This is a genomic window from Citrobacter sp. MGH100, assembly GCF_001034465.1.
Classification (GTDB): domain Bacteria; phylum Pseudomonadota; class Gammaproteobacteria; order Enterobacterales; family Enterobacteriaceae; genus Citrobacter; species Citrobacter youngae.
In genome coordinates, this window is record NZ_KQ089804.1 from 57,672 (window position 1) to 115,342 (window position 57,671).

Consider the following 57,671-nt stretch of genomic DNA (forward strand, 5'->3'; position numbering starts at 1 on the left):
CGTACCCTAAATAAAACTCAAAATGAAACAACTCATTGCATTGATGTTCTTTATGACATTCTTTGCCCATGCCAGTGATACTGAGCCAGGAAGCCAGTACTTACAGGCCGCTGAGGCAGGAGACCGACGCGCACAATACTTTCTCGCCGATACCTGGTTTAGTTCAGGCAATTTGAGCAAAGCCGAATACTGGGCGCAAAAAGCAGCCGACAATGGCGATGCGGATGCCTGGGCCTTACTGGCGCAAATTAAGATAACCAACCCGGTCAGTCTGGATTATCCACAAGCCAAAACGCTGGCCGAAAAAGCGACTGAGGCAGGCAGTAAGGCGGGGGAAATTACGCTGGCGAGAATTCTGGTGAACACGCAGGCTGGACGCACAGATTACCCCAAAGCCATTACATTGCTGCAAAACGCCTCTGAAGATCTGGAAAATGACTCCACTGTCGATGCACAAATGCTGCTCGGACTGATCTACGCCAATGGCGTGGGTATTCCTGCTGACGATGAAAAGGCCACATGGTATTTCAAGCGCAGCTCGGCCATCTCCCGCACCGGTTATTCCGAGTACTGGGCCGGAATGATGTTCTTAAACGGCGAGCAGGGTTTTATCGTGAAGAATAAACAGAAGGCGCTGCACTGGCTGAATCTGAGCTGTATGGAAGGATTTGATACCGGCTGTGAAGAGTTTGAAAAGCTGACCAATGGTTGATGCTGGTTGCCGGATGGCGCTACGCTTATCAGGCCTACACATCCTTTGTAGGCCTGATAAGACGCGTGAGCGTCGCCATCAGGCACCCATCACTAATTACTGCGCGGTCTTATCAAATTTACCCAGCATCTCGCGCTCGTAAGCCAGCGCTTTCTTGCGGTCAAACTTGTGTTCCCACTTGGCGATTACCAGCACCGCCAGTGCATTCCCCACCACGTTCAGCGCGGTACGCGCCATGTCGAGGATACGGTCAACGCCGGCGATAAACGCCAGGCCTTCCAGCGGGATCCCGACGCTGCCAAGCGTAGCCAGCAGTACGACGAAGGAGACGCCCGGCACGCCTGCAATCCCTTTCGAGGTGACCATCAACGTCAGCACCAATACGATTTCCTGCCATAGTGACAGGTCGATACCGTACAGCTGCGCAATGAAAATAGCGGCAATACTCTGGTACAACGTTGAGCCATCAAGGTTAAATGAGTAACCGGTCGGCACCACAAAGCTGGTAATTGAGGCTGGCGCGCCATAGGCTTCCATTTTCTCGATAATACGCGGCAGTACGCTCTCGGAGCTGGCGGTAGAGTAAGCCAGAATCAGCTCATCTTTCAGGATACGGATTAAGATCCAGATACTCAGACCACAGACACGCGCCACGATACCCAGCACCACCAGCGCAAAGAACAGGATGGCAAAATGCACCAACAGTACCAGCTTCGCCAGCGGCCACAGTGAGGCAAAACCGAAGTTCGCGACGGTCACAGCAATCAGCGCGAAAACGCCAACCGGCGCGTAGCGCATCACCATGTGCGTCACTTTAAACATGGTTTCGGAAATAGAGCGGAACACGGTCACCAGCGGCTCGCGGTGAGTAGCTGGCAGCGAAGACAAGCCTAAACCGAATAACACCGAAAAGAAGATAATCGGCAGCATGTCGCCTTTCGCCATCGATGCGACGATGTTGGTCGGCACCAGTGACAAAATCGTGCCCATCAGGCCATGCGCGTGGCTTTGCACTTCTGCGGTTGTATTTTGATATTTCGAAATATCCACAGTCGCCAGCTGCGACATATCAATCCCGGAACCCGGTTGAAACACGTTCGCCAGCGTAATGCCGAGAATAATGGCGATGGTGGTGATCACTTCGAAATAGAGAATGGTTTTGGCGCCAATACGGCCCAGCTGTTTGGCATCGCCTACCCCGGCAATACCCACAACCAGCGTGGAGATAACAATCGGCACGACAATCATTTTAATCAGGTGGATAAAGATATCACCCGCCGGTTGCAACAGGTTTAACACCAGCCATTCGCGGCTGTCACTATGGTAATGCAGGTAACTCCCCAGCAAAATGCCCAGCACCATGGCGATGAGGATCTGCCATGCCAGGCTGACTTTCAAATTTTTCATAACAACGGACTTCCTCGATGGAGCGCTATTCCGCATATAAAAATGCGAGAACAGTACATACTGAAAGGGTATGATTTGTGTTGCGTTCGTTTATAGAGTTTTTTAACGCTTATTATCATTATCATTTGCACGCTATCTCGCGCAAGCCTTTCAGAACAGGGGGTTTAGCTGAAATTATGCATAAAAACGCGAGTTTATATCGGTAATCATGAATAACTTTTTGTTATAAAAGAATTTTTATTTGATAAAAAATGAAGAAGTTCTTCCATGAGTTTTTTTTGCCCACTTGTTCAATTGCCTGTTTTTTAAACAGGTAAAATGATACAAATCACAAAAAAAACAAATTTATTTTTGCCGATTCTGCAATAATTTCGCCATATTAATCGAGTCGATCAACTGCGCACGATTCACCCTCGGCGAGTTTAAATCCATTACTTTTTGCCACACTGAAATCGCTTGTGCGTAATCAGCCTGCATAAACGCATCTGAGGCTAACAACATCAGCGCGGTAACTTCGTTACCGTCCAGCGCCAGGGATTTATCTATCATTTCGCGCGTTTGCGGTGTCATATGTTGCCCGGCCTGATAGTACAACACCGTCGCCAGCGCCGAATAGATTTCGGCGTTGTCACCCCGAAAACGCAGCGCCTGCTCATAGGCCAGCAGTGCATTGTGATACGCATTTTGCCAAAGATAATATTCCCCCAGTTGCGCCCATAACACACCGTCCTGTGGAGCAGCACGAATCTGCGACTGCAAAGAAAGTAGCTGTTTTTCCTGAATGTTATCATCGGAGAACGCATGTAAAGGGTCCGCCAGTCGCGCCTGTTCCTGCCGCACCGCCTGCCATTTTGGCGTCAACAGATAACCGCCGATGCAGGCCACAACCATCAGCACCACCGCAGCAGTCAGCCGCTTCACGGGCATTGGTCGTAACGGCGCAGTGGGATGTTCGGACTGACTCATTGCACCTCCTCCTCTGCGCGCTGACGCTTTCTCACCCGCCAGACCACCACGCCGACCAGTAACAACAACAGGCACGGCAACGCCCACAGCAGCAGCGTTTGCTCATTCAACGGCGGGTTGTAGCGCACGAAATCACCGTAACGATCGGTCATCCACGTGGTTATCTCGGCTTCACTTTTCCCTTCCGCCACCATGCTGTAAACCTGATGGCGCATACTGACTGCTACCGGCGCATTGGATTCCAGCAAGTTTTGGTTTTGGCACTGCGGGCAGCGCAGTTGGCTGGCAATAGACAGCGCTTTCTCCTGCTGTTGCGGGTTGGCAAACGTCCATGTGTCCACAACCTGGGCATGCGTGGCGAAAGTGATAAAAAACAGGACGATAAAACCGCAGATATTACGCATCACGCTTCCTTCCTCGCCATCCGCTCAGCAGCGCGCCAAAGACCATTAACAGTCCGCCGCCCCAAATCCAACGCACGCCGGTCTGCACGTACAAGCGCATGGCATAACGGTCCGCTCCGGTTTTTTCGCCCATCACCGCGTACCAGTCATGTAACAGATTCCAGCGGATCCCCGGCTCCATCATCTGTTGACGACGCGCGGCATAGAAGCGCCTTTCAGGTTGTAGGCTGCCAATGCGTTTCTCATTGTGCCACAGCGTGATCTGCGCTTTTTCACTGGTGTAGTTACCTTTGGCTTCCAGGTCGAGACGCTCAAAACGGAAAATGTAACCCGCCAGTTCAACCTGCTGCCCAGGGCTCAGGTTCAGGCTTATCTCCTGACGGCTACCGCTGGAAAAGACGATCCCCGCCGCAAACACCAGCACCCCGGCATGCGCCAGCAGTGCCGGAAGTTGGATGCGGAAAGACACTTTGCGGCTTCTGACCATTGCCAGCACAATAACCAGCAGCATCAGTAGGCCAAAGGGCAGCGTAGCGCGGTTAAAGTACGGTGCGCCCACAGAAAGCCGCCCCCAGCCGAACAGCCCGTAAATCATCGGGTAGAGCGTACCAATCAGCACAATCAGCAGCACCGCACTAAAGAGCAGCAGCGCAACCAGAATCAGCATCTCGCGTGACCAACCGCCAAAACGAGCATTTTGCCGGACTTGCTGGCCCCGCCAGGCGTACAGCCCGAGCGACGCCAGACTCAACACGGTAAACAGCGCAAACAACGGCGCGGCACGAACGTTATCCAGCGCGAAAGCATGCACCGAAACGAGAATGCCGGAACGCACAATCAGCGTCCCCAGCAGCGATAAAATCAGCGTGACGATCGCCAGCAGCAGCGACCAGTGGCGGAAGATCCCGCGCTGGCGCGTGATATACAGGCTATGCAGCAACGCGCTGGCGGAAAGCCAGGGTAATAAGGAAGCGTTTTCTACCGGGTCCCAGAACCACCAGCCGCCCCAACCCAGCTCGCAGTACGCCCACCAGGAGCCGAGGATAATCCCCAGCGTCAGCGCGCACCAGCCGGGCAAGGCCCAGCGCCAGCATACCCAGGCGCTCTGCGCATTAAAGTCACTACGTAGCAGCGAGGCCAGCGCCACGCCTGCCGCCACCATCAAACCACCGTAACCCAAGTACAGCAGCGGTGGATGGAGGATTAACCCAAGATGTTGCAGCATCGGGTTAAGGTCGCGCCCTTCAATGGCTGGCGGAAAGATACGCACGAATGGATCGGACCATACCACCACAAACAGCAGCAGCAGGGCCGTTATCATTGAAAGGACACTGAGCGTCAGCGGAAACAGCGAGTTGGTATTACGCCGATAGCGAAGAGCAAACAGCGCGCTCCAGGCGGAAAGAAACAGCACCCACAGCAGCAGCGATCCTTCATGACCGCCCCACACCGCCGCCAGTTTTAATCCCCACGGCAGCAGGCTGTAGCTGTGCTGGGCAACGTAGACCACCGAAAAATCGCTGGTCAAAAAGCAGAATACCAGAATGGTAAAGGCCAGTAGCAGCAGGGCAAATTGCGTCCACACGCCCACGCTTGCCAGGCGCATCACCCCCTGCCAGCGCTGGCGGATACCTATCAACACGGCAAGCGGGGTCAACACGTTGACCCCGAGGCTTAATAACAGCGCCAGAAAACCGGCTTCAGGAAGGAGAACGTCCAGATATCACCTTACGCAACGGTTAGCTGACCCGCATAGAGAATAAAAAAGCGCAGCAGCAGTACGCCGGTCAGGCTGGCGCCGCACACTGCCAGCACGCCATGAAACGTCGAACTGCGATTGGCCCAGGGTTTTAGCAGCATCGGCAGTATCAGCCCAAGCCCGGCCACGCCCAGCCAGAACCACCAGGTCCAGAATCCGCCGCCCAGTGCCGCCGCCAGCGCACGCATTTTGCCGTCATCGCCCAGCGCCAGGCCGACGAAGAACGCCGCCAGCAGGAAGACCTCCAGCCATACGACCGGGACTTCCATGCGATGCACAAAGTGCGCTTCCGTACTATGTGGGTTGCTACGATGGCGTAACGCCATGGCGATCAGTGCCACTGCCGCACCGGAGGAGATCCCGGAGAACAGGAACAGCACCGGCAGGATCGGGTTATTCAGGAACGGGTAGGATTTCAGCGCCGACAGCAGGAATCCGGTATACGCCCCGAGCAGAACCGCCAGCACCAGCATTAGCGTCTCAAGCGCGCGATGGAACGGCGTGATTAGCGTCAGGAGTTTTGACACCATCGTCAGTCGCGGCACGAACCGCTGTTGCAGGGCAATCACCTCTTTTTCAAAGATTTTTGCCAGCCACAGCACTAACACCACCATGTACAACTGGAACAGCATAACCCCCATCGACATCACCGAAGTGAAGCTGTAGTGGAACATCAGTTTCCAGAAGGTCCATGGACGCGTCAGGTGGAACACCAGAATCAGCAAACCGAAGATAATCGCCCCCGGCCCTAACACCAGCGTGGTGCGCAGCAGCGTGCTGTCAGAACCACCCGCCTGCGGATGGAAACGACGTAGCAAAATTGCCAGCGTAACCAGTCCGGCGGAAATGCCGATCAGGAACAGATAGATGGCAATGGGCCAGTCCCACACCAGTGATTCAAAATGAAATGCAGAAGCGGATGTCATTGGCTCACCTCCCCAAATTTAAAGGGAACGCGGTAGACCTTCGGTTTCGTGCCCAGCGCCAGCTTGTAACGGTAGGTGGTTTTCTGCTGCAACAAGCGGGAGATATCGCTGTTGGGATCGTCCAGATTACCAAACGTCAGCGCCTTCGTCGGACATGACTCAACGCAGGCAGGCTGTTTGCCCGCTTTCAGGTTGGTTTTCCGGCAGAAATCGCATTTATCCGCCGTTTTGCTCACCGGATGGATAAAGCGCACACGATAAGGACACGCGGCGATACAGTACTGGCAGCCAACGCAAAGGTCGGGGTTCACATCCACAATGCCGTTGGCGGCATCGCGATACGATGCTCCCGTCGGGCAGACGTCAACGCAGGGAGCATGGTCACAATGCTGGCACGAGTGACGGAAGAAGCGATACTTCACATCAGGAAATGTCCCTTGCGGCTCGCTGCGAATAATCGTCAGACGCGATACGCCTTCCGGCACGTTGTTAACTTCCCGACAAGCATCCATGCAGGCCGTACAGCCGATGCATAAAGACTCATCATGAACCATACCGTAACGCACGCCGTTGATGTTCAGCGTCTTCGCCACAACGCGTCCCGCCGTCCCGCTCACTGCCACCAGCGCGCCGACGCCGGTGATAAACTGGCGACGAGAGCAACTCATGGATGCTCCTTAAGCAACGGAACCGACGCCGGGTTAAAGTTCGGATTGTTACGTTGATCGCTGTGGCAATCGACGCAAATCTTGATCCGTCCTTTATCGCTCAGCGTCTGCATCGTGTCTTGCTTCGGATGCAGTGAGTGACAGCTGGCACACGCCACTTTGGTTACATGGACATCGTGCGGCCAGAACGCTTTTTGCAACTGCTCAGGCAGGTGACAGGACATACAGACGCTGTTCTGCTGCTCCACGTTGTACATCGGCTCATTAAAGCGCATCACATCTTTCACCCCTTCGCGGTGGTTCGGTGACGGCTGGCCGTGACAATTGGTGCAGGTGACAGGCAGTTTGTTATTCGGGTTGATGGCTTCCGCATGCTTACCATGCATGCCTTCGGTATCCGGCTTGTGACAGTCCAGACAGGCGGCATCCGGATTACGCTGTTGGGTAACCGTCCAGCGTTGATCCGACTCCTGCGGCGTTGGCGTGGCAGTAATTCCACTCAGGCTCCAGAACAAGCCTGACGCCAGCACCCCAGCAGTTAATAACGAACGTAATACGCTCATATTCACTCCGTTGAGTTATCCGCCCCTTGCGGGGCGAAATGGGGTTATTGGCTTAACAGACCGTTTTTACGCGCCTGATCTTCCCACTGCGGAATCACCGTTTTGATGAAGTCCTGCTTCTCAGCATTGATTTGCTGCATGTTCAGACCAATCGCCGCCTGGGCTTTCTCTTTGGTAGAGATATCCGGTAACGGGATTTCATGCGTGATGCCTTTGGTCGCCAGCAGACGGACCAGTTTGGTACGCGCATCGGCAGCTTTATCCATGGCGCTACCCAGCATCCGCAGGCCTTCTTCCGGCGCGTGCATGTGAATACCGTGTGAGGCGATAGACAGGTCCCAACGCCATTGCGCGTGGCGAATGTCTTCCAGAATCGGCTTCATTTCCGCTTCCGTTGCGCCCGCATCCCATGCTGCTTTCGCTTCGAAATGGGCATGTACCAGTTGATCTTCAACCTTGATTTTCAGGTCATGAATGGCCTGTTTACGCTCGGCGACCACTTTTTGCAGGGACGCTTTGTCCTGGGTGTGGCAGTTCGCACAGGTCTGAGCGAAGTTATCGAACGGATTCCCAATCTTATGGTCGGTGTAGATCTTGCCTTCCGCGTTCTGCACTTTCGGCATGTGGCAGTCGATACAGGTCACGTTGTTCTTGCCGTGAATGCCTGCGCTCCAGGTTTCATACTCCGGGTGCTGCGCTTTCAGCATTGGGGTTTTAGACAGGGAGTTGGTCCAGTCAGAGAAGGCGATGGTGTCGTAGTATTTCTCCATGTTCTCGACTTTCATGCCGTCGTCCCACGGGAACTTAACGGCTTTGTTTTTACCGTCGAAGTAGTACTCCACGTGGCACTGGCCGCAGACCATGGATTGCTGATCGAAGCGACCGGCTTTCTCAAACGGTTTGCCGATGGTTTCCATCGCGCGTTCAGCATAAGGGCGCGACAGCGTCAGTTCTGGCTTGCCTTTGGCAAAGTCTGGTGACGCGGTGTTATGGCAATCTCCGCAGCCAAGATTGTTAACAATTTCAGGACCGCCGCGCGCCCATTTACCGTGGAAGTAGCCATCTTCACCGTCTTTCTGGATCAGACGCGCCACGTCCGGGCTTTTACAGCTCCAGCAGGCCATCGGCAACGGACCATCTTCTGCCGTTTTGGGTGCACCGGTACGTAAGGTTTCACGGACATCGGTCACGGCATACGCGTGCCCGCGCGGTTTGTTGTAATCGCGCGAGAAGGGATATCCCGCCCACAGGATCACCAGACGCGGATCTTCTGCCAGCGCATCTTCACGGGCTGATTGCTCAGACGTGGCTTTCCAGGAGAGATATTGATCGGGATGCTGAGGGGCGAAGACTTCATTCTTCGCTTCAACGGTGACGGTTTTTGCGGGTACGGGGGTTTGTTCAGCGTGAACTGCAGAGATAAATAATAAAGGTACTAACAGGCTGAAGAAACGGCGTACGCGTGATTTTATCCTTGCCATAGGGGTCTCATCCAGATGACGCCATTATCTGCAATGGCGGTTCTTTTATTGTTTTCCATAACAGCAACCACACGAATACTGTCTGTCAGCACAAAGCGTTATTGTCGTCTCAGCACAATTCACACGCGTCGTGTACGCTAAGCCTTCATTTTGCTCAGCACAGGACCGCGATCTTATGTTGGTGACTATGACAGACAAAGAACTTTACCGGCTTGGCATCATTCAGCGAGTATTTGACCGGGCTTTGCTTCAGCGCGACGCAGCAGACATACTTAAGCTCAGTGTTCGTCAGGTGCAGCGTCTTGTGCGTCTGTACCGGACAGATGGCGCAACCGCATTTGCATCTTCCCGCCGTGGACGTCCTGCAAACAACCGGATCGATGAAGAAACACGCTGTAAAGCCCTGGATTTGATCCGGTGCCACTATTCAGATTTTGGCCCAACGCTCGCAACCGAAAAACTGGCTGAACGCCATCATATATATCTCTCCGTTGAAACCATCCGTAACTGGATGACAGCCGACGGTCTCTGGCGTCCTCATTCCCGCCGGCGAACCCGGGTTTACCAGCCGCGCTATCGTCGCGACTGTTTCGGCGAACTGGTTCAGATCGATGGCTCTCACCATGACTGGTTCGAAGGAAGAGCCCCAAAATGCTGTCTTCTGGTCTTCATGGATGACGCCACAGGTCGCCTGATGCACCTGCGATTCTGTGATTCAGAAAACGCGTTTGACTACATGATGGCTACCCGGCAATACATTGATAAACATGGTAAACCTGTCGCATTTTACAGCGACAAGCATGCGGTGTTCAGGGTCAGCGGACCCGAGAGCCGACGTACCGGCACAACCCAGTTCGGACGGGCTCTCCGGGAACTGGCGATCGAATTGATTTGTGCCAACAGCAGCCAGGCAAAAGGTCGCGTGGAACGGGTAAATAAAACGCTCCAGGATCGACTGATTAAAGAGATGCGCCTGCAGAACATCAGCTCGGTTGCTGAAGCCAATCAGTGGATTGAACATTTCATGTCTGATTTTAACCGTCGTTTCTCCCGGCCGGCAAAATACCCTAAAGATCTGCACCGTGCGGTCACACAGAGTCCACTGGAGCTGAATGATATCTTCGCCTGGCAGGAGCTACGGACCTTATCGAAAGCACTGACTTTTCAGTATGATAAAGTCATGTATATCATTGAACCCACCGAACAAAATACGCGCATAGCAGGTGAAAAAATTACCGTTTATGATTACCCTGACGGAAGCATTACTTTCCGGCATCAGCACCGGCCACTGGGTTATAAGATTTTCGATAAACTGACCTGCGTTGATCAGGGGGCGGTTGTTGATAACAAACGACTGGGTGCCGTTCTGAGGCTGGCACAGCAGAAACAGGACGAGCTGGAGGCTGAAGGAAAGCGAATGCGCAGTACAAAAATGCCCCGCAGGCGCGCTCAGGAGCGTGCACTGGAAGAGCTCAGGGCGATCAACCCGGTGCTGGCCAGTCCGCAGGATTTTATCCCCAGCCTGAAGCGATGAGCCCTTCCCTCACCTGTGGATCTGATATGGCCGACAGATGAGAGAAAAATGGACGACAACAAACCAGTGCTCCTGACACTTCACGAAGCGCTACGCCTGGATTTGATTGAAGCCTATATGGCGCGGGAAATCACGCTGGCAGAAGTGGCAGAGTCCATGGAGCTCACCCGTCGTCAGTGCTCCCGCCTGATTAAGCGCTATCGCGAGCTGGGGCCAGCCGGTCTGGTCAGCCGGCGCCGTGGAAAGCCCGGCAATCATCAGTTAAACACCACCATCAGAGATCAGGCACTGCAGCTTATTCGCTCACGCGGCCGGGGTATGAATCCGTCAGCCATCTGGCGAATTCTGACCACAGAATACGGTGTCCGGATTTCAAAAGAGACCGTACGTAAACTGATGATAGCCGAGAAAACCTGGCAACCACGTTCTTCCTCCAAAGCCTGACTCAACCTTAAAAAGGCATTGTCCAGACTCTCCACTGACGTCAGGTCAGCTTTGTTTTCAGCACGACATTTCAACATTGGCTAGACACTGTCATGACATTGCTCCACCCTATTTGTAACAAGAAACCCCACAAGAAATGTTGTTTTTAATCAATTGTAAGTGTATGTAAAATACCACTTTAGAGTTATTTGCCCCTTCTAATCCCTCACTCTTTTGTCTATACCCGACACAGATCACCTTTTCAAAACTCTCTATATAACCGCATGTTATCGCGAGGTTTAATCAATTTTTGCTAGTTCTCTTCAAAATTCAGTTTGCCGCTAATTTGCACAATTCGGTTATTGCGTGATCTGTCGCCCAAATACTAAACAAAACTCGCAAAGCCCCCACATTTAACGTTTGTGCGACATATTATTAACATCCTACAAGGAGAACAAAAGCCATGAGCCAAATACACAAACACGCTATTCCCGCAAACATTGCGGACCGTTGCCTGATAAACCCGGAGCAGTACGAAGCGAAATACCAACAGTCCATTACCGATCCCGACACATTTTGGGGCGAGCAGGGAAAAATTCTTGATTGGATCACGCCATACAGCCAGGTAAAGAACACCTCTTTTGCACCCGGCAACGTGTCGATTAAATGGTACGAAGACGGCACGCTGAACCTGGCGGCAAACTGCCTTGACCGCCATCTGCAGGAAAACGGCAATCGTACCGCCATCATCTGGGAAGGCGATGACGCCAGCCAAAGTAAAAACATTACCTATCGCGAACTGCATCGCGATGTTTGTCGTTTCGCCAATACATTGCTGGATTTAGGCATTAAAAAAGGCGATGTGGTAGCGATCTATATGCCGATGGTGCCGGAAGCTGCGGTGGCCATGCTGGCCTGCGCCCGCATTGGCGCGGTGCATTCGGTCATCTTCGGTGGGTTCTCACCGGAGGCCGTCGCCGGACGTATTATCGACTCCAATTCACGCCTGGTGATCACCGCTGATGAAGGCGTGCGCGCCGGACGCAGCATCCCGCTGAAAAAGAACGTCGATGATGCGCTGAAAAACCCGAACGTGAAGACCGTGGAGCATGTGGTCGTCCTCAAACGAACCGGTGGAAAAACGGAATGGCAGGAAGGCCGTGACCTGTGGTGGTCCGATCTTATAGAAAAAGCCAGCCCTGAACATCAGCCGGAAGAAATGAACGCGGAAGATCCGCTGTTTATCCTGTATACCTCTGGTTCAACCGGTAAGCCAAAAGGCGTGCTGCACACCACGGGGGGATATCTGGTTTACGCGGCAACGACCTTTAAGTATGTGTTTGATTACCATCAGGACGATATCTACTGGTGTACTGCTGATGTGGGTTGGGTTACCGGCCACAGCTATTTGCTGTACGGTCCGCTGGCCTGCGGTGCCACCACGCTGATGTTTGAAGGTGTACCTAACTGGCCGACCCCGGCGCGTATGTCACAGGTCGTGGACAAGCACCAGGTCACAATCCTCTATACTGCGCCAACGGCTATCCGCGCCCTGATGGCAGAAGGTGATAAGGCGATTGAAGGCACTAACCGTTCATCGCTACGCATTTTGGGTTCCGTTGGCGAGCCGATTAACCCGGAAGCATGGGAGTGGTACTGGAAGAAAATTGGCAACGAAAAATGTCCGGTCGTTGATACCTGGTGGCAGACCGAAACCGGGGGATTCATGATCACCCCACTGCCGGGCGCCACCGAGCTGAAAGCGGGTTCTGCAACGCGTCCATTCTTTGGCGTACAACCAGCCATCGTTGATAACGAAGGTAACCCGCAGGAAGGGGCGACCGAAGGCAACCTGGTGATCACCGACTCATGGCCGGGTCAGGCGAGAACGTTGTTTGGCGATCACGAACGCTTTGAGCAAACCTACTTCTCTACCTTCAAGAATATGTACTTCAGCGGCGACGGCGCGCGTCGTGACGAAGACGGCTATTACTGGATAACCGGACGTGTGGATGACGTGCTGAACGTCTCGGGCCACCGCCTGGGTACAGCAGAAATCGAGTCGGCGCTGGTGTCGCATCCAAAGATTGCCGAAGCCGCCGTGGTCGGCATTCCACATAGTATTAAAGGCCAGGCCATTTACGCCTACGTCACACTGAATCACGGCGAAGAGCCGTCACCTGAGTTGTACGCCGAGGTGCGCAACTGGGTACGAAAAGAAATTGGCCCGTTAGCAACGCCAGACGTGCTGCACTGGACCGACTCACTGCCGAAAACCCGCTCCGGCAAAATCATGCGCCGTATTCTGCGAAAAATCGCGGCGGGCGATACCAGCAATCTGGGCGATACCTCAACCCTCGCCGATCCTGGCGTGGTAGAGAAACTGCTCGAAGAGAAGCAGGCCATCGCGATGCCATCATAACCATAACCGTGAAATGCCCGATGGCGCGCTGCTTATCGGGCCTACAAATCCTATCCCTACCCCTCCCCTGACCGGGAAGGAAATATAAAAACCTCCCCCAAAGGATTTCGTGTTACAGGAAGGCGGCAAGCAAGCATATCCCCAGTCACATAGTTCACTATGTGACTGGGGTAGGCGAGTGCGGCCAACGAACCTGTAGCACGAAAGACGCAGGGGGACCTCTGGAGACTCTGTGATGAATGACAATATTTATCAGCGGATAGAAGACAGTGCGCGTTTCAGGGAGTTAGTAGAAAAACGGCAACGGTTTGCCACCATTCTGTCCATCATCATGCTGGCAGTTTATATCAGCTTTATTTTACTGATTGCCTTTGCGCCTGGCTGGCTGGGTACGCCGCTACACGCGGGAACCAGCGTCACCCGGGGTATTCCGATTGGGGTCGGTGTGATCCTTATCTCCTTCATCCTGACCGGGATCTATATCTGGCGGGCCAACGGTGAATTTGATCGCCTGAACAATGCGGTTCTGCACGAGGTTAAAGCATCATGAAGAGAGTCCTGACGGCGCTTGCCGCCACGCTGCCCTTCGCCGCAAACGCGGCGGATGCTATTAGCGGTGCAGTTCAACGCCAGCCAACCAACTGGCAGGCGATTATTATGTTCCTGATTTTCGTCATCTTTACGCTCGGTATTACTTACTGGGCGTCTAAGCGCGTACGTTCGCGTAATGACTACTACACCGCTGGCGGTAACATCACCGGTTTCCAGAACGGACTGGCGATTGCGGGCGACTATATGTCGGCGGCATCGTTCCTCGGGATTTCCGCGCTGGTATTTACCTCGGGTTATGACGGGCTGATCTACTCGCTCGGCTTCCTGGTCGGCTGGCCAATTATCCTGTTCCTGATTGCGGAACGCCTGCGTAACCTCGGTCGTTATACCTTTGCAGACGTTGCGTCTTATCGTCTGAAGCAGGGGCCAATCCGTATTCTGTCGGCCTGCGGTTCCCTGGTGGTGGTCGCGCTGTATCTGATCGCCCAGATGGTCGGCGCAGGTAAGCTGATTGAGCTGCTGTTTGGTCTGAACTATCACATCGCCGTGGTGCTGGTTGGCGTACTGATGATGATGTACGTGCTGTTTGGCGGCATGCTGGCAACCACCTGGGTACAGATCATTAAAGCCGTTCTGCTGCTGTTCGGCGCCAGCTTTATGGCCTTCATGGTCATGAAGCACGTCGGCTTCAGCTTCAATAACCTGTTTACCGAAGCGATGGCGGTACACCCGAAAGGCTCCGCGATTATGAGCCCGGGCGGTCTGGTAAAAGATCCGATATCCGCCCTGTCGTTAGGTCTTGGATTGATGTTCGGTACGGCAGGCTTGCCGCATATTCTGATGCGTTTCTTCACGGTCAGCGATGCCCGCGAAGCGCGTAAGAGCGTATTCTATGCCACCGGCTTTATGGGTTATTTCTACATCCTGACCTTTATCATCGGCTTTGGCGCGATCATGCTGGTAGGTGCTAACCCAGAGTACAAAGATGCTGCAGGCGCACTGATCGGTGGTAACAACATGGCGGCGGTTCACCTGGCGAATGCGGTGGGCGGTAACCTGTTCCTCGGCTTCATCTCTGCAGTGGCGTTTGCCACCATCCTGGCGGTGGTTGCCGGGCTGACGCTGGCGGGCGCTTCGGCAGTTTCTCACGATCTGTACGCTAACGTGTTCCGCAAAGGCGCTACCGAGCGTGAAGAACTGCGCGTCTCGAAAATTACCGTACTGATATTGGGTGTGATTGCCATCGTGCTCGGCGTGCTGTTCGAAAATCAGAACATCGCCTTCATGGTGGGTCTGGCGTTCGCCATCGCGGCCAGCTGTAACTTCCCCATCATTCTGCTTTCCATGTACTGGTCAAGACTGACCACCCGTGGCGCAATGCTGGGTGGCTGGTTAGGTCTGTTAACAGCGGTAGTATTGATGATTCTCGGCCCAACCATTTGGGTCCAGATCCTCGGTCACGAAAAAGCCATTTTCCCGTATGAATATCCGGCGCTGTTCTCCATCAGCGTAGCGTTCCTCGGGATCTGGTTCTTCTCTGCGACCGACAACTCAGAAGAAGGCAACCGCGAACGCGAGCAGTTCCGTGCTCAGTTCATCCGTTCCCAGACCGGGTACGGCGTAGAGCAAGGTCGTGCACACTAACCTCCCTTCTCCTCCGGCTTTCGGGCCGGAGGATTATATCTTTTCTCAGAACATCAGCCTCGCCACCAGCGGTGCCACCAGCACCATCACCACACCGGAAAGCATCATTACCAGACTGGCAACCACGCCCTCCTGCTGACCAAGCTCATAAGAGCGCGCCGTGCCTGCGCCATGCGATGCAGCGCCAAACCCTGCGCCTTTGGCCATACCTTCGCGGATGGAAAGCCGTAAAAACAGCACATCACCGACGGCCATACCGAATACACCGGTCACCACCACGAACAAGGCCACCAGGTCCGGCTGCCCGCCCAAGGGTTCTGCCGCTGCCAGCGCAAACGGCGTGGTGACGGAACGTACCGCCAGGCTACGTTGGATCTCATCAGGCAACATAAACAGGCGCGCCAGCCACACGGAACTGGTAACGGCCACCAGCGTTGCCGTTACCACGCCCGCCGTCAGCGACATCCAGTGACGCTTAATCACGGCAAGGTTGTCATACACCGGAACGGCAAAGGCGATGGTCGCCGGGCCTAACAGCCACAGCAACCAGTGCGATTCACCAATATAGTTTTGCCAGGAAATATGCCCGAACACCAGCATCAGCACCAACAGTGCTGGCGTGAGGACCAGCGGCATCAGGGGTAATTTACGAAAACGGCGATACAAACGCTTATTAGCAAAGTAGATACCCAGCGTAATCACCAGACACAACACGCTTAGCTGGAAATTACTCACGGTTTAACCTGCTCATTTCATAGCGATACACTTTATCGACCACCCACGCCGTGGCACCGAGCACCATCAGCGTGCTTATCGCAATGACAGCAAAAATACGCCAGCCATCGACTAACAACAGCTGCGTATAGTTGACGACGGCCACCACTGCCGGAACAAAAAACAGCAGCATTTCAGCCAGTAACCAGCGGGCACCGGCGCGTATCCAGCTCAGCGGGATAACCCGGCAGATAATTAATGCCAACATCAGCACCATCCCGACCAGGTTGGCGGGAAGCGGTAGATGCAGCCAGGAGACAAGATATTGAGCAAATACAAAGAGACCTGCGTACAACAGAACCTGAACGGGGATCTGGAGTCGTTGAATGACAGCAGGCGTCACGCGGCTTATCGCCACAGCCATGAGGGTATGTCCTTAAAAAATAGAGAGCGCCAGTATAGAGAGCCCCCGTCCAGGACTGAAATGAATTAAACTCATTGCAGGCATAGTCTTAAGGAATAATCATGGATATCAGAACGCTGCGATATTTTGTTGAGGTGGTGCGTCAGCAGAGCTTTACCCGCGCAGCGGAGAAGCTTTTTGTCACCCAACCCACCATCAGCAAAATGTTGAAGAACCTTGAAGACGAGCTGAACTGCACGCTGTTAATCCGCGACGGTCGGCGGCTTTTATTGACCGATACCGGACAGGTTGTTTTTGAGCGCGGTCTGGCGATTTTGGCCGAGTTTCGCCAGCTTGAAGCCGAACTTAGCGACATTAACCATCTGAACAAAGGGCTATTGCGCCTTGGTATCCCGCCAATGGTCGGTATGTTGATGGCAGGTCCCATCAGCCTGTTTCGCCAGCGTTATCCCGGCGTTGAGCTTAAAATATCGGAGTTTGGTGGCTTAACCGTCCAACAGGCAGTCATGAGCGGTGATTTGGATGTTGCCATGACGGCCCTTCCGGTCGAGGAAGAGAGTGGACTGGCAACCTTACCGCTTTTCAGTCATCCGCTCTGCGTGCTGGTCCCCCGCTCCGGTCAGTGGACAACGTGTGAGTCCATTTCCCCCGAAGCGTTAGCGGAGCACCCGCTGCTGATCTATAACGAAGATTTCGCCTTGAGTCGCCAGCTGCTTGAACTGTTTAGCCAGCACAACGTCAAGCCGCGCATCGCGGTACGCAGCGGGCAGTGGGATTTTCTGGCGGCCATGGTGCAAGCCGGCGTCGGTATCGCTATTTTACCGGAGCCAATTTGCCAACGACTGGATAAACAGACGCTGCGCTGGATCCCGCTGGAGAGCGATTTACGCTGGCAACTGGGCATGATTTGGCGTGAAGGCGTGTATCTGTCGCACAGCGCTCAGGCGTGGCTGACATGCTGCGAAGGGTTTTGGTTAACGCAAGAATCGTAAGTGCCGGATGCGGCGTAAACGCCTTACCCGGCCTACAATTCGATTCCGTAGGCCTGATAAGCGTAGCGCATCCGGCACAACCGTTTATTGGTTCTCGATCAGCAACGCTTCCAGCAAGTCCAGATCGTGCAACAGTTTCTGCAGCGTTTCATTGCTGATTTCGCGCGTGGCGCGCAGGTGATAAAGCTCTGCACGTTCTGAACGCAATGCCGCCAGGCGGAAACGTCGCTCGAGGTTCTCTTCCTGTAATGAGCTTTCCACATCGTTACGTCCATCGACGCGACGGCGCAGGTTACCGATTACACGAGAGCTCACTTCGGTCAGCAGTTGATTATCAATATTCTCTTCGCTGTCCGCCGCCAGACGCTCTTCCATTTTCTGGATAGCAACAATCGCGACTTCCGCCGTCGCAGCGCGGGCTATCCGCTCTTCTTTCAGTTGCTGCGAGTGATCTGCCACTTCCAGGTGTTGCAGCAGAATCGGTAGCATCACTACACCGACAAACAGAGAGAACAGGATCACGCCCGCGGCAAGGAATACTAGCTCGTAGCGCGCCGGGAAGCCGCTACCATCCGGCAACAGCAGCGGGATGGAGAGCACACCGGCAAGCGTAATCGCCCCGCGAACCCCCGCAAAGGAGGCGATCAGGATTTCACGCGTTGTCCATGAGCCAAACTCCATCGGCTTTTTCTTCAGGAAGCGCAGACTGAATTTTTTCATCGTCCACAGCCAGCCAAAACGCACCAGCATCAGCGCTACGTAAATCAGCACGATATCGGTAAACAGCATCCAGGTTTCAACGTTCGGATCGGCTTCTGCTGCCACCAGAGAGGACTCCAGAATCCCCGGTAATTGCAGCCCTAACAGCAGGAAGACCATGCCGTTAAAGACGAACTCCAGCATTGCCCAGGTGCTGTTAGCACGTAAGCGCATCGCCAATGGCGCACGACGCATTACGCCTGAACGGGTTATCGTCATCCCGGCTGCGACCGCCGCGAGGATCCCGGAAACACCAATGTGTTCGGCAATCAGGTAAGAAGCAAACGGCAGCAGGAACAGCAGAACAATTTGCGTTGCCGGCTCATCGCCGCCCCAGCGGCTAAGAAAGCGCAGAGAGCGTCCATACAACCAGCTGACGACAAAACCCGCCAGGATGCCGCCAATCGCTACCTTAAAGAACTCAACCGTCGCACCACCAACGGTAAACACCATCGTTCCCATTGCCACGGCCACAGCAAATTTCAGCGATACCAGGCCAGACGCATCGTTCATCAACGCTTCGCCCTGCAGGATGCCCATGATTTTCTTCGGTATACGCCCCTCACCTACAATGCCAGAAAGGGCAACGGCATCGGTTGGCGATAACACTGCGGCCAGCGCAAAAGCGGGGATCAGCGGAATCCCCGGGACCAGCCAATAAATCATAAAACCAATGCCGACCACCGTAACCAGTACGAGCGCCAGTGCCAGACCGAAGATCTCTCGTCCGTGCTCCAGAAACTCACGCGTTGGCGTCTTCCAGCCATCGGCAAACAGCAGCGGCGGGATGAACAGCACCAAAAACAGCTCAGGATCGAATTCCACATGCAAACCAAACGTCGGCCACGCCAGCAAGGCGCCGATGGCGATCTGCATAAGGGGTAAAGGGAGTTGGAAGGGCAATACGCGAGTAAATACCCCCGACAGCGAGACCACAAGGGTCATGATGAGTATGGTGAAAAAGATTTCCATGCGTTCCCTGTTTGCGATGTTTCTTATGATTAGTGGTGAGAGGCGTCGTGCCTCAATTCTATCTACTCGAGAGTAACGCAAAAGACAACGAGTGTGTTCTGAAAATAAAAACGGGCGGCAAAAGCCACCCGTTTTCAGGATCAAGAGCGTATCGGAATTAAATAGCCCAACCGCCTGCATAGAATGCAACCAGCGCCACGGCAATCACCACCGTTCCGATATTCAGTTTTCGCCATTCGCCGGAAACAATACGGCCAATAACCAGAGTGGCAAAACCGATCATAATGCCGGTCACGATATTACAGGTCAGCACGATAAAGACAGCGGTAATCAGTCCCGCCATCGCTTCGACGAAGTCGGTAAAATCGATTTTCGCCACGTTGCTCAGCATCAGCAAACCAACATACATCAGCGCCGGTGCCGTTGCGTAAGCAGGAACAAGGTAAGAGAGCGGAGAAAGGAACAGGATCAGCAGGAACAGAACACCTACGGTGATCGCCGTCAGACCGGTTTTACCCCCTGCCGCGGTACCCGCTGCAGATTCAATGTAAACCGCCGCCGGAGCAGCGCCCACCAGGCCAGAGAACACGCTGCTCAGGGAGTCAGTCGTTAACGCTTTGCCGCCATCGATAATCTGACCGTCTTTATCCAGCAGATTCGCCTGGCCCGCAACCGCGCGGATGGTTCCGGTCGCATCGAAGACGGCGGTCATGACCAGCGCCAGCACGCTCGGCAGAACGACAGGGTTCAGTGCGCCCATAATGTCCAGGCTGCCGATCAGCGAGTTGCCGTTTTCGTCGCTCAGAGACGGCATGGCAAAAATACCGGAGAAATGCACGGCCGGATCGAAAATCAGGCCAACGACGGAAATACCAATAATGGTCAGCAGGATGCCACCCGGTACTTTCAGTTTTTCGAGGCCGATAATCACCGCCAGACCAATCAGCGACATAATGACCGGGAAGGTGTCGAAGTCACCCAGCGCAACCGGCAGGCCATCCAGCGGGTTCTTAATGACCAGACCAACACCGTTTGCCGCAATCAGCAGCAGGAACAGGCCGATACCAATACCCGTACCGTGCGCAACGCCCTGTGGCAGATTGCGCAGGATCCAGCTACGAATACCTGTCGCGGAAATGATGGTAAACAGAACACCCATCAGAAACACCGCGCCCAACGCAACAGGCACGCTAATATGCTGCCCCAGCACCAGGCTGAATGCGGTAAACGCCGTCAAAGAAATGGCGCAACCAATCGCCAGCGGCAGGTTTGCCCACAGGCCCATCACAATAGAGCCGACACCGGCTACCAGGCAGGTTGCCACAAATACAGCGGCTGGCGGGAAACCGGCTTTACCCAGCATTCCTGGAACCACGATAACAGAGTAGACCATCGCCAGAAACGTCGTTAATCCGGCAACGACTTCCTGTCGAACGGTACTGCCACGGTGCGAAATTTTAAACCAGGCGTCGAGTGAACCGCCGGTACGCGCTGAAGGCGTAGACATAGAAAACATCCCCTGAGAGTTTATTTTTCGTCATTATGCGTGCTGGACAATCCGCTGCCTGCTTAACGTTTTCTCCCTGTGCCAGGTTTGCGTCAGTAGGGGTGTCGCAAAAAAGCAAACGTTTAGCTCCGCGCATAAAAACGGGTGGTAAAAAAAAGCAAACGATTATCTAGCGATCATGTACTGGTTTTCAACTGAACTTTGCCGCTTTTTACTCATTTCTTCTTATAACGCACAAGAAATAGCCAGTCGATGCGCAAACGTTATCGTCAATGCGCAATCTGGCAACAAATTTCGCGCAGTTATTACAACCCCAGCGGTAATCTTTCACGTTAATTCGCGCAAAAAAACGAATGAAGATGCGGAAAATTTTTCGGCTAAAAAACCATCAATCGACTAGCAAATAGACGGGGGTGGCATACACTTACCTTATCAACACAAGCCGGAACCTCCCCTAATGTGCTCGACTGAGGGGTGTTGATGTCGGGGGAAACCCTCCCGTGAACCAGCGGGATAGAGTGAAAGACGAAGACCGGAACCAAACTAAAGCGCCCTCTGTGGCGCTTTAGTTTTATACCCGTATTTAAACCCATCAATCATCTTCCAGCAGGCGCGCCCCAGTTCCTTGCTCGCCCAGTTGATCGCCTGGGTTACGCAACGGGCAATCGCTGCGCGACAAACAACCGCAACCAATGCATCCATCCAGTTCATCACGCAACGCCACCAGGGTATGAATACGCCGGTCCAGTTCTTCACGCCATTGCGACGAGAGCTGTTTCCACTCTTTGGCGCTGAGCGAATGTCCTTCGGGTAATACCCCTAGCGCGTCGCCAATCGTTGCCAGTGGTATACCGATACGCTGGGCAATCTTGATAATCGCGACATAACGCAACACATCACGTTTGTATCGACGCTGATTGCCGCTGTTGCGCATGCTGCTGATTAACCCTTTGCTTTCATAGAAGTGCAGAGTTGATACCGCGACACCGCTACGTTTTGCGACTTCACCTGGCGTGAGCAGCGCTTTTATCCGGGGTAATTTCTTTTCCATAAATCGCTTTACCTCAAGTTAACTTGAGGAATTATACTCGCCCACAGACAAAACGACGAATCGAATACTGAGAAAGAGGCAGCCCTATGTCCCATCAGCAGATAATTCAGACCCTTATTGAATGGATTGATGAACATATCGATCAACCGCTGAACATTGAGGCGGTGGCGAAAAAATCAGGTTACTCGAAGTGGTATTTACAGAGGATGTTCCGCACGGTGATGCGTCAGACGTTGGGTGACTATATCCGCCAGCGCCGACTTTTGTTAGCCGCCGTGGAACTACGGACGACCGAACGACCTATTTTCGATATTGCGATGGATCTCGGCTATGTGTCGCAACAAACGTTCTCACGCGTGTTCCGCCGCGAGTTTGATCGTACACCCAGCGACTACCGTCATCGCCTGTAGGATTATTGCCCGCTCTGCGTCAGTATGGCGGGCGAGCGCTGTAGCCAGAGCATAAACTCCTGCGGCGGTAACGCTTTCGCAAAATACCACCCCTGACAATACTGAACGCCACGTTCAAGCAGCCATTCCATTTGATCTGCCGTTTCCACCCCTTCAGCAATTGTCTTCAGATGTAAGCTTTGCGCCATTTCGATGATATGTTCGGCAATCAGGTGGCTGGTACTGTTGGTCGCCAGCGTACTAATAAAAGATTTATCAATCTTCAGGATATCCACGTTCAGTGCCGCCAGATTGTGCAGATTGGAATATCCCGTCCCAAAATCATCAAATGCCACTTCATAACCGGCCTGACGGAATGCCTGGATTACCGGGGTCATTTTATGCACATCAATAAATCCACGCTCCGTCACTTCGACTTTAATTTGCTGGGCAGCGACTGAGTAATCACGCGCTTTCTCAGCGATCAGGGCAATCAGTCGGGATGAATGGAAATCAGAAGCTGAGAGGTTAATTGAGATATAAATCTGGGGATGCGCTGAAAGAAAATACCCTAAATCATTGAACACTTCTTCGACCACGTAATCCGTGATACTTTCAATCATGCCTTCTTTTTCAGCCAGCGGAATAAATTCCGTCGGGCTCATGACCTCGCCTTTGCAACCTGGCCAACGCATCAGCGCCTCGGCCCCCACACATTGACCATTCTTGATATCGATGATCGGCTGGTAATGCAGGCGTAGCTGGCGTTTTTCCAGCGCACGCCTTAACAAACGACGAGGGGAATGGTACTGCTGGCGTGTACGCCACCACATCAACAACATCAGAATGCTGCAGATCACCCCAAAGGGGATCGTGAGTGCGGCTTCGTGATAGAAATTTTGATGGACGCGATCGCGGGTCGTCGAAACAATAATCGCGATCGGGCGCTTCTCAGAACGAACGATGGTATAGAACCGATCGTCCAGTTGGAAGGTAGAGGCTTTACCGCGCACCAGCGGCAGAAATTGCTTAACATGCGCCTGATTGCTGGCGGAGAAGAAAGTATCCGTTATCGTGTCATAGACGCCCCACAATAGGCCAGGGTCATCTGACATGACTTCGCTGTAAGATAATGGGTTAATGACAACGACGTAGTTTCCTCTTTGCATATACGTCATGTTGTAGCCAGAGAAAAAAGGCGTATCGCGATAGTAATAGATCGAAACGTCCGGCGTACGTTTATAGTCAGCGGTTGGCATAATATAGGGAACTGACGGTGCCATCGACGTAGAGCACAAAAAACGATCATCTTGTGCATAAATTAGCTCGCTGATATATAAACGCCCGCGAATAATATTCAGCATACTTTTCTGATGGGCAGGGGTACACATCTTACCCTGATACAGCTGAGCCATATCACGCGCTAAATCAGCTTGCTGGATCACCAGTTCCGTTTTATTTAACACCAGTTGAGCAAATGAGTGGAGTTGAGTGCGGGTTTCGGACGTCGCCCGGATATGAGCAAACCATAGCGCCAGCACCACGGGGAGCAATACCACCGTGAGCGTGCCGAGGAGCTTCAGCATCTTGCTTTGCGCACTGAGATTCATGTCAGCCCTATTTCCCTGTTTCGTATATGCCAGTACCCATCAAGGCAGGATGCTATAAACACCAACTGGTTAAGTTGCATGAATCTATCAACATTATCAACAGACGTCTCTATGTAAAAGTCTGATAATAGTGGATGATGATATTATTTTCCCGTAAGGCAAACTTAAAGTTACGCTTATTTTGCAACATCATTATCAAGAAAGAGTAATGTTTTACACGCGTTATACTGGCGGCACGTATAAAACACATTAACTTTTTTAACGATTAATTTCGGATAAAGAAAACAAGTAACATGAATGCATCTTACATAACGCATAATTTATTATTCGTTTATGAATCAAGATAACCATACAATTAACATGGATAAAAACCGGCAAAAATAACGTCAGATACTGGTGAACAAACGAGCAAATGTGATATAGTTCACAGAAATAATGTAACAGAAACATTGTTTCATTCATGTTATTGCCCGTCGATAGCCAGAGTACCACACCCTCTGTGAATAACCCCGCGCTGTCCTGGGCATCAAGACTTTCTGAGGACGTTTTTCATGGCAACAATAACAACTGGCGTAGTTCTTCTGCGGTGGCAACTGCTCAGCGCAGTACTGATGTTTTTAGCCAGTACGCTCAATATTCGTTTTCGTAAATCAGATTATGTTGGACTGGCCGTTATCAGCAGCGGTTTAGGGCTTGTTTTTGCCTGCTGGTTTGCAACCGGATTACTCGGTATCACCCTGGTAGATGTATCCACTATCTGGAATAACATCGAATCTGTGATGCTCGACGTGATGAGCCATACTCCGCCAGACTGGCCAATGGTGTTGAATTGATAACAGAAAGGAATGGGGTTACCCCGACGCTGGGGCAACCCTGATTTACGAAATAAAGCAGAGGAATTAGAACGGAATATCGTCGTCGAAGTCCATCGGCGGTTCGTTAGACGGCGCTGCCGGAGCGGACTGCTGCGGACGAGACTGTGCGCCGCCGCTGAACTGGTTGCCGCCCTGCGGCTGCTGAGGCTGACCCCAACCACCCTGCTGCTGACCACCACCTGCCGGCGCGCCGCCGCCCTGACGACCACCCAGCATTTGCATGGTGCCGCCAACGTTAACAACGACTTCAGTGGTGTATTTTTCTACGCCGGATTGATCGGTCCATTTGCGGGTACGCAGTTGGCCTTCAATATAGACCTGAGAACCTTTACGCAGATATTCGCTGGCGACTTCCGCCAGTTTGCCGAACAGCACAACACGGTGCCATTCAGTCTGCTCTTTCATTTCGCCGGTCGCTTTATCACGCCAGGATTCGGAAGTAGCCAGCGTAATGTTGGCAACTGCGCCACCATTCGGCATATAGCGTACTTCCGGGTCCTGGCCCAGATTACCGACGAGAATCACCTTGTTTACGCCTCTGCTGGCCATGATCGTGTCTCCTGAAAAACGTTACTGAATAAGTGTAAGCGCGGGATTGTAGCATTTCCAATAGCGCTTTTACTACGTTGCGAAGTTGATTCCAGTAAACAACCTCCGCCAGACATTGTTGCACAGGAACATGCGTTTTGCATTCCAATACTGTATATCCATTCAGGTCAGGTTGTGTCATAATTAACCGTTTGTGATCGCCGGTAGCACCATGCAGCCAGGCAAAAAAGCGTTTAATCCGGGAAAGATGAATGGATAAGATCGAAGTTCGGGGCGCCCGCACCCATAATCTCAAAAACATCAACCTCGTCATCCCGCGCGACAAGCTGATTGTCGTCACCGGGCTTTCGGGCTCAGGCAAATCTTCGCTCGCTTTCGACACCCTATATGCCGAAGGGCAGCGTCGTTACGTTGAATCCCTTTCCGCGTACGCGCGTCAATTTCTGTCGCTGATGGAAAAACCGGACGTCGACCACATTGAGGGGCTCTCTCCTGCCATCTCAATTGAACAAAAATCGACGTCCCATAACCCGCGATCCACGGTAGGTACAATTACCGAAATTCACGACTATCTGCGTCTGCTGTTTGCCCGCGTTGGCGAGCCGCGCTGCCCGGATCACGACGTTCCCCTGGCAGCGCAGACCGTTAGCCAGATGGTGGACAACGTCCTGTCGCAGCCGGAAGGCAAACGTCTGATGCTGCTGGCGCCGGTAATTAAGGAGCGTAAAGGCGAGCACACCAAAACGCTGGAAAACCTGGCGGGCCAGGGCTATATCCGCGCCCGTATCGACGGCGAAGTGTGTGACCTTTCCGATCCGCCCAAGCTTGAGCTGCAAAAGAAACACACCATCGAAGTGGTGATTGACCGCTTTAAAGTCCGTGACGATCTCACCCAACGACTGGCTGAATCCTTTGAAACCGCGCTGGAACTGTCCGGTGGTACGGCGGTGGTCGCCGATATGGACGACCCGAAAGCGGAAGAGCTGCTGTTCTCCGCCAACTTCGCCTGCCCGATTTGCGGCTACAGCATGCGCGAACTGGAACCCCGCCTGTTCTCGTTCAACAACCCGGCAGGTGCATGCCCAACCTGTGATGGTCTCGGCGTGCAGCAGTATTTCGATCCTGACCGGGTGATTCAAAACCCGGAACTGTCGCTGGCCGGTGGCGCCATCCGCGGTTGGGATCGCCGTAACTTCTATTATTTCCAGATGCTTAAGTCGCTGGCGGAACACTATAAGTTCGATGTCGAAGCCCCATGGGCCAGCCTGAACCCTACCGTGCATAAAGTGGTGCTGTACGGTTCGGGTAAAGAAAATATCGAATTCAAATACATGAACGATCGCGGCGATACGTCCGTACGTCGTCACCCGTTTGAAGGTGTGCTGCACAATATGGAGCGCCGTTATAAAGAGACGGAATCCAGTGCGGTACGCGAAGAATTAGCCAAATTCATCAGTAACCGACCGTGCGCCAGCTGTGAAGGGACGCGTTTACGCCGGGAAGCCCGCCACGTATTTGTCGAAAATACGCCACTGCCCGCGATTTCCGACATGAGCATCGGTCATGCGATGGATTTCTTCAACAACCTGAAGCTTGCAGGTCAGCGGGCGAAGATTGCCGAGAAAATCCTTAAAGAGATTGGCGATCGTCTGAAGTTCCTGGTCAACGTCGGCCTCAACTACCTGACGCTGTCGCGTTCAGCGGAAACGCTCTCCGGCGGCGAAGCTCAGCGTATTCGCCTGGCAAGCCAGATCGGCGCGGGTCTGGTCGGTGTAATGTACGTGCTGGATGAACCGTCTATCGGTCTGCATCAGCGCGATAACGAACGTCTGCTGGGTACGCTTATCCACCTGCGTAACCTGGGTAATACCGTGATTGTGGTCGAGCACGATGAAGATGCGATTCGCGCCGCTGACCACGTTATCGACATCGGCCCCGGCGCGGGCGTTCACGGCGGCCAGGTGGTTGCTGAAGGAACGCTAAAAGATATCATGGCGGTGCCTGAGTCGCTAACCGGCCAGTACATGAGCGGTAAGCGCAAAATTGAAGTACCGAAACAGCGCGTGGCGGCTGACCCGGAAAAAGTGCTGAAGCTCACCGGCGCACGCGGTAACAACCTGAAAGATGTCACTCTGACGCTGCCGGTTGGTTTATTTACCTGCATTACCGGGGTTTCCGGCTCAGGTAAATCGACGCTGATCAACGATACGCTGTTCCCAATTGCGCAGACGGCGCTGAACGGTGCGACGCTGGCGGAACCTGCGCCGTATCGCTATGTTCAGGGTCTGGAACATTTCGACAAAGTCATCGATATTGACCAAAGCCCGATTGGCCGTACGCCGCGCTCTAACCCGGCAACCTACACCGGCGTGTTTACGCCAGTGCGCGAACTGTTTGCCGGCGTGCCGGAGTCACGTGCGCGCGGTTACACGCCAGGCCGTTTCAGCTTTAACGTCCGTGGTGGACGCTGTGAAGCCTGTCAGGGCGACGGCGTGATCAAAGTCGAAATGCATTTCCTGCCGGATATCTACGTGCCGTGCGATCAGTGCAAAGGTAAGCGCTATAACCGCGAAACGCTGGAGATTAAGTACAAGGGCAAGACTATCCACGAAGTGCTGGATATGACGATTGAAGAAGCCCGTGAGTTCTTCGATGCCGTTCCGGCGCTGGCGCGTAAGCTGCAAACACTAATGGACGTTGGTCTGACGTACATCCGTCTGGGGCAGTCCGCAACGACCCTCTCAGGCGGTGAGGCGCAGCGCGTGAAGCTGGCGCGTGAGTTGTCAAAACGCGGTACCGGGCAAACGCTGTATATTCTCGATGAGCCGACCACCGGTCTGCATTTTGCGGATATTCAGCAACTGCTGGACGTGCTGCATCAGCTCCGGGATCAGGGCAACACCATCGTGGTGATTGAGCACAATCTGGACGTGATTAAAACCGCAGACTGGATTGTCGATCTCGGTCCGGAAGGCGGCAGCGGCGGCGGGGAAATTTTAGTCTCCGGCACACCGGAGACGGTCGCTGAATGTGAAGTCTCACACACGGCACGTTTCCTCAAGCCGCTGTTGTAATCCTGCCCTTATCAGGCCTACGGGCACATACCCTGTAGGCCGGATAAGTCGCTAGCGACGCCATCCGGCAAAACGGATCAAGGCTGCACCAGCAACCTGCGTTTATCTTCCGGCAAGGTGTTTATGGCCTGCTGGTAAGACGCGTCCACCAGATAATAAATCTGTGAACCTGGCAGCGAGCCGTCAAGATACACCGTGCTCCAGTGCGCTTTATTGAGATGGCGGCTGGGTCGCACGTCTTTATGTTGCTGACGCAGCAATTCTGCCAGTTCAGGGCTGGTTTTCAGAGAGACCGCCGGGCGACCTTCGACCTCTTTGACCATGGCAAAAAGTACATCTTCAACTTTGATTTGCGTGGCTTTCCAGTCACTATGCACGCTCTGCTCCGCACCCGTTTTTGCCATGCAGTATTGCAGCAACTCCGAATTCGTCATCTTTATTCCCCTTACCAGCATATTGCCTAATGAGAACATCTTTTATTCAGTGTGCAGCAAGTCCGCAAAAGGTAAAAGCCAGCAGCGTAAATTTGTTTAAAAAAGCAGCATTTCGTATTCTCAATACTCCGAGTTGACGATCACCTCTTCACCAAACGCGCCAGCCTGCGGCAGCGGTTTATAGGTAGAGTTAGAGGCGCGTAAAATACGGATACCGCGGATTCCTACGTCGCGAGCGGCGGTGATGTCATTGTCGGAGTCACCGTAGAACATGCGGATGCTTTTATCCTGCAACCACTGCGTTTTGGTGTTCTGACCGGGTTTATCACCGGCAAAAATGACCGGATTCATATTGCCGGCCGGAATGTGAAAGTTATCGGCCAGCGTTTTCGATACCGTTTCGGTCTTCGTCTGACTACGCCCGGTCACGAAAAAGATGCTGTCGCCACGACGCACATGCATATCAATCAACTGACGCGCCACTTCTTTCGGAATACTGAATTCATCCCAGCCATTGTTCATTTTTTCCCAGAAGGCCGGATTCTTCAGGTAATCCTCACTGTCCGGGGAATACGTTTTTTTACCGCGCCAGAAGCCCGGGCTGGAAAAGAGAACCGTATCATCGATATCAAAGCCAACGGCCATCGGCGGGCGTCCGGTCAGGCTGTTTTCGATTTGTGCCACGGAGACCCAGTGAATGGGGGCCTGCTCAGCGAGTTTTGCAACGTTGGTGCCCGGATTAAGCTGAGAAGGAGAGGAAACTAACGCCTGAGCGGGCTGATTTAACGTGAACAATAAACAAACGGCACTCAGTGCCAGGGTAAACTTGCGCATATTTTTCCCTAAGTAGTCAGTTAGTTATGATTTTTTATTTAACAACTGGTCAAAAAACTATCTGACCTTACCCCCTGGGGGAAGGGAAAGGAAGGATTTTCTCTGGTTTTGTCCAGGAAAAGGAGCATGATCACACAGGAAAGTACGCCTGATGGCGCTCCGCTTATCAGGCCTACAAACTAAAATCCATGTATCCTTGTAGGACAGATAAGGCGTTTACGCGCCATCCGGCATCACACAAAGCCGATTACATGACGGCGGCAAATGCCTTCGCCACGCGCTGCACATTACCGTGATTCAACCCGGCCACGCACATACGTCCGCTGGCTATCAGGTAAACACCAAACTCATCGCGCAGGCGATCGACCTGAGTGGCGCTGAGCCCGGTATAGCTGAACATACCGCGCTGTTGCAGCAGGTAATCAAAGTTACGGCCCGGGATCTCCGCATTCAATACGTTAACCAGTTCCTGACGCATCGCCAGAATGCGGGTACGCATTGCCTCAACTTCCGCCAGCCAGCTCGCTTTCAGCTCTTCATCCCCCAGTACCGCGGCAACCACCTGCGCACCAAAGTTTGGCGGACTGGAGTAGTTCCGGCGCACCGTCGCTTTTAGCTGCCCCAGAACGCGGCTGGCAGCATCGGCGTCTTCACACACCACAGAAAGCCCGCCAACACGTTCGCCATACAATGAGAAAATTTTGGAGAATGAGTTGCTAACCAGAGTTGGTAAACCAGCACTCGCAATCGCACGGATGGCGTACGCATCATCTTCCATTCCGCCACCAAAACCCTGGTAGGCAATGTCGAGGAACGGGATCAGGTCGCGCGCTTTCAGGATCTCAATCACCGCATCCCACTGTGCTGGTGTTAAATCCGCACCCGTGGGGTTATGGCAGCACGGATGCAGCAGCACAATGCTACGCGCCGGTAAGGTATTCAGCGCTGCCAGCAGATCGTTGAAACGCACGCCATTAGTCGCGTTGTCATACCATGGGTAAGTACTTACTTCGAATCCCGCCCCTTCAAAAATCGCGATGTGGTTTTCCCAGGTCGGATCGCTGACCCACACGCCAGAATCAGGGAAATAGCGCTTCAGGAAGTCTGCGCCAACCTTTAGCGCGCCGGAGCCGCCCAGCGTCTGAATGGTTGCCACGCGCTGCTGCTGGAGAACCGGATGATCTGCGCCAAACAGCAGCGGCGCAATAGTATGACGATACGTGTTCAGACCTTCCATCGGCAGATACAGCGAAGCACCATGCGGTTTGGCATTAAGTCGAGCTTCCGCTTCCGCCACCGCTTTAAGCTGAGGAATAATTCCGTCTTCGTTGTAATACAGGCCTATGCTGAGGTTCACTTTGTCGCTACGTGAATCTTCTTTGAAGCGCTCCATGAGCGATAAAATCGGGTCGCCGGCGTAGGCGTCAACTTTTTGAAACACGTGTGGTTCTCCAGGTTTACAGGCAAGGGTTAAGAACACAATAAACCGGAAGCGGGAGAAGATCGAGAGGATGTTGAGGGCAATATTGCCGGAAGGCGGCGTAACCGCCTGTCCAGCACATCATTCTGCTAATCGATATACTTCATCGCCACCCTTGAGGTCAGGCGCGTAATAAGTTCGTAAGCACTTACTTTCGTCATTTCAGCAATGCGTTCAACGGGCAGTCCCTCACCCCACAGAATCACCGAATCGCCGGCTTTATCCTGCGCCTCGGGGCCTAAATCGACGCAGATCATATCCATCGCAACGCGACCGACGATCGGCACTTCACGGCCATTAACCAGCACCGGCGTCCCGGACGGCGCCGCGCGCGGATAACCATCACCATAGCCCATTGCCACCACGCCCAGACGCGTGTCGCGCTCGCTCAACCAGGTACCACCATAGCCAACCGGCTCGCCCGCTTTGTGCTCACGCACCGCAATCAGGCTGGAGGTCAGCGACATCACCGGCTGACAGCCAAAATCAGCACCGATAGAGTGGTTTTCCAGCGGCGACACACCATACAGAATCAGTCCCGGACGCGCCCAGTCGAAGTGAGACTGTGGCCACAGCAGAATACCGCCCGATGCGGCAATCGAACGCTGCCCAGGTTTGCCCTCGCAAAAGCTGTTGAAGATATCGAGCTGTTTTTCCGTCGCGCCGCATTCAGGTTCGTCTGCGCGCGCAAAATGGCTGACGATATTGACCGGCTGGCGCACATTTTCACATTGAGTTAGGCGCTGATAAAACGCCTCGGCCTGCTCAGGGCGTACGCCCAGGCGGTGCATACCGGTGTCGAGCTTCATCCAGACGGTAACGGGTTCAACCAGATTAGCGGCTTCCAGGGCTTCGAGCTGCTCCTGGTTATGGACGGCTGTATGCAGACGCTGCGCGGAAATAGTCGGCAGATCGGAGGCATCAAAAAATCCCTCCAGCAGCAGGATGGGCTGCGTGATCCCACCCGCTCGCAACCGCAGGGCTTCTTCAAGACGAGCGACACCAAAAGCGTCCGCATCGGGGAGCGTTCGCGCGGTCTCTAACAGACCATGGCCGTAGGCGTTCGCTTTCACGACCGCAACCAGTTTGCTGGCAGGAGCCAGTTCACGCAGACGTTGCAGGTTGTGTCGCAGAGCGCGGCGGTTAATGACTACAGTTGCCGCTTGCATTTGTATTCCTTAGAAATTACTCATCATCATATTGAGGACCGGCATAGTTGTCGAAGCGGGACCACTGTCCGTTAAACGTCAGGCGCACCGTACCGATCGGACCGTTACGCTGCTTACCAATAATAATTTCGGCGATGCCTTTTAAGTCACTGTTTTCGTGATAAACCTCATCACGATAGATAAACATGATTAAGTCGGCATCCTGTTCGATGGAGCCGGATTCACGCAGATCCGAGTTAACCGGGCGCTTGTCGGCGCGTTGTTCCAGAGAGCGGTTAAGCTGCGACAACGCCACCACCGGCACATGCAATTCTTTCGCTAACGCCTTCAGCGAGCGGGAGATTTCTGCAATTTCCAGCGTACGGTTGTCGGAGAGCGACGGCACGCGCATCAGCTGCAGGTAGTCGATCATGATAAGTCCGATACCGCCATGTTCACGGGCGATACGACGGGCACGCGAGCGCACTTCCGTTGGCGTCAGGCCGGAGGAGTCATCAATATAGATGTTTCGTTTCTCCAGCAAAATACCCATTGTTCCGGAAATTCGTGCCCAGTCTTCATCATCCAGTTGACCGGTACGGATTTTGGTTTGGTCTACGCGTGACAGCGAGGCCAGGGTACGCATCATGATCTGTTCTGAGGGCATTTCAAGACTAAAGATAAGAACCGGCTTATCCTGCAACATCGCCGCATTTTCGACGAGGTTCATTGCAAATGTCGTTTTACCCATCGACGGACGCGCGGCGACGATAATCAAGTCCGACGGCTGTAGACCCGCGGTCTTTTTGTTGAGGTCATCATAGCCGGTGTTTACGCCGGTGACGCCGTCGTGCGGCTGCTGGAACAACTGCTCGATACGCGCGACGGTGGCGTCGAGCACATCGGTGATGTTTTTCGGGCCTTCGTCTTTATTGGCGCGGCTTTCGGCGATTTTAAAGACGCGGGATTCCGCAAGATCCAGCAGGTCTTCACTGGAGCGCCCTTGCGGATCGAAACCAGCTTCCGCAATTTCATGGGCCACCGAAATCATGTCACGAACAACGGCGCGTTCGCGGACGATATCCGCATAAGCACTAATGTTCGCCGCACTTGGCGTGTTTTTAGATAACTCAGCCAGGTAAGCAAAGCCGCCGACGCTGTCCAGTTGTCCCTGAACCTCCAGCGATTCTGCGAGCGTGATCAGGTCGATAGGTTTTCCCATCTCCTGCAGTCGATGCATTTCCGTGAAGATGTGCCGGTGCGGTCGGGTATAGAAATCTTCCGCCACCACGCGCTCGGCCACATCGTCCCAGCGTTCGTTATCCAGCATTAAACCGCCCAACACCGACTGTTCCGCTTCAATCGAGTGCGGCGGTACTTTCAGCCCGGCGACCTGGGGATCGCGCTCACGAGCATCAGTCTGTTGTTTGTTGAAGGGTTTATTTCCTGCCATAGTGAATGGAGTTACCGAGATAATGATTGGGTCGAAAGATTACCACATTTCTTTTGGAGGAAGCATGGCAACGCGTATTGAATTTCACAAGCATGGTGGTCCTGAAGTGCTTCAGGTCGTCGAGTTTACGCCTGCAGATCCGGCAGAGAACGAAATCCAGGTCGAGAACAAAGCGATTGGCATCAACTATATCGACACTTACATCCGCAGTGGTCTTTATCCACCGCCTTCTCTGCCCAGCGGTCTGGGAACCGAAGCCGCCGGCGTAGTCAGCAAAGTCGGCAGCAAAGTGACACACATTAAAGCTGGCGATCGCGTGGTGTACGCCCAGTCTGCCCTTGGCGCCTACAGCTCAGTGCATAACGTTCCGGCCGATAAAGCCGCCATCCTACCCAACGCTATCTCATTTGAACAAGCCGCAGCCTCATTCCTGAAAGGGTTAACCGTTTTTTATCTGCTGCGTAAAACCTATGAAATTCAGCCTGATGAGCCGTTTTTGTTCCATGCGGCTGCGGGCGGCGTCGGGATGATTGCCTGCCAGTGGGCAAAAGCATTAGGCGCGAAGCTGATTGGCACCGTCGGCAGTGCACAAAAAGCACAAATAGCGCAGCAGGCCGGCGCATGGCAGGTCATTAACTATCGTGAAGAAAGCATAGTTGAGCGAGTGAAAGAGATAACCGGCGGAAAAAAAGTACGGGTGGTGTATGACTCGGTGGGGAAAGATACCTGGGAAGCCTCGCTGGATTGCCTGCAACGCCGGGGATTGATGGTCAGCTTTGGCAACGCCTCCGGGCCGGTAACCGGCGTTAACTTAGGTATTCTGAATCAGAAAGGCTCCCTGTATGTCACGCGCCCTTCTCTGCAGGGTTACATCACCAACCATCATGAATTAACCGAAGCCAGCAATGAGCTGTTCTCGCTGATTGCCAGCGGGGTGATCAAAGTGGATGTCGCGCCGGGTCAGAAATTTGCGTTAAGTGACGCGCAACGGGCCCATGAAGCACTGGAAAGCCGGGCCACGCAGGGATCGAGTTTGCTAATCCCATAATGCTTCGACTTCCCCTAAATAATTCAAATTGCAGGAAGGCGGCAATTGAATGAATCCCCAGGAGCTTACTGGAGTAAGTGACTGGGGTGAATGAAAGCAGCCAACACACCTGCGGTTTGAATTATGACGGGGAAGTAAAGAATTAGGGCTTCCCATGGGAAGCCCTTTCTTTTTTTAGTTCGGCTGTATGTAGGGTACAGCTCGATGAATTCGTTAACCACGCAATAGTGACAGATTTGATAATCAATTCCTATTTGGTTCTAAAGGCAATGTTGCAGGTTGTGACGCACCGCTCAATACCTTAGTAAAATCGGCGGTTATTGCGCTGATACTGTGGGACTTTTGGCGCTTTTATCGCCTTGATAACCCACACCACGGCAACGGCCAGTAACAGCCAGGGTAACAGTTTAATCATCAACGCAAACATCCCACCGAGGAACATTACTGCCGTCGCCACCATCAGCGCGGCGAGGATGCCCAACAGTGATATGCCAGTGACCATCAGCATGATAAAAAAACCAATCACAAAAAGTAGTTCCAGCATGACGCTCTCCCGAAATGAAATTCTCTCCATTGCATTACAAGAAACATGCCAAAAATAATGTATTGATTTATAAAGAAAACGCCCCGCGACAAAGCGCAGGGCGTGGTGAAATTAACTAACTTTTGGTGAAAACTTAACGCTTGTCTGCCACCAGTTTCAGCGCGTGTTCCAGAACGTTAATATCGGCCCCGGCTTTATGCGCATTTTCACTCAGATAACGACGCCATTGGCGTGCGCCTGGAATTCCCTGGAACAACCCCAGCATGTGGCGGGTCACATGCCCCAGATACGTACCTTTACTCAGCTCCCGCTCAATATAGGGATACATGGCACGCACCACGGCGACAGGGTCTGCATCCGGCGTGGTCGCAGCAAAAATTTCACGGTCGACCGACGCCAGAATCCCCGGGTTTTGATAGGCTTCCCGGCCCACCATTACGCCGTCCATATATTGCAGATGCGTTTTTGCTTCTTCCAGTGATTTAATTCCGCCGTTAATCGACATCGTCAACTGCGGGAAATCACGCTTCAACTGATAAACACGGTCATAATCCAGCGGTGGGATTTCGCGGTTTTCTTTCGGGCTTAACCCCGACAGCCAGGCCTTGCGGGCGTGGATGATAAACATCTCACATTCGCCGTTACCCGAGACCGTGTTGATGAAGTCACACAGGAATTCGTAGCTGTCCTGGTCATCAATGCCGATACGGGTTTTCACCGTCACCGGAATCGACACCACATCGCGCATCGCCTTCACGCAATCGGCGACCAGTTGCGCATTCCCCATCAGGCAAGCGCCAAACATCCCGTTTTGTACGCGATCGGAAGGGCAGCCGACGTTGAGGTTAATCTCGTCATAACCTCGTGCTTCAGCCAGCTTTGCGCACTGGGCCAACGCAGCCGGATCGCTCCCACCTAGCTGAAGTGCAACCGGATGTTCTTCTTCGCTATACGCCAGGTAATCGCCTTTGCCATGAATAATTGCCCCGGTAGTCACCATCTCCGTATAGAGCAACGTCTGGCGGGACAGCAGGCGCAAAAAGTAGCGGCAGTGTCTGTCCGTCCAGTCGAGCATCGGCGCGATAGAAAAACGATGAGCGGGAAAAGCGGTAGACTGAGATTCAGGCAGCATGGCGAATATTCAAGCATCCGGTTAAAAAAGGGGCGCTACTATAGCATAGACCGTTGCGATAGTGAGCCACATCATCGTGGATAGCGCCCTTCGTTCGCGTGGATCGTCATTTCCGCCCAGGTTTTCCGTCGTGTGGACCAAAAAACTGTGGAGGATGATCAACCCAGCGATCTTCACGCGTGACTGCATAGACCGGATTGAGTGGATAGTAGATGCGGTTATGCTTCTTGTTCGCCTCACCGACGACCAGCAGCCGCACCTCGTCACTGGTGTTGTTGATAAAAGTGTGGCACACACCGGTTCCTGCCGGAAAACCAACGCTGTCGCCGGGTTCCAGCTTCCATAAGTAACCATTTATCCAGGCTTCCGGGTACCCTTCCAGCACGTAGATGAACTCTTCTTCATCACTTTCAGCGTGTGGATAAGAAGTACGACGACCCGGCGGCAGACGTTCGTGATGGATGCCTAATCGCCCTAACCCCAACCTGCGGGCCAGCGGCGCGCCAATAGAAAAAAGCTCATCGCTGCCTGGATAGGTGGAGTCATCAGGCCCCTCAACTTCACGCCAGTGACGAATACAATCGGGTCTTTTCATGTTAATTTTCCAGTGTTGCGATGCGTCAGGTATAGCACACAGCGGTGGATCTCGGCGTTTTAAGCAGAACATGATAAAGTAAGGGACTAACCTTCCACGCAAATCGAGGCGCCAAATGGACAAAACCACCACGCAGGAGTTATTGGCTCAAGCTGAAAAACTCTGTGCGCAACGTAACGTGCGGCTCACGCCACAACGCCTCGAAGTGCTGCGCCTGATGAGCCTGCAGGAAGGGGCAATCAGCGCTTACGATCTGCTTGATCTGTTGAGGGAAACAGAACCACAGGCCAAGCCGCCTACCGTCTATCGTGCGCTCGATTTTCTGCTTGAACAAGGTTTTGTGCACAAAGTGGAGTCAACCAACAGCTATGTGCTTTGCCATCTGTTCGATCAGCCAACCCACTGCTCCGCAATGTTCATCTGCGACCGCTGTGGCGTGGTAAAAGAAGAGTGTGCGGAAGGCGTGGAAGATATTATGCATACGCTGGCAGCTAAAATGGGATTTGCTCTGCGCCATAATGTGATTGAAGCCCACGGCCTGTGTCCGGCATGTGTGGAAGTTGAATCATGCCGCCATCCTGGCGAATGCCAGCATGACCATACTATTCAGGTGAAAAAGAAAGTCGGGCGGTAAATAAAAGAGCGTACGTCCTTGTACTCTCAGGAGGGAGGGGTTAATTACCAGCGGTAATCGTTGCGTTTTTCCCAATCTTTAACTTCTTTCTCCGCCTGATCTTTCGCGTACCCGTATCGTTCCTGGACTTTACCAACCAGCTGGTCGCGTTTACCTTCAATGACCGTCATATCATCATCGGTCAGTTTGCCCCATTGCTCTTTCACTTTACCTTTGAACTGTTTCCAGTTACCACTGACTTCGTCTTTATTCATCATCAAGTCCTCATCGTTAGGTTGTGAATAGCGAGAGTGCCGCGCCCGAATACATGCTGTTTTTGCTGGACGTGATAGTAAGTGTAGTCAGGGATTCTGGGTTTTATTTACTATTCGGAATTTTTAACCATAGGCATCAGGCAAACCAGGTGCCATTACGCCAGTGACGTCGCCAGATGAAGGCCAGTGAAAGCCCGCGCAGCGCGAGAAAAACGGTTAACGCCAGCCACAAGCCGTGGTTTCCCAGCAGCGGTAAAGTCAGGAGCGTTAAGGCGAATCCCACTGCGGCAACGGCCATACTGTTGCGCATTTCTGCGGCACGCGTTGCGCCAATAAACATGCCGTCCAGCAGATAACACCACACACCCACCAGCGGCAAAACCACCTGCCAGAAAAGATAGCGATCGGCCAGGTGTTGGATTTGCGGCAGCGAGGTCAGCAGCGCCACAATCTGCTCGCCGAACAGGGCATAAACCATCGAAAACAAGACGGCAACAATACCCGACTGCCGGCAGGCCGCCCGCCAGACATCCAGCAACTGGCTACCATCGCGTGCCCCATAGGCCTGGCCAGAGTGCGCTTCCACGGCATAGGCAAACCCGTCCAGCGCATAGGCAGTGAACGTCAGCAGGGTCATCAGAACGGCATTGACCGCAATGACATCGCTACCGAGGCGAGCCCCGAGTACCGTGATAGCACCAAAGCAGAGTTGCAACAGCAGCGAACGCAGCATGATGTCACGGTTGAGCGCCAGCAAACGGCGGAAGTTGCCACGCCACGCCTGCTTCAGCATTGCCAGCGAAACTCCGCGCAAATGCAGGACTTTACGTACCATCATCAGACCGATAAGCAGCGTGGCATATTCGGCAATCACCGTCGCCAGTGCTGCACCCTGCACGTTCATATGCAGGCCCATCACCAGCCATAAATCGAGCGCAATGTTGAGAATATTGCCGACAATCAGCAGGATAACCGGCGCACGCGCATATTGTACGCCAAGCAACCAGCCGAGCAGCACCAGATTGGCCAGTGAGGCGGGCGCGCTTAGCCAGCGGATTTCCAGGAAACGCCGGGCTTGTTCCAGTACCGCTTCACTTCCCCCGACAATATGCAGCGCTAAATCGATAATCGGCGTGCGAAACAGCGCGATAAGCAGCCCCGCTCCCAGCGCCAGTATCAGCGGTTGTACCAGCGCGCGCGCCAGCGCCTGAGGATTTTTCGCACCGAACGCCTGGGCCGTCAGGCCGGTGGTACTCATGCGTAAAAACAGCAGCAGCATAAAGAGAAAACTGGTCGCTGTTGCGCCGACAGCAACGCCACCCAGGTAGACCGGGCTATCCAAATGACCAATCACTGCGGTATCCACCAGCCCCAGCAGTGGGACAGTGATGTTGGAGAAAATCATCGGTAAGGCAAGGTGCCAGAGTGCTTTATCAGAGGAGGTAAAGAAAGGCATGGAAAAGAGCCTGAAAAGAAATTAACGCGTTTTTGCAGGCCCGATAAGCGTAGCATCATCGGGCAATTTGCCGGAGAGCAGCGTAAACGCCCTTTCCGGCCGACAAGAAATCAGCAGATCATTACAGCCATTCACCGTTACGAATTACGCCGACAGCCAACCCTTCAATGGTGAAGTTTTGCTCGCGCAGATCGACAACGATAGGTTTAAATTCACTGTTTTCCGGCAGAAGTTCAACCTTGTTGCCCTGCTTTTTCAGGCGCTTAACCGTGACTTCATCATCAATACGGGCAACAACAACCTGGCCGTTACGCACGTCCTGCGTTTTATGCACAGCCAGTAAATCGCCATCCATAATCCCGATATCTTTCATCGACATACCGCTGACGCGCAGCAGAAAGTCGGCGTTCGGTTTGAACAGTGATGGGTCAACCTGGTAATGGCCTTCGATGTGCTGCTGTGCCAGAAGTGGCTCACCGGCCGCGACACGACCAACAAGCGGTAAGCCTTCCTCTTCTTCCTGCAGCAGGCGAATACCACGCGATGCGCCAGAAACGATTTCCAGCACACCTTTACGCGCCAGTGCTTTCAGGTGTTCTTCAGCCGCGTTTGGGGAACGGAACCCCAAACGCTGCGCGATCTCCGCACGCGTCGGTGGCATACCTGTCTGGCTGATGTGATCTCTAATGAGATCAAACACCTCTTGCTGCCTGGCCGTTAACGCTTTCATTCCGCCCCCTGGGTGTATATACAGTTATGCTGTGAGTATATACAGCTAAAGGCGAATTTGGAACCGCAAACTGCACAAAAAACAGGAGATTTATGAAGTTGTGGAATCTTTATCGCAAATGCGACCACAACAGGATGCCCCAGGTGATCACAGCGACAAAAATAGAAAGCAATACCGCAGCCGATCCCATATCTTTCGCCCGACCAGAAAGCTCGTGATACTCAGAACCAATTCGGTCGACAACCGCCTCAATGGCGCTATTCAGAATTTCAACGATCATCACCAGCATCACCGAACCAATCAGCAGTACGCGGGTAATCGCGTCAACGTCCAGCCAGCAGGCAATTGCTACCCCCAACAGTACGGCAACGCTTTCCTGACGAAATGCCGCCTCATTGATCCATGCTGCGCGGAAACCTTGCCAGGAATAGCCTGCTGCTTTGATAATCCGAGTGAATCCAGTGGTATTATTGGCCATCAAAAGAACCTTTTTACATTATTAGCGTGAGTATTATTGCATCGTTACCCTGTTTGTTTCAGGGCATAAGCAAAGCTGCGCGAAGTATGACGGGATACCACAGAAATTCACTAAACTTTCTGATATCCTTGCAGCGCATTTGCATTATTAACCAGAGGCTTTACATCGTTTATGTCCGGCTGGCCACGAATTTACTACAAATTACTGAATTTACCATTAAGCATCCTGGTAAAAAGCAAGTCTATCCCGGCGGAACCCGCCCCGGAATTGGGACTCGATACCTCTCGTCCCATTATGTACGTCTTACCGTACAACTCAAAAGCTGACTTGCTGACGCTGCGTGCCCAATGCCTGGTGCACGACCTCCCTGATCCCCTGGAACCGCTGGAGATAGACGGGACTTTGCTGCCGCGCTACGTGTTTATACACGGCGGCCCGCGTGTATTCACCTATTACACGCCAAAAGAAGAGTCCATCAAGTTGTTCCATAACTATCTCGACTTACATCGCAGCAACCCCGATCTGGATGTTCAGATGGTGCCGGTGTCTGTGATGTTTGGCCGTGCTCCTGGACGCGAGAAAGGCGAAGTCAATCCACCACTGCGCATGCTGAATGGCGTACAGAAATTCTTTGCTGTGTCCTGGCTGGGCCGCGACAGCTTTGTCCGCTTCTCACCTTCCGTCTCCCTGCGCCGCATGGCAGACGAACACGGTACAGATAAAACCATCGCGCAGAAACTGGCACGCGTGGCGCGTATGCACTTTGCCCGCCAGCGCTTAGCGGCGGTTGGCCCTCGCCTTCCTGCCCGCCAGGATCTGTTTAATAAACTGCTGGCCTCAAAAGCCATCGCACGCGCGGTGGAAGATGAAGCACGCAGCAAAAAAATCTCCCATGAAAAAGCGCAGCAAAACGCTATCGCATTGATGGAAGAGATTGCCGCCAACTTCTCCTACGAAATGATCCGCCTGACGGACCGTATTCTGGGCTTTACCTGGAACCGTCTGTATCAGGGGATTAACGTTCATAATGCGGAGCGCGTACGCCAACTGGCGCACGACGGACATGAAATCGTCTATGTGCCGTGCCACCGCAGCCATATGGACTACATGCTGCTGTCGTACGTTCTGTACCATCAGGGACTGGTTCCACCGCATATCGCGGCAGGGATCAACCTGAACTTCTGGCCGGCAGGTCCGATTTTCCGCCGTCTTGGCGCATTCTTTATTCGTCGTACGTTTAAAGGCAATAAGCTCTATTCCACCGTATTCCGCGAATACCTGGGCGAGTTGTTCAGCCGCGGCTATTCGGTTGAGTACTTTGTCGAAGGTGGGCGGTCGCGTACCGGCCGCCTGCTCGACCCGAAAACCGGCACGCTGTCGATGACCATTCAGGCGATGCTGCGCGGCGGTACGCGTCCGATTACCCTCGTACCGATCTACATCGGCTACGAGCACGTAATGGAAGTGGGCACCTACGCCAAAGAGCTGCGTGGCGCGACGAAAGAAAAAGAGAGCCTGCCGCAAATGCTGCGTGGCTTAAGCAAGCTGCGTAATCTGGGTCAGGGCTACGTTAACTTTGGCGAACCAATGCCGCTGATGACTTACCTCAACCAGCATGTGCCGGAGTGGCGTGAATCTATCGATCCTATCGAGTCTATCCGTCCTGCCTGGCTGACGCCGACGGTGAATAACATTGCTGCCGATCTGATGGTGCGCATTAACAACGCAGGCGCGGCCAACGCCATGAACCTGTGTTGTACCGCGCTGTTGGCTTCCCGCCAGCGCTCTCTGACCCGTGAACAGTTAACCGAGCAGCTCGACTGCTACCTGAGCCTGCTGCGCAACGTGCCGTACGCGACGGACTCAACCGTTCCCGCGCAGAGCGCCAGTGAACTGATCGACCACGCCTTGCAGATGAACAAGTTTGAGGTTGAGAAAGACACCATCGGTGACATCATCATTCTGCCGCGCGAGCAGGCGGTACTGATGACCTACTACCGCAACAACATTGCGCACATGCTGGTTCTGCCTTCGTTGATGGCCGCGATTGTGACTCAGCACCGCCGGATTTCACGCGCCGCATTGCAGCAGCATATTGAAGCGCTGTACCCGATGCTGAAAGCCGAGTTGTTCCTGCGTTGGGAGCGTGATGAGCTTGCCGGGGTAATTGACGAGCTGGCCAACGAAATGCAACGTCAGGGTCTGATAACCCTGCAGAACGATGAGCTGCATATCAACCCGGTTCATTCTCGCACGCTGCAGCTGTTGGCTGCGGGCGCGCGTGAAACGCTACAGCGCTATGCCATTACCTTCTGGCTGCTGAGTGCGAACCCATCCATCAACCGCAGTACCCTGGAGAAAGAGAGCCGCACCGTGGCACAACGTCTTTCCGTGCTGCACGGTATCAACGCGCCTGAGTTCTTCGATAAAGCCGTGTTCAGCTCCCTGGTGCTGACGCTGCGTGACGAGGGCTACATCAGCGATACCGGTGATGCCGAACCGGAAGAGACGATGAAGATCTATCAGATGCTGGCCGAGCTGGTCACGTCCGATGTGCGTCTGACCATCGAAAGCGCAACGCAGGGCGAGTAAGCATAAAAAAACCGGTCGAAATGACCGGTTTTTATTTTGCAGTCTAAGCCAAACTCAAAGATGCCAGTAGCTCATCGCCAGCCCTAAGAACAGTACCAGCCCCACATAGTTATTGTTCATAAACGCTTTAAAGCAGGCATCCCGTTCACGATCGACAATCAGTTTCTGCTGATACACAAACAGCGCGCCCGCCACCAGCAGTGACCAGTAATAGCCCAGCCCCAACCCGTTTAACCACCCCACCATCGCCATCAGCGCCAGCACACCGACCTGCAGAATGCCAATAATCAGCTTGTCGTTCTGGCCGAACAGAATGGCGGTCGATTTAATGCCAATTTTCAGATCGTCATCACGATCAACCATCGCATACTGCGTGTCATACGCCACCGCCCAGAGAATGTTGGCGAGGAACATCAGCCAGCAGCTCAGCGGTACAGATTCACTGACGGCGGCGAACGCCATGGGAATAGACCAGCCAAACGCCGCCCCCAGCACCACCTGCGGCAGGTGCGTATAGCGTTTCATGAAGGGATAAACCCACGCCAGTGCTAACGCGGCAACGGACAACAAAATCGTCATCGTGTTAAGAGTCAGAACCAACAGGAAGGCGAGCAACACCAGCACAACAAACAGTGTTCGGGCCTCTTTCTCCGTGACTGCACCGCTCGGCAGCGGCCGGTTTGCGGTCCGTTTGACGTGTCCGTCAAATTTCCTGTCGGCATAATCATTCACCACGCATCCGGCAGCGCGCATCAGCCACACACCGGCGACAAACACCGCCAGTATCCATAATTGCGGTACACCAGGGGTCGCTACCCACAGCGCCCACAGCGTCGGCCAGAGCAGCAGTAAGGCGCCAATTGGCTTATCCGTACGCATCAAGCGGTGAAACGCCAGCAGCTTACTCTGCGTCAGACTCCACTCCATCTTTATCTTCCTCTCAGTACAACGGCGATGCAGGCAAAAAAAGCTCGGTAAGCATCAGCGGCTTACCGCTCAGCCGCAGTCGGGAACGACGCCCCCACAGCGCTGCATCGCGGCCAATCTCAATAAAATCGCGGGTCAATGTCGATGATGTAAACAGATAGCGCCCGAGCGGGGTTTTCCCCAGATTTTGTAAAGCCAGTTCGGGGCCGCACAAGGTGGATTCAGGCACCACGGTCCGCCCGGCAAGCCATGGCTCACCATCCGCGCATAACAGGATTTCCCGCAACCAATAGCGGGATTCTGCCGGCAGCAGCGTCAACTCTTCAGCGACTTCATTTTGCCCAACGAATCCTTCTCGTATCAATGTTACGGTGACCTGTTTTCCCTGCTGCTCAAAACGTTTGGTCATCGAATCTTCCAGTAACAACCAGTCGAGCAATTGAGGGTCAAGCGACGGGATCGCATCAAAATAACGCAGAGCACGCAGTTGCGTTAACGCGGGGTGTGGCATGCCTTACTCTCCGATTCATAACCTGAAGGCATTGTATCGCAGAAAAGGCTTTGCGGGGTGAGCAAACACGATTAAGTGATCGGTAGGGCAACATAAGTGTAACAAGTAGCATCGAAGGATAAAAAAAGGTGCGCCAGGAGACGCACCAGTTGTTGCAAAATCAACAATGTGGGGAGATGGTTACCCCTTGCCTTTTACACTGCTGATAAAGGTGGAACGGGCAGATTTGGATCCCAGACGTTCAGCTTCATCAAGCAGCTTCAGCGCTTTATCAACATCACCTTTCGCCACGGCATCCTTAATCGACTGGTTAAAATAGTTCTCAGTGTCATTCAGCATCGGCTCGCTTTTCTTCACCGGTTGCGGTGCCGGTGCGGCTACCGCGGCAGCCGGGGCTGCATAGGCCACCGCAGGTGCAGCGGTATTACCCACCGTCACCGGACCCGGGCCAGAGGAGCCAAACAGCGGCCCAACCAGCACGCTGGAGGTGCTGTTAGTTTTCACCTGCAGTTTCACCAGACCATCGGTAGTATGGCGGGCAATCGGGTCCGGAATATCCGGAACAGCATTGCCCACGCCCTTGGCATACGCTTTCGCCGGGTCAAGCAGCGTGGTGGTCTGTTGGAGATCTTTATCAGTAGTAAAGACCAGAACATAAAGCTTCTGCTGTCCCAGCGCTGGCGTCAGACGCATCACCCCTTCCAGGCGATCCGCACTCATCACACCCGGTGCCTGGTAGGTAAAGTAGCTGCTGGGGAAGAACGCAGATGGCGTCATGTTCTGATCAAGAATTAAAACGTTTGGCGCAAATACGCTGGTTTGTTGGTTAACTTCACTGCTCAGCGTCAGGGTCAGTTCACCAATATTGGCCGGTACGCTATAGGCGGCAACCGGGCCGCTAATACCGGCAATGTCCAGACGCTGTCCCGCTGTCGCCAACGGGGTTGACTGGGTTTTCGATTGGTCGACGGGCGTCCAGGCCAGTTGTTGCAACGCAGCCGTCGGAATCGACGGTGCAGCTGCGGTGTCCTGCGGAACGATATTCACATCGGCCAGGCTGATTCCAGGAACGCTGGCAAATAACCCTGCCGATAAACAAAGGGCAACGAGACTTTTCTTCATTTTCATTGTTATCACCTCAGATAGCATGGGTTCAGCGGTGGCCAGGCAATAGCGCGCTAAACCGTAAGTAAGAGGGGCTTACGCCCCTCTTTAGGTCATTACGTCAGGTTAATGCTGGATTACCACCAGATTTCCATCTGGGCACCGAAGGACCACTCGTCGCTATCGCCACGGCTGGTTGTGCTGATACCGGAGTTGGTTGCAGCAGCATATTTAGAGACCTTATCTCCGTTTTTCACGTAGCCCCATTCTTCATCCCATTTGGCATAGGTTGCAAAGACGCGGATTGCCGGACGAGACCAGATGCTGTCGCCTGCCTGCCACTGTTGCGCCAGGGTGATTTTGTATTGGCTGTTGCGATCGCCAGTCTGTTGAGATTTGACGTTGTCGTAGCCGACTTCCATCAGGGTGCTCATGATTGGCGTCCATTTGTACATCGGACGAATACCCACGGTGTACCATTCAGTACCCAGGTCGTTATCCATGTCGATATTCTGATACATACCGACGTACATCAGGTCCCACTTATCGCCCAGAGAGATAGCACCGTGGTCAAGTACGCGCACCAGGCTACCGTTGTTATTGATGTTGTTGTTTACATGATGGATAACGGGATCATTTGGTGTTGCCTGGGTATCGAAGGTTGAACCGTAAGTACCCTGCGAGCCACCTTTACCCTGCGTGGTCATCGCGTCAGTTGCATACTGAACCACAAACTTGTTATAGCCCTTCAGCATGCTCTGAGTATGTTCTGCAGTGAACATCCAGCCATCTTTAGAAGCACTATCCGCGTAGCTATAACCGTCAGTTTTATTCGCACGACCGTAGTCAACACCCAGCTCCAGCATGCCGTCCGGGTTAATGGCCATCTGCGCTAAACGCATGTCGAATACATCGTTCGCGGTATCTTTGGATGTGTCGTAGATATTCTGGCTACTGAAGGTGTAAGAACCACCCGCTTCCTGAGAACGGGTTGCGGCCAGAGACAGCTTACCAAAGCCCAGATCGATGTTTTCAATACCGGCACCAGGACCTGAAATATCCCAGTAGTAGAAGTCGATCATATGGACATCATGACGCTGATAGAAACGTTTACCGGCCCAGATGGTGGAACCCGGCAGCCATTCAATCAGGTTTTTACCCTGCACGTTGGCTTCGCGGAAAGCAGGATCGGTCGCTTCCCAGTCATTCTGCTGTGCAACAGAGTAGGCAACGTTAGTGTCGAAGTAGAAGCTCTTATCGCCTTCTTTCCACACTTCCTGGCCCAGCTTAATTTCGGCATAGGTTTCACATTCGTTACCGAGACGGTATTTACTTTGGGCACCGGTTGCCTGGAAACATTGTTGTTCGCCGCCACTACCCGTCCAGCCGATACCGGAACGAGCATAACCATGGAAATCGACAGCCATTGCCTGAACAGACATAATGCCTGCTGCCACAGCAACCGCCAGAGGAAGTTTGCGCAGAGTAATCATCGTTCTATCTCCTGAGATCATTGCTTTTCTTTAAACGCTTCACCTTGACGGTTTTGCGCTTTTTTTTAATGGGATACCTTAAACGCCCGGCTCTTGATGCAACCGACGACATGCAGTGCCATCCTCACGGAACAGATGGCAACGCTCTGGCGGCAGGCCGATAGCGAATGTGGCACCCTCTTCTACCAACACCACGTCGTTCTGGCGGTAAACCAGGTTCTGACGGATGGCGGGGATCTGGATATGGATTTGTGTTTCGTGACCAAGCTGCTCGACTACCTGTACTTCACCTTCGAGGGTGACATCAGCAATATCGCTGGGCAGCAGATGTTCCGGGCGGATACCTAAAGACATATTGGCGCCGACCTGCACCGCACGGCTTTCCACTGGTAGCCATATTTGCTGGCGGTTAGGCAGCTCAACCTGAACCTGATCGATCGCCGTTGCCGTCACTTTCACCGGCAGGAAGTTCATCTTTGGCGAACCAATAAACCCGGCAACAAAGCGGTCAGCCGGGTAGTGGTACAGCTCCAGGGGTTTACCTACCTGCGCGACGCGGCCGGCATCCAGCACCACAATTTTGTCGGCCAGGGTCATCGCTTCGACCTGATCGTGGGTGACGTAAATCATCGTGCGGCCAAGACGCTTATGCAGGCGGGAGATTTCAATGCGCATCTGGACGCGCAGTGCGGCATCGAGGTTTGACAGCGGTTCGTCCAACAGAAAGACTCGCGGCTCTGCAACCAACGTTCGGCCAATCGCCACACGCTGACGTTGTCCACCAGAGAGCGCTTTGGGTTTGCGCTCCAGCAGATGGGCCAGTTGCAGCACTTCTGCGACCTGATTAACACGCTGGTTCATCACCTCTTTTTTGGCACCTGCCAGCTTGAGGCCGAACGACATGTTTTCGGCGACGGACAAATGGGGATACAGCGCATAGGACTGGAAGACCATCCCCACGCCACGTTCGGCGGGTGGAATGTCATTCATCCGGGTCTCCCCGATAAACAAATCACCACTGGTGATGGTTTCAAGTCCGGCGATCATACGCAGCAAGGTTGACTTACCACAGCCTGACGGTCCGACAAACACCACGAATTCCCCTTCGTGAATGTCGAGATTGATATCTTTCGATACCACCACGTCACCCCAGGCTTTCGTTACATTTCGCAGCTGTACGCTCGCCATGCCCTTCTCCCTTCGTTACAACCTGTCATCGACAGCAACATTCATTGATGGATTGACTATGCGTTATCCCTTAACGGCGTGAATCCTCCACCCCCCGGCTTTTTTATGGGGGAGGAGGCGGGAGGATGAGAGAGCAGCGTCTGAGACCCTGGCTGTACGCCGTGGAGGAATTTCGTGATGTCGCTTGCAAAAATCAGTGGGTTTTTATGTGCGCCAGTACGCATTACTCACATTTATGTAACACAGATCACATAAAGAATGGGTGGGGCGTAGGGGTAAGGAGGATGGAAAGAGGTTGTCGTATAAAGAAACTAGTCACCGTTAAGCCACCTCTGCAAAATCACCAAACAGGATGGGAACTATGAAAATCAAAACTGGCGCACGCATCCTCGCATTGTCCGCATTGACGACGATGATGTTCTCCGCCTCGGCTCTCGCCAAGATTGAAGAAGGTAAGCTGGTTATCTGGATTAACGGCGATAAAGGCTACAACGGCCTCGCTGAAGTAGGCAAAAAATTCGAGAAAGACACGGGTATCAAAGTCACCATTGAGCACCCGGACAAACTAGAAGAAAAATTCCCGCAGGTTGCCGCGACCGGTGATGGCCCGGACATCATCTTCTGGGCACATGACCGCTTTGGCGGCTACGCGCAGTCTGGCCTGCTGGCTGAAATCACCCCGGATAAAGCGTTCCAGGACAAACTCTATCCGTTCACCTGGGATGCCGTACGCTATAACGGCAAGCTGATTGCTTACCCAATCGCGGTTGAAGCGCTGTCGCTGATTTACAACAAAGACCTCGTGCCAAATCCACCGAAAACCTGGGAAGAGATCCCAGCGCTGGATAAGACACTGAAGGCGAAGGGTAAATCTGCGCTGATGTTCAACCTGCAAGAACCGTACTTCACCTGGCCGCTGATTGCTGCCGACGGCGGTTACGCGTTCAAGTTTGAAAACGGCAAATATGACGTGAAAGACGTGGGCGTGGACAACGCTGGCGCGAAAGCGGGTCTGACCTTCCTGGTTGACCTCATCAAGAACAAACACATGAACGCGGATACCGACTACTCCATCGCAGAAGCGGCCTTCAACAAGGGCGAAACGGCGATGACCATCAACGGTCCGTGGGCGTGGTCGAACATCGACAAGAGCAAAATTAACTACGGCGTCACGCTGCTGCCAACCTTCAAAGGCAAAGCGTCTAAACCGTTTGTTGGGGTACTGAGCGCCGGTATTAACGCCGCCAGCCCGAACAAAGAACTGGCGAAAGAGTTCCTCGAAAACTACCTGCTGACCGACCAGGGTCTGGATGAAGTGAACAAGGACAAACCGCTGGGTGCCGTGGCGCTGAAATCCTTCCAGGATCAATTAGCAAAAGACCCACGTATCGCCGCCACCATGGATAACGCCCAGAAAGGCGAAATCATGCCGAACATCCCACAGATGTCCGCATTCTGGTATGCCGTTCGTACCGCAGTGATCAACGCAGCCAGCGGCCGTCAGACCGTCGATGCCGCGCTGAAAGATGCACAAGGTCGTATCACCAAGTAATACGGTTTCCCTTATTTCTTAGGGAATCAGGTTTATTGAATACGTTGTTACGCGAAATCATTCGCGCTACATCGAGGCGGCAAGGAGGCAAATCCCCAGGAGCTTACATAAGTAAGTGACTGGGGTGCGCTTCCGCAGCCAACAAAGAGGTAGTGCGAAGGATAAAGCGTAAAGAGGAAGATCCCCATGGATGTCATTAAAAAGAAACACTGGTGGCAAAGCGACCGGCTTAAATGGTCAGTGATAGGTCTGCTTGGGCTGCTGGTCGGTTACCTTGTTGTTTTGATGTACGCTCAGGGGGAGTACCTGTTTGCCATCATGACGCTGATTTTAAGCTCTGCTGGCCTGTATATTTTCGCTAACCGTAAAACCTATGCCTGGCGTTATGTTTATCCTGGCGTCGCTGGTATGGGGCTGTTTGTTCTGTTTCCATTGGTTTGCACCATCGCAATTGCCTTTACCAACTACAGCAGCACCAACCAGCTGACCTTTGAACGTGCTCAGGAAGTCCTGATGGATCGTTCGTATCAGGCTGGTAAAACCTACAACTTCGGTCTGTATCCGGCGGGTACGGAGTGGCAACTGGCGCTCACCGACGGTGAAACCGGCAAAAATTATGTTTCCGATGCCTTCAAATTTGGCGGCGAACAGAAACTGCAACTAAAAGAAACGGATGCCCTGCCAGCAAGCGAACGTGGGACGCTGCGCATCATCACCCAGAATCGCCAGGCGCTAAACCAATTGACCGCTATCCTGCCGGATGAAAGCAAAGTGATCATGAGCTCGTTGCGCCAGTTTTCCGGCACGCAACCGCTCTATACCCTCGCTGACGACGGCACGCTCACCAATAACCAGAGCGGCGTAAAATACCGTCCGAACAGCGACATTGGTTATTATCAGGCGATTAACGCTGACGGTAGCTGGGGTAGCGAAAAACTCAGTCCAGGCTATACCGTTGCCATCGGCTGGGATAACTTCACTCGCGTGTTTACCGACGAAGGCATCCAGAAACCATTCTTCGCCATCTTTGTCTGGACGGTGGTCTTCTCCGTTCTGACAGTGATCCTCACCGTTGCTGTGGGAATGGTGCTGGCCTGTCTCGTACAGTGGGAGTCTCTCAAAGGCAAAGCGATTTACCGTGTCCTGCTGATTCTTCCGTATGCCGTACCGTCGTTTATCTCGATTCTGATTTTCAAGGGCTTATTCAACCAGAGCTTTGGTGAAATCAACATGATGCTGAGCGCACTGTTTGGTATCAAACCGGCCTGGTTCAGCGACCCAACCACCGCACGTTCGATGATTATTATCGTCAACACCTGGCTCGGTTATCCATACATGATGATCCTGTGCATGGGTCTGCTGAAAGCAATTCCTGACGATCTGTATGAAGCCTCGGCGATGGATGGCGCCGGCCCGTTCCAGAACTTCTTTAAGATTACGCTTCCGCTGCTGATTAAGCCGCTAACGCCGCTGATGATTGCCAGCTTTGCTTTTAACTTTAACAACTTCGTGCTGATTCAACTGTTGACCAACGGTGGCCCGGACCGACTTGGCACCACCACGCCAGCCGGCTATACCGACCTGCTCGTGAGCTACACCTACCGTATCGCCTTCGAAGGCGGCGGCGGACAGGACTTCGGTCTGGCAGCGGCGATTGCCACGCTGATCTTCCTGCTGGTGGGTGCGCTGGCGATTGTTAACCTGAAAGCCACACGAATGAAATTCGACTAAGGAGGGCACGGAATATGGCTATGGTCCAACCCAAATCTCAGAAGCTACGTTTATTGACCACGCACCTTCTGCTACTGATTTTCATCGCGGCGATCATGTTCCCGCTGCTGATGGTCATTGCTATTTCGCTGCGCGAAGGTAACTTCGCCACCGGTAGCCTGATCCCGGAAAACATCTCCTGGGAACACTGGAAACTGGCGCTGGGCTTTAGCGTTGAGCACGCAGATGGCCGTGTGACGCCGCCGCCGTTCCCGGTACTGCTGTGGCTGTGGAACTCAGTGAAGGTGGCCACCATTACCGCGATTGGTATCGTGACGCTTTCCACCACCTGTGCTTACGCCTTTGCCCGTATGCGTTTCCCGGGTAAAGCAACCCTGCTGAAAGGGATGCTGATTTTCCAGATGTTCCCGGCAGTACTGTCTCTGGTCGCCCTGTACGCGTTGTTTGACCGCCTGGGCCAGTACATTCCGTTTATCGGCCTGAACACGCACGGCGGCGTGATCTTCGCCTATCTTGGCGGTATTGCACTGCATGTATGGACGATTAAGGGTTATTTCGAAACCATCGACGGTTCGCTGGAAGAAGCGGCCGCGCTGGATGGCGCAACGCCGTGGCAGGCATTCCGCCTGGTGCTGCTACCGCTTTCCGTTCCGATTCTGGCGGTGGTATTTATTCTGTCGTTCATTGCCGCTATTACCGAAGTCCCGGTCGCGTCACTGCTGCTGCGTGATGTGAACAGCTATACCCTCGCGGTAGGTATGCAGCAGTACCTCAATCCACAAAACTATTTGTGGGGCGACTTTGCCGCCGCAGCTGTACTTTCCGCCATTCCGATCACGCTGGTATTCCTGCTGGCGCAGCGCTGGCTGGTCAACGGCCTGACCGCGGGTGGTGTGAAAGGTTAAGTTTCATCAAAGTAGTTGTGTTACCCCGCCCGGCAACGGGCAATGCCACTGCAACCCTCAACTTATGTTATCCCAACCTGTGACTGTTATTCGGCGCTCTACGGAGCGCCCTTTTTTTATGTTATTTTGCATTACCGTTATGATTATTTCCTTTCGTGCTCTCCATCACTGCAATTCTATTTTTCGTCTGGAAATAAACTAATTAAACGGAATTAAGATCACAGAAAAGACAAAACGTAATTGCAATGTAAAAAATGATAATTGTCTTCCCTGCCTGTTAAATTCACCATCACGGCACTGATCAAAAGAGCTGTACCCTCTAAGGCAGGTCTGAATGAACACTCAATATAATTCCAGTTATATTTTTTCGATTACATTAGTCGCAACTTTAGGAGGACTATTATTCGGTTACGACACTGCGGTCATATCCGGAACGGTAGAATCCTTAAATACCGTATTTGTCGCTCCACAACACTTAAGTGAATCCGCCGCCAACTCATTGTTGGGTTTTTGCGTCGCCAGTGCGTTGATTGGCTGCATCATCGGCGGTGCGCTGGGCGGGTATTGTAGTAACCGCTTTGGTCGCCGGGATTCGCTGAAAATCGCTGCGCTGTTATTTTTTATTTCCGGCATCGGATCCGCATGGCCAGAATTAGGTTTCACCACCATTAACCCCGATAATGCTGTGCCTGTTTATTTAGCCGGATACGTCCCCGAATTCGTTATTTATCGCATCATCGGTGGTATTGGCGTAGGTTTAGCCTCAATGCTCTCACCTATGTATATTGCTGAGCTGGCTCCGGCACATATTCGTGGGAAACTGGTTTCCTTTAACCAATTCGCGATTATTTTTGGCCAGTTACTGGTGTATTGCGTTAACTATTTTATTGCCCGTTCAGGCGACGCCAACTGGCTGAATACCGATGGCTGGCGATATATGTTTGCCTCCGAAAGTATCCCCGCCCTGCTGTTTTTACTGCTGCTGTATACCGTACCAGAAAGCCCACGTTGGCTGATGGCGCGTGGCAGACACGAACAAGCAGAAGGTATTCTGCGCAAAATTATGGGCAGCACCCTCGCCACCCAGGCCATGCAGGAGATTAATCAGTCACTCGAGCATGGGCGCAAAACCGGTGGTCGCCTGTTGATGTTTGGTGCGGGCGTGATCGTTATCGGCGTGATGTTATCCATCTTCCAGCAGTTTGTCGGTATTAACGTCGTGCTGTACTACGCACCGGAAGTCTTCAAAACGCTTGGGGCCAGCACCGATGTGGCGTTATTGCAGACCATTATTGTCGGCGTAATCAACCTGAGCTTCACCGTGCTGGCTATCATGACTGTGGACAAATTTGGTCGCAAACCGCTGCAGATCATTGGCGCACTCGGCATGGCAATTGGGATGTTCAGCCTCGGCACTGCATTTTATACGCAGGCTTCCGGCCTGGTGGCGCTGCTGTCGATGCTATTTTATGTCGCGGCATTCGCCATGTCCTGGGGACCGGTTTGTTGGGTGTTGCTGGCAGAAATCTTCCCGAATGCGATTCGCGGTAAAGCGCTCGCCATTGCAGTTGCGGCCCAGTGGCTGGCGAACTACTTCGTCTCCTGGACCTTCCCAATGATGGACAAAAATTCGTGGCTGGTTTCCCATTTCCACAACGGTTTCTCCTACTGGATCTACGGTTGTATGGGCATCCTGGCGGCGCTGTTCATGTGGAAGTTCGTGCCGGAAACCAAAGGCAAAACACTGGAAGAACTTGAAGAACTGTGGGAACCCACAGCAGAGAAAGCCAAGCCCGTCTCTGCACAATAAGCCTGACATGCAACACGCCGCCCCAACGGCGTGTTGTTTTTTTACTCTCGCTTCAACCGCTTCGAGTTGCACAGCCACAGGGTGATCACCAGCAGCAGGATCGCCGCGGAATAGGTAAGCACATCCATAGGTGCTTTATGATCGACAATGATCAACCGCACAATCGCGGTGATCCCGATATAGATAAAATAGCGCAGCGGAAAGTGAAACCCTGACTGAAAGTACTTCACAATCAGTGCGATAAATTCAAAATACAGAAAGTAAACCACCAGTCCTTCCACCAGCTCATATTTGCTGGTTTGTTCCGGCGCGAACAGCACATCTGCCAGATGCAGCGTTTCTTTCCCGAGGAATACGACCAGGATCAGGCCCAGACTCAGCAGCCCCAGATTCAGCACGGTCTGCAAGATGGTGGAGATAAACTCCACGCGGGGACGAGATAGCGACGTCATAACAGCACCTCTTACTCAGTGGCGAGGTTCCTGTATAACGCAAAAATGTGACAGAGATCTACATTTTTTGTTTATATTTTGTTCGCATGACGGTTCTTGCCGGATGCCCGGTAAGCGTAGCGCCACCGGGCGATCAACATTCACATCACCGGAAATTCTCACTCCTGTCACTGGTCATATCGTACAGACCAAACTTACGCCCAAGCTGCTGACCGCCATCACGCGTTAACGGTGTCCAGCCTATCGCCGCGCGACTGCGGGTTGGGCCTGACGAGAACAGATCCAGCGGCACTGAAACGTACACCCCTTTAGTAAAATCACCCTCGCCGTACTCATCCGGTGAGGCATTAGTGATAGTCGCATAACCACCCACCACGACACCGCTGTCGAAGCGTTTGGCTACCTCCAGCGTTCCGCCCTTATCCCCGGCCAGATACTGACCCACGCTGGCTTTCACCAGCACATCCTGAGCGAAAGAAGGATTCCAGTACGCGGTCAAATGCCCGGTCTTCACGCTGTAGTCGGTGAATTTCATCATGTCCTGTGCGCTACGCCAGTCACGCTGTTTCACGTAGTTGGCGTCAATGCCAAACGCCCAGTTGCTGTCCAATGGACGGTACAATACTTCCGCGCCCGCCCCGCCATACATGGTCTCCAGATAGCCGCCGTAAACCTGTCCGTAAAACCCGTTCCCGAGTGACTGGAAGTAATTGGCCTGCAGGTTATTCACGTAGACGTCGTTCTGTACATACTCACGCACATGGGTACGCACCCGCGGTAAATGCGAATCCTGCGGCGGGTTGGTGTAGTTAAACTTGTCATAGTTATTGGCGAGGTTGGCGAACAAACTCCCGGTGGTCAGCAGATGATCGGTAACCCACCAATCTGCCGTGCCCATCACGCCCAACTGATACATATAGAAATTTTCCGGGCCGCCTACCGACTGGTTAAGCACCGGATCGATGTGGAAATCGAAGCGCGACTTATCGATATACCAGCCCTGCTCGGTCGTTTTCGGCACTACGGGCTCAACGCGTTTTTGCGCCAGTTGAGTCTCATGGCCCAACGGCTCGCCTTCCAGATGGCGCTTCAGGCTGGAAACATCCGTTTCGGTCGTCACCTGCGACAAGTTAAGGCGATTTTCCGTAATACGGATCGTGCGGATCCCGTCGGGAAGATCGTTCATCACGATCCGGTTCGCGCGTTCGATCCCTTCGCGCGAATCACGGTATTTCACCTGTTCGCCGGTCACATACAGCGTATCGCCCTGCACCTGAATGTTAGGATCCGCCAGCCCGGCATTATATTTCAGCAGCGTTAGCTGATTCGCCACCACCGAATGTTGCAGGATGGCATCCTGCGGCTGTGGCTGATATTTCGGGCGGGCGTTGTCGTTATAGCGTGGTCGCAGATCGTTAAAGTTAGTCCGCAGAGTGACCCCAAACATAAAGGTATTGCCGCGCTCATAGCTGAGGTTAACGTCGGCCCAATCGGTGACGCGATAAATAGCGCCGACGTTAAACTTGCTCTTCTGATCCAGCTTGCCCGCAAAATCCTGCTGATAATTATTTCCCTCGTACTCCAGCTTCAGGCGCAGCGGCTGCCAGGGAGTCTGATACTCTACGCCGCCAAACAGCGATGCCGGGCCGTGGAACATCTGGCTGCCGTCAATGGAACCCGCCTGCTTGTAGCTGTTATCGCGATGACAGAATTTATCGCTGTATGAACAAAACGGATTGCTGACGTTGCCGCTGGTCCCGAGGTATCCCCAGCCGAGACCGAGTGAGAAATCAAACGGTCCCCAGGCTTTGTTCGCCACAATATACTCCGCATCGAACAGGCCCGTTCCGCCTATATCGCGTGCCCCCACCGCCACCTGCGGCATCCAGTAGCTCTCTTCCCACAACCGCAGCTTCAGGTCGAACGCCTTATCCTTGTATGTCTGATCGCCTGAAAACGACTCCACGCTGCTGTATTTTTTGGTGCGCACATCGGTATAGCGCAGGGTCGTTTCCAGCCACGGGAACAGTTGCACCGACGCGGAGTAGTAGCGGTACTGATCGTTATCGCGGTAGTTAAGGCTCATTTCGCCCTCACGCGCCATGCGTGCGGTTGGGGTTTGCAGCAGCCCCACGCCGCCAAAATCAGACTGGGAAGGACCAATCGGCGCAGGATACGTTTCACCGTGACAGGCCGCGCTGATACCCAGCGCCAACAGGCTGAGCAGATAAGTTTTTCTCATTATTCGGGTATCCGCTGGGTCAGGGTGTGAAGAATGTCGGCATTGATTTCATCCGGGGTGCTGCTCCAGACAGAGTCCGACAGCCCGACAAAAATGATGCTGCCGGGCATCGGCTCAATGTGACGTTTGTTCCAGTAGGCGACCGGCACTTTTTGTGTGCGTCCGTTGGGATAGACAACCCAGGCGTAGCTACGATCCGCGCCGCTGAGCCGATGCTGCCCATCGAGATAGCTGGCAACATCACGTCCGGGTATAAACGGCTGTTTACCCGGGTGGCTTAGCAAACCCAACAGCGTGATATCCGTGGGCTGCGGCCCAACCCACAGCGTGTAATTGCCCTGCAGCGGCGGGTTGCCTCGCTCGCTGACGCGTACAACATCCGGGTCGAGATTAATCGTCTGTCTGCCGGTCACCTTCAGCGCCTGAATTTGCTGGCGTAACGCGTTGATAGCCGCGGCATCATCACCGCTTTCTCCAGCACTCAACGTCGCCAGACGATCCAGTAATGCCTGCTGCTGACGTTGCGCCTCAGCCGTTGCCCGCTCTTCGCCAATCACCGCGCCTGGC

Annotated in this window: 51 protein-coding genes and 1 pseudogene (1 of these 52 only partly in view); 17 read left to right on the plus strand and 35 right to left on the minus strand. The window is 53.4% G+C overall.

The window, feature by feature from the left end; all coding sequences use genetic code 11:
* Positions 1-22: 22 nt before the first annotated feature.
* A complete protein-coding gene (yjcO, locus tag SK32_RS22335) occupies positions 23-712 on the plus strand; it encodes a Sel1 family TPR-like repeat protein YjcO (RefSeq protein ID WP_048213907.1) in 690 nt (229 codons plus the stop codon).
* Positions 713-808: 96 nt separating this feature from the next.
* Here the strand turns inward: yjcO and gltP are convergent, their stop codons facing one another.
* The 8 genes and pseudogenes from gltP to nrfA all read right to left on the minus strand — a co-directional run bounded on the left by gltP (position 809) and on the right by nrfA (position 8,886).
* Positions 809-2,119 carry a glutamate/aspartate:proton symporter GltP gene (gltP, locus tag SK32_RS22340; RefSeq protein WP_048213908.1) on the minus strand — a complete coding sequence of 437 codons (1,311 nt, stop codon included), beginning with the start codon at positions 2,117-2,119 and terminating at the stop codon, positions 809-811.
* A 345-nt stretch (positions 2,120-2,464) separates the two neighbouring features.
* Positions 2,465-3,085, minus strand: coding sequence for a heme lyase NrfEFG subunit NrfG (nrfG, locus tag SK32_RS22345; RefSeq protein WP_048213909.1), 621 nt, complete (start codon positions 3,083-3,085; stop codon positions 2,465-2,467).
* Positions 3,082-3,456, minus strand: a pseudogene (gene nrfF, locus SK32_RS26780) (heme lyase NrfEFG subunit NrfF); the annotation flags it as partial. The gene nrfG and the pseudogene nrfF, both read right to left, overlap by 4 nt.
* A gap of 25 nt (positions 3,457-3,481) precedes the next feature.
* Complete coding sequence (locus SK32_RS22355) at positions 3,482-5,209, minus strand: heme lyase CcmF/NrfE family subunit (protein WP_075551461.1); 1,728 nt, start codon at positions 5,207-5,209, stop codon at positions 3,482-3,484.
* Positions 5,210-5,217: 8 nt separating this feature from the next.
* Positions 5,218-6,174 (minus strand): cytochrome c nitrite reductase subunit NrfD, encoded by a 957-nt coding sequence (gene nrfD, locus SK32_RS22360; RefSeq protein WP_048213912.1) that lies wholly within the window; start codon positions 6,172-6,174, stop codon positions 5,218-5,220.
* A complete protein-coding gene (nrfC, locus tag SK32_RS22365) occupies positions 6,171-6,842 on the minus strand; it encodes a cytochrome c nitrite reductase Fe-S protein (protein WP_005132585.1) in 672 nt (223 codons plus the stop codon). The genes nrfD and nrfC overlap by 4 nt, the downstream gene beginning before the upstream one ends.
* Positions 6,839-7,405, minus strand: coding sequence for a cytochrome c nitrite reductase pentaheme subunit (gene nrfB, locus SK32_RS22370; RefSeq protein ID WP_048213913.1), 567 nt, complete (start codon positions 7,403-7,405; stop codon positions 6,839-6,841). Before nrfB ends, nrfC begins: the two co-directional genes overlap by 4 nt.
* 44 nt (positions 7,406-7,449) lie before the next feature.
* Complete coding sequence (gene nrfA, locus SK32_RS22375) at positions 7,450-8,886, minus strand: ammonia-forming nitrite reductase cytochrome c552 subunit (protein ID WP_048213914.1); 1,437 nt, start codon at positions 8,884-8,886, stop codon at positions 7,450-7,452.
* Positions 8,887-9,073: 187 nt separating this feature from the next.
* Here nrfA and SK32_RS22380 point away from each other — a divergent pair, with 187 nt between their 5' ends.
* The 5 genes from SK32_RS22380 (at position 9,074) to actP (ending at position 15,461) form a co-directional block, all read left to right on the plus strand.
* The gene (locus SK32_RS22380; RefSeq protein WP_077253535.1) at positions 9,074-10,420 is read left to right on the plus strand and encodes an ISNCY family transposase; all 1,347 of its coding nucleotides are present in this window, start codon (positions 9,074-9,076) and stop codon (positions 10,418-10,420) included.
* A gap of 48 nt (positions 10,421-10,468) precedes the next feature.
* On the plus strand, positions 10,469-10,864 hold the full coding sequence (locus tag SK32_RS22385; RefSeq protein ID WP_004143398.1) for a helix-turn-helix domain-containing protein: 396 nt from the start codon (positions 10,469-10,471) through the stop codon (positions 10,862-10,864).
* A 442-nt stretch (positions 10,865-11,306) separates the two neighbouring features.
* Positions 11,307-13,265 carry an acetate--CoA ligase gene (acs, locus tag SK32_RS22390; RefSeq protein ID WP_048213915.1) on the plus strand — a complete coding sequence of 653 codons (1,959 nt, stop codon included), beginning with the start codon at positions 11,307-11,309 and terminating at the stop codon, positions 13,263-13,265.
* A gap of 235 nt (positions 13,266-13,500) precedes the next feature.
* A complete protein-coding gene (locus tag SK32_RS22395; protein WP_006688274.1) occupies positions 13,501-13,815 on the plus strand; it encodes a DUF485 domain-containing protein in 315 nt (104 codons plus the stop codon).
* Entirely contained in the window at positions 13,812-15,461 is a 1,650-nt protein-coding gene (gene actP, locus SK32_RS22400; RefSeq protein ID WP_048213916.1) for a cation/acetate symporter ActP, read from the plus strand. The genes SK32_RS22395 and actP overlap by 4 nt, the downstream gene beginning before the upstream one ends.
* Before the next feature lie 45 nt (positions 15,462-15,506).
* On the opposite strand, the gene SK32_RS22405 is transcribed toward actP, so the two are convergent.
* Together SK32_RS22405 and SK32_RS22410 are read right to left on the minus strand one after the other, a co-directional pair.
* Positions 15,507-16,196, minus strand: a complete 690-nt coding sequence (locus SK32_RS22405) for an LrgB family protein (RefSeq protein ID WP_003031745.1) — start codon at positions 16,194-16,196, stop codon at positions 15,507-15,509.
* Entirely contained in the window at positions 16,189-16,599 is a 411-nt protein-coding gene (locus SK32_RS22410; RefSeq protein WP_048213917.1) for a CidA/LrgA family protein, read from the minus strand. Before SK32_RS22410 ends, SK32_RS22405 begins: the two co-directional genes overlap by 8 nt.
* Before the next feature lie 101 nt (positions 16,600-16,700).
* On the opposite strand from SK32_RS22410, the gene SK32_RS22415 reads away from it, so the two are divergent.
* Positions 16,701-17,591: a LysR family transcriptional regulator gene (locus tag SK32_RS22415; protein ID WP_040229800.1), complete on the plus strand. Its 891-nt coding sequence runs from the start codon at positions 16,701-16,703 to the stop codon at positions 17,589-17,591.
* Between the two features lie 84 nt (positions 17,592-17,675).
* Here SK32_RS22415 and SK32_RS22420 read toward each other — a convergent pair whose 3' ends face one another.
* From SK32_RS22420 to soxR, 3 genes are all read right to left on the minus strand, one after another.
* Positions 17,676-19,322, minus strand: a complete 1,647-nt coding sequence (locus SK32_RS22420; protein WP_040229801.1) for a Na+/H+ antiporter — start codon at positions 19,320-19,322, stop codon at positions 17,676-17,678.
* 157 nt (positions 19,323-19,479) lie between these two features.
* Positions 19,480-20,829 (minus strand): guanine/hypoxanthine transporter GhxP, encoded by a 1,350-nt coding sequence (gene ghxP / locus SK32_RS22425; RefSeq protein ID WP_048213918.1) that lies wholly within the window; start codon positions 20,827-20,829, stop codon positions 19,480-19,482.
* 592 nt (positions 20,830-21,421) lie between these two features.
* Positions 21,422-21,880: a redox-sensitive transcriptional activator SoxR gene (soxR, locus tag SK32_RS22435; protein WP_003826630.1), complete on the minus strand. Its 459-nt coding sequence runs from the start codon at positions 21,878-21,880 to the stop codon at positions 21,422-21,424.
* 86 nt (positions 21,881-21,966) lie between these two features.
* Between soxR and soxS the strand changes: the two genes are divergently transcribed.
* Complete coding sequence (soxS, locus tag SK32_RS22440; RefSeq protein WP_005132611.1) at positions 21,967-22,290, plus strand: superoxide response transcriptional regulator SoxS; 324 nt, start codon at positions 21,967-21,969, stop codon at positions 22,288-22,290.
* A 2-nt stretch (positions 22,291-22,292) separates the two neighbouring features.
* Here the strand turns inward: soxS and SK32_RS22445 are convergent, their stop codons facing one another.
* The gene (locus SK32_RS22445) at positions 22,293-23,879 is read right to left on the minus strand and encodes an EAL domain-containing protein (RefSeq protein WP_048213920.1); all 1,587 of its coding nucleotides are present in this window, start codon (positions 23,877-23,879) and stop codon (positions 22,293-22,295) included.
* A gap of 551 nt (positions 23,880-24,430) precedes the next feature.
* Between SK32_RS22445 and SK32_RS22450 the strand changes: the two genes are divergently transcribed.
* The gene (locus SK32_RS22450; RefSeq protein WP_048213921.1) at positions 24,431-24,712 is read left to right on the plus strand and encodes a YjcB family protein; all 282 of its coding nucleotides are present in this window, start codon (positions 24,431-24,433) and stop codon (positions 24,710-24,712) included.
* A 66-nt stretch (positions 24,713-24,778) separates the two neighbouring features.
* Here the strand turns inward: SK32_RS22450 and ssb1 are convergent, their stop codons facing one another.
* Complete coding sequence (gene ssb1 / locus SK32_RS22455) at positions 24,779-25,303, minus strand: single-stranded DNA-binding protein SSB1 (RefSeq protein WP_003826621.1); 525 nt, start codon at positions 25,301-25,303, stop codon at positions 24,779-24,781.
* Positions 25,304-25,554: 251 nt separating this feature from the next.
* On the opposite strand from ssb1, the gene uvrA reads away from it, so the two are divergent.
* Positions 25,555-28,377 (plus strand): excinuclease ABC subunit UvrA, encoded by a 2,823-nt coding sequence (uvrA, locus tag SK32_RS22460; protein ID WP_048213922.1) that lies wholly within the window; start codon positions 25,555-25,557, stop codon positions 28,375-28,377.
* 77 nt (positions 28,378-28,454) lie between these two features.
* On the opposite strand, the gene SK32_RS22465 is transcribed toward uvrA, so the two are convergent.
* The 5 genes from SK32_RS22465 to dnaB all read right to left on the minus strand — a co-directional run bounded on the left by SK32_RS22465 (position 28,455) and on the right by dnaB (position 33,726).
* Positions 28,455-28,811 carry an MmcQ/YjbR family DNA-binding protein gene (locus tag SK32_RS22465; protein ID WP_048213923.1) on the minus strand — a complete coding sequence of 119 codons (357 nt, stop codon included), beginning with the start codon at positions 28,809-28,811 and terminating at the stop codon, positions 28,455-28,457.
* Positions 28,812-28,931: 120 nt separating this feature from the next.
* A complete protein-coding gene (aphA, locus tag SK32_RS22470; protein ID WP_048213924.1) occupies positions 28,932-29,645 on the minus strand; it encodes an acid phosphatase AphA in 714 nt (237 codons plus the stop codon).
* Between the two features lie 247 nt (positions 29,646-29,892).
* Positions 29,893-31,086, minus strand: a complete 1,194-nt coding sequence (gene tyrB, locus SK32_RS22475; RefSeq protein WP_048213925.1) for an aromatic amino acid transaminase — start codon at positions 31,084-31,086, stop codon at positions 29,893-29,895.
* 128 nt (positions 31,087-31,214) lie between these two features.
* Positions 31,215-32,294 (minus strand): alanine racemase, encoded by a 1,080-nt coding sequence (alr, locus tag SK32_RS22480; protein WP_003844721.1) that lies wholly within the window; start codon positions 32,292-32,294, stop codon positions 31,215-31,217.
* Positions 32,295-32,310: 16 nt separating this feature from the next.
* On the minus strand, positions 32,311-33,726 hold the full coding sequence (dnaB, locus tag SK32_RS22485; protein WP_005132645.1) for a replicative DNA helicase: 1,416 nt from the start codon (positions 33,724-33,726) through the stop codon (positions 32,311-32,313).
* 64 nt (positions 33,727-33,790) lie between these two features.
* Here dnaB and SK32_RS22490 point away from each other — a divergent pair, with 64 nt between their 5' ends.
* Positions 33,791-34,774, plus strand: coding sequence for a quinone oxidoreductase (locus tag SK32_RS22490; RefSeq protein ID WP_048213969.1), 984 nt, complete (start codon positions 33,791-33,793; stop codon positions 34,772-34,774).
* 301 nt (positions 34,775-35,075) lie between these two features.
* On the opposite strand, the gene pspG is transcribed toward SK32_RS22490, so the two are convergent.
* From pspG to SK32_RS22505, 3 genes are all read right to left on the minus strand, one after another.
* A complete protein-coding gene (gene pspG / locus SK32_RS22495; RefSeq protein ID WP_048213926.1) occupies positions 35,076-35,318 on the minus strand; it encodes an envelope stress response protein PspG in 243 nt (80 codons plus the stop codon).
* A gap of 133 nt (positions 35,319-35,451) precedes the next feature.
* Positions 35,452-36,450, minus strand: a complete 999-nt coding sequence (gene dusA, locus SK32_RS22500) for a tRNA dihydrouridine(20/20a) synthase DusA (RefSeq protein ID WP_048213927.1) — start codon at positions 36,448-36,450, stop codon at positions 35,452-35,454.
* Positions 36,451-36,556: 106 nt separating this feature from the next.
* Positions 36,557-37,045 (minus strand): cupin domain-containing protein, encoded by a 489-nt coding sequence (locus SK32_RS22505; RefSeq protein ID WP_048213928.1) that lies wholly within the window; start codon positions 37,043-37,045, stop codon positions 36,557-36,559.
* A 115-nt stretch (positions 37,046-37,160) separates the two neighbouring features.
* Here SK32_RS22505 and zur point away from each other — a divergent pair, with 115 nt between their 5' ends.
* Positions 37,161-37,679, plus strand: coding sequence for a zinc uptake transcriptional repressor Zur (gene zur / locus SK32_RS22510; RefSeq protein WP_048213929.1), 519 nt, complete (start codon positions 37,161-37,163; stop codon positions 37,677-37,679).
* A 44-nt stretch (positions 37,680-37,723) separates the two neighbouring features.
* On the opposite strand, the gene SK32_RS22515 is transcribed toward zur, so the two are convergent.
* From SK32_RS22515 to SK32_RS22530, 4 genes are all read right to left on the minus strand, one after another.
* The gene (locus SK32_RS22515; RefSeq protein WP_005132658.1) at positions 37,724-37,933 is read right to left on the minus strand and encodes a CsbD family protein; all 210 of its coding nucleotides are present in this window, start codon (positions 37,931-37,933) and stop codon (positions 37,724-37,726) included.
* Between the two features lie 136 nt (positions 37,934-38,069).
* Complete coding sequence (gene dinF / locus SK32_RS22520) at positions 38,070-39,389, minus strand: MATE family efflux transporter DinF (RefSeq protein WP_048213930.1); 1,320 nt, start codon at positions 39,387-39,389, stop codon at positions 38,070-38,072.
* 121 nt (positions 39,390-39,510) lie between these two features.
* A complete protein-coding gene (gene lexA / locus SK32_RS22525; protein ID WP_003826596.1) occupies positions 39,511-40,119 on the minus strand; it encodes a transcriptional repressor LexA in 609 nt (202 codons plus the stop codon).
* A 109-nt stretch (positions 40,120-40,228) separates the two neighbouring features.
* On the minus strand, positions 40,229-40,597 hold the full coding sequence (locus SK32_RS22530; protein ID WP_048213931.1) for a diacylglycerol kinase: 369 nt from the start codon (positions 40,595-40,597) through the stop codon (positions 40,229-40,231).
* 171 nt (positions 40,598-40,768) lie between these two features.
* On the opposite strand from SK32_RS22530, the gene plsB reads away from it, so the two are divergent.
* The gene (gene plsB, locus SK32_RS22535) at positions 40,769-43,189 is read left to right on the plus strand and encodes a glycerol-3-phosphate 1-O-acyltransferase PlsB (RefSeq protein WP_048213932.1); all 2,421 of its coding nucleotides are present in this window, start codon (positions 40,769-40,771) and stop codon (positions 43,187-43,189) included.
* Between the two features lie 54 nt (positions 43,190-43,243).
* Here plsB and ubiA read toward each other — a convergent pair whose 3' ends face one another.
* From ubiA to malK, 5 genes are all read right to left on the minus strand, one after another.
* Positions 43,244-44,116, minus strand: a complete 873-nt coding sequence (gene ubiA, locus SK32_RS22540) for a 4-hydroxybenzoate octaprenyltransferase (protein ID WP_048213933.1) — start codon at positions 44,114-44,116, stop codon at positions 43,244-43,246.
* Positions 44,117-44,129: 13 nt separating this feature from the next.
* A complete protein-coding gene (gene ubiC, locus SK32_RS22545) occupies positions 44,130-44,627 on the minus strand; it encodes a chorismate lyase (protein WP_048213934.1) in 498 nt (165 codons plus the stop codon).
* A 180-nt stretch (positions 44,628-44,807) separates the two neighbouring features.
* Positions 44,808-45,755, minus strand: coding sequence for a maltose operon protein MalM (malM, locus tag SK32_RS22550; protein ID WP_048213935.1), 948 nt, complete (start codon positions 45,753-45,755; stop codon positions 44,808-44,810).
* 113 nt (positions 45,756-45,868) lie between these two features.
* Positions 45,869-47,224 (minus strand): maltoporin, encoded by a 1,356-nt coding sequence (locus tag SK32_RS22555; RefSeq protein ID WP_048213936.1) that lies wholly within the window; start codon positions 47,222-47,224, stop codon positions 45,869-45,871.
* Between the two features lie 78 nt (positions 47,225-47,302).
* A complete protein-coding gene (gene malK / locus SK32_RS22560) occupies positions 47,303-48,412 on the minus strand; it encodes a maltose/maltodextrin ABC transporter ATP-binding protein MalK (RefSeq protein ID WP_005132674.1) in 1,110 nt (369 codons plus the stop codon).
* A gap of 361 nt (positions 48,413-48,773) precedes the next feature.
* On the opposite strand from malK, the gene malE reads away from it, so the two are divergent.
* From malE to xylE, 4 genes are all read left to right on the plus strand, one after another.
* Entirely contained in the window at positions 48,774-49,964 is a 1,191-nt protein-coding gene (gene malE / locus SK32_RS22570; RefSeq protein ID WP_048213937.1) for a maltose/maltodextrin ABC transporter substrate-binding protein MalE, read from the plus strand.
* Positions 49,965-50,150: 186 nt separating this feature from the next.
* Positions 50,151-51,695 carry a maltose ABC transporter permease MalF gene (gene malF, locus SK32_RS22575; RefSeq protein ID WP_048213938.1) on the plus strand — a complete coding sequence of 515 codons (1,545 nt, stop codon included), beginning with the start codon at positions 50,151-50,153 and terminating at the stop codon, positions 51,693-51,695.
* A gap of 14 nt (positions 51,696-51,709) precedes the next feature.
* Positions 51,710-52,600, plus strand: a complete 891-nt coding sequence (malG, locus tag SK32_RS22580) for a maltose ABC transporter permease MalG (RefSeq protein ID WP_016155340.1) — start codon at positions 51,710-51,712, stop codon at positions 52,598-52,600.
* A 334-nt stretch (positions 52,601-52,934) separates the two neighbouring features.
* Entirely contained in the window at positions 52,935-54,410 is a 1,476-nt protein-coding gene (gene xylE, locus SK32_RS22585; RefSeq protein ID WP_048213939.1) for a D-xylose transporter XylE, read from the plus strand.
* Positions 54,411-54,451: 41 nt separating this feature from the next.
* On the opposite strand, the gene psiE is transcribed toward xylE, so the two are convergent.
* The 3 genes from psiE to SK32_RS22600 all read right to left on the minus strand — a co-directional run.
* The gene (gene psiE, locus SK32_RS22590; RefSeq protein WP_048213940.1) at positions 54,452-54,862 is read right to left on the minus strand and encodes a phosphate-starvation-inducible protein PsiE; all 411 of its coding nucleotides are present in this window, start codon (positions 54,860-54,862) and stop codon (positions 54,452-54,454) included.
* A gap of 145 nt (positions 54,863-55,007) precedes the next feature.
* Complete coding sequence (locus SK32_RS22595; RefSeq protein WP_048213941.1) at positions 55,008-57,104, minus strand: YjbH domain-containing protein; 2,097 nt, start codon at positions 57,102-57,104, stop codon at positions 55,008-55,010.
* Positions 57,104-57,671 carry the 3' portion of a capsule biosynthesis GfcC family protein gene (locus SK32_RS22600; protein WP_048213942.1) on the minus strand. 170 nt of this gene lie beyond the right edge of the window, so the window shows 568 of its 738 coding nt (coding positions 171-738); the start codon falls outside the window, past its right edge — the gene reads right to left on this strand; the stop codon is at positions 57,104-57,106. The genes SK32_RS22595 and SK32_RS22600 overlap by 1 nt, the downstream gene beginning before the upstream one ends.

Coding starts and splice junctions, on each gene's coding strand:
- yjcO (WP_048213907.1), top strand. CDS start 23: ATGAAACAACTCATTGCATTGATGTTCTTTATGACATTCTTTGCCCAT.
- gltP (WP_048213908.1), bottom strand. CDS start 2,119: ATGAAAAATTTGAAAGTCAGCCTGGCATGGCAGATCCTCATCGCCATG.
- nrfG (WP_048213909.1), bottom strand. CDS start 3,085: ATGAGTCAGTCCGAACATCCCACTGCGCCGTTACGACCAATGCCCGTG.
- nrfD (WP_048213912.1), bottom strand. CDS start 6,174: ATGACATCCGCTTCTGCATTTCATTTTGAATCACTGGTGTGGGACTGG.
- nrfC (WP_005132585.1), bottom strand. CDS start 6,842: ATGAGTTGCTCTCGTCGCCAGTTTATCACCGGCGTCGGCGCGCTGGTG.
- nrfB (WP_048213913.1), bottom strand. CDS start 7,405: ATGAGCGTATTACGTTCGTTATTAACTGCTGGGGTGCTGGCGTCAGGC.
- nrfA (WP_048213914.1), bottom strand. CDS start 8,886: ATGGCAAGGATAAAATCACGCGTACGCCGTTTCTTCAGCCTGTTAGTA.
- SK32_RS22380 (WP_077253535.1), top strand. CDS start 9,074: ATGACAGACAAAGAACTTTACCGGCTTGGCATCATTCAGCGAGTATTT.
- SK32_RS22385 (WP_004143398.1), top strand. CDS start 10,469: ATGGACGACAACAAACCAGTGCTCCTGACACTTCACGAAGCGCTACGC.
- acs (WP_048213915.1), top strand. CDS start 11,307: ATGAGCCAAATACACAAACACGCTATTCCCGCAAACATTGCGGACCGT.
- SK32_RS22395 (WP_006688274.1), top strand. CDS start 13,501: ATGAATGACAATATTTATCAGCGGATAGAAGACAGTGCGCGTTTCAGG.
- actP (WP_048213916.1), top strand. CDS start 13,812: ATGAAGAGAGTCCTGACGGCGCTTGCCGCCACGCTGCCCTTCGCCGCA.
- SK32_RS22410 (WP_048213917.1), bottom strand. CDS start 16,599: ATGGCTGTGGCGATAAGCCGCGTGACGCCTGCTGTCATTCAACGACTC.
- SK32_RS22415 (WP_040229800.1), top strand. CDS start 16,701: ATGGATATCAGAACGCTGCGATATTTTGTTGAGGTGGTGCGTCAGCAG.
- SK32_RS22420 (WP_040229801.1), bottom strand. CDS start 19,322: ATGGAAATCTTTTTCACCATACTCATCATGACCCTTGTGGTCTCGCTG.
- ghxP (WP_048213918.1), bottom strand. CDS start 20,829: ATGTCTACGCCTTCAGCGCGTACCGGCGGTTCACTCGACGCCTGGTTT.
- soxR (WP_003826630.1), bottom strand. CDS start 21,880: ATGGAAAAGAAATTACCCCGGATAAAAGCGCTGCTCACGCCAGGTGAA.
- soxS (WP_005132611.1), top strand. CDS start 21,967: ATGTCCCATCAGCAGATAATTCAGACCCTTATTGAATGGATTGATGAA.
- SK32_RS22445 (WP_048213920.1), bottom strand. CDS start 23,879: ATGAATCTCAGTGCGCAAAGCAAGATGCTGAAGCTCCTCGGCACGCTC.
- SK32_RS22450 (WP_048213921.1), top strand. CDS start 24,431: ATGGCAACAATAACAACTGGCGTAGTTCTTCTGCGGTGGCAACTGCTC.
- ssb1 (WP_003826621.1), bottom strand. CDS start 25,303: ATGGCCAGCAGAGGCGTAAACAAGGTGATTCTCGTCGGTAATCTGGGC.
- uvrA (WP_048213922.1), top strand. CDS start 25,555: ATGGATAAGATCGAAGTTCGGGGCGCCCGCACCCATAATCTCAAAAAC.
- SK32_RS22465 (WP_048213923.1), bottom strand. CDS start 28,811: ATGACGAATTCGGAGTTGCTGCAATACTGCATGGCAAAAACGGGTGCG.
- aphA (WP_048213924.1), bottom strand. CDS start 29,645: ATGCGCAAGTTTACCCTGGCACTGAGTGCCGTTTGTTTATTGTTCACG.
- alr (WP_003844721.1), bottom strand. CDS start 32,294: ATGCAAGCGGCAACTGTAGTCATTAACCGCCGCGCTCTGCGACACAAC.
- dnaB (WP_005132645.1), bottom strand. CDS start 33,726: ATGGCAGGAAATAAACCCTTCAACAAACAACAGACTGATGCTCGTGAG.
- SK32_RS22490 (WP_048213969.1), top strand. CDS start 33,791: ATGGCAACGCGTATTGAATTTCACAAGCATGGTGGTCCTGAAGTGCTT.
- pspG (WP_048213926.1), bottom strand. CDS start 35,318: ATGCTGGAACTACTTTTTGTGATTGGTTTTTTTATCATGCTGATGGTC.
- dusA (WP_048213927.1), bottom strand. CDS start 36,450: ATGCTGCCTGAATCTCAGTCTACCGCTTTTCCCGCTCATCGTTTTTCT.
- SK32_RS22505 (WP_048213928.1), bottom strand. CDS start 37,045: ATGAAAAGACCCGATTGTATTCGTCACTGGCGTGAAGTTGAGGGGCCT.
- zur (WP_048213929.1), top strand. CDS start 37,161: ATGGACAAAACCACCACGCAGGAGTTATTGGCTCAAGCTGAAAAACTC.
- SK32_RS22515 (WP_005132658.1), bottom strand. CDS start 37,933: ATGAATAAAGACGAAGTCAGTGGTAACTGGAAACAGTTCAAAGGTAAA.
- dinF (WP_048213930.1), bottom strand. CDS start 39,389: ATGCCTTTCTTTACCTCCTCTGATAAAGCACTCTGGCACCTTGCCTTA.
- lexA (WP_003826596.1), bottom strand. CDS start 40,119: ATGAAAGCGTTAACGGCCAGGCAGCAAGAGGTGTTTGATCTCATTAGA.
- SK32_RS22530 (WP_048213931.1), bottom strand. CDS start 40,597: ATGGCCAATAATACCACTGGATTCACTCGGATTATCAAAGCAGCAGGC.
- plsB (WP_048213932.1), top strand. CDS start 40,769: ATGTCCGGCTGGCCACGAATTTACTACAAATTACTGAATTTACCATTA.
- ubiA (WP_048213933.1), bottom strand. CDS start 44,116: ATGGAGTGGAGTCTGACGCAGAGTAAGCTGCTGGCGTTTCACCGCTTG.
- ubiC (WP_048213934.1), bottom strand. CDS start 44,627: ATGCCACACCCCGCGTTAACGCAACTGCGTGCTCTGCGTTATTTTGAT.
- malM (WP_048213935.1), bottom strand. CDS start 45,755: ATGAAAATGAAGAAAAGTCTCGTTGCCCTTTGTTTATCGGCAGGGTTA.
- SK32_RS22555 (WP_048213936.1), bottom strand. CDS start 47,224: ATGATTACTCTGCGCAAACTTCCTCTGGCGGTTGCTGTGGCAGCAGGC.
- malK (WP_005132674.1), bottom strand. CDS start 48,412: ATGGCGAGCGTACAGCTGCGAAATGTAACGAAAGCCTGGGGTGACGTG.
- malE (WP_048213937.1), top strand. CDS start 48,774: ATGAAAATCAAAACTGGCGCACGCATCCTCGCATTGTCCGCATTGACG.
- malF (WP_048213938.1), top strand. CDS start 50,151: ATGGATGTCATTAAAAAGAAACACTGGTGGCAAAGCGACCGGCTTAAA.
- malG (WP_016155340.1), top strand. CDS start 51,710: ATGGCTATGGTCCAACCCAAATCTCAGAAGCTACGTTTATTGACCACG.
- xylE (WP_048213939.1), top strand. CDS start 52,935: ATGAACACTCAATATAATTCCAGTTATATTTTTTCGATTACATTAGTC.
- psiE (WP_048213940.1), bottom strand. CDS start 54,862: ATGACGTCGCTATCTCGTCCCCGCGTGGAGTTTATCTCCACCATCTTG.
- SK32_RS22595 (WP_048213941.1), bottom strand. CDS start 57,104: ATGAGAAAAACTTATCTGCTCAGCCTGTTGGCGCTGGGTATCAGCGCG.